The organism is Brevibacillus sp. AF8 (genome assembly GCF_021270385.1).
In the GTDB taxonomy this organism is placed as follows: domain Bacteria; phylum Bacillota; class Bacilli; order Brevibacillales; family Brevibacillaceae; genus Brevibacillus.
On record NZ_JAGQDN010000034.1, the window covers coordinates 1 to 42295 of the forward strand.

The 42295-nt window shown below is 46.9% G+C and carries 38 protein-coding genes and 1 pseudogene; 25 read left to right on the forward strand and 14 right to left on the reverse strand.

The genetic code is table 11. From position 1 onward, the window contains the following. Positions 1 to 138: 138 nt before the first annotated feature. The 3 genes from KB186_RS27240 to KB186_RS27250 form a co-directional block, all read right to left on the reverse strand. Positions 139 to 825: a class I SAM-dependent methyltransferase gene (locus KB186_RS27240; RefSeq protein ID WP_173611217.1), complete on the reverse strand. Its 687-nt coding sequence runs from the start codon at positions 823 to 825 to the stop codon at positions 139 to 141. A gap of 130 nt (positions 826 to 955) precedes the next feature. Further along, complete coding sequence (locus KB186_RS27245) at positions 956 to 1681, reverse strand: hypothetical protein (RefSeq protein WP_232774755.1); 726 nt, start codon at positions 1679 to 1681, stop codon at positions 956 to 958. A 13-nt stretch (positions 1682 to 1694) separates the two neighbouring features. Then, positions 1695 to 2324, reverse strand: a complete 630-nt coding sequence (locus KB186_RS27250; RefSeq protein ID WP_173611219.1) for a YczE/YyaS/YitT family protein — start codon at positions 2322 to 2324, stop codon at positions 1695 to 1697. 121 nt (positions 2325 to 2445) lie between these two features. On the opposite strand from KB186_RS27250, the gene KB186_RS27255 reads away from it, so the two are divergent. From KB186_RS27255 to KB186_RS27265, 3 genes are all read left to right on the forward strand, one after another. After that, positions 2446 to 3429 (forward strand): LacI family DNA-binding transcriptional regulator, encoded by a 984-nt coding sequence (locus tag KB186_RS27255; protein ID WP_221868367.1) that lies wholly within the window; start codon positions 2446 to 2448, stop codon positions 3427 to 3429. A gap of 83 nt (positions 3430 to 3512) precedes the next feature. Continuing rightward, positions 3513 to 4382, forward strand: coding sequence for an AraC family transcriptional regulator (locus KB186_RS27260; RefSeq protein ID WP_221868366.1), 870 nt, complete (start codon positions 3513 to 3515; stop codon positions 4380 to 4382). Positions 4383 to 4488: 106 nt separating this feature from the next. Further along, positions 4489 to 4983, forward strand: coding sequence for a GNAT family N-acetyltransferase (locus tag KB186_RS27265; protein ID WP_173611222.1), 495 nt, complete (start codon positions 4489 to 4491; stop codon positions 4981 to 4983). A gap of 324 nt (positions 4984 to 5307) precedes the next feature. Here the strand turns inward: KB186_RS27265 and KB186_RS27270 are convergent, their stop codons facing one another. Further along, the gene (locus KB186_RS27270) at positions 5308 to 7404 is read right to left on the reverse strand and encodes a sigma-54 interaction domain-containing protein (protein ID WP_232774756.1); all 2097 of its coding nucleotides are present in this window, start codon (positions 7402 to 7404) and stop codon (positions 5308 to 5310) included. 217 nt (positions 7405 to 7621) lie between these two features. On the opposite strand from KB186_RS27270, the gene KB186_RS27275 reads away from it, so the two are divergent. Next, positions 7622 to 8755, forward strand: a complete 1134-nt coding sequence (locus KB186_RS27275) for a M20 peptidase aminoacylase family protein (protein ID WP_232774757.1) — start codon at positions 7622 to 7624, stop codon at positions 8753 to 8755. A gap of 30 nt (positions 8756 to 8785) precedes the next feature. Then, positions 8786 to 10198, forward strand: a complete 1413-nt coding sequence (locus KB186_RS27280; protein WP_232774759.1) for a YfcC family protein — start codon at positions 8786 to 8788, stop codon at positions 10196 to 10198. Positions 10199 to 10297: 99 nt separating this feature from the next. Here KB186_RS27280 and KB186_RS27285 read toward each other — a convergent pair whose 3' ends face one another. After that, entirely contained in the window at positions 10298 to 11656 is a 1359-nt protein-coding gene (locus tag KB186_RS27285; RefSeq protein WP_232774761.1) for a TrkH family potassium uptake protein, read from the reverse strand. 396 nt (positions 11657 to 12052) lie between these two features. Here KB186_RS27285 and KB186_RS27290 point away from each other — a divergent pair, with 396 nt between their 5' ends. From KB186_RS27290 to KB186_RS27310, 5 genes are all read left to right on the forward strand, one after another. Beyond that, entirely contained in the window at positions 12053 to 13804 is a 1752-nt protein-coding gene (locus tag KB186_RS27290; RefSeq protein WP_232774762.1) for an ABC transporter ATP-binding protein, read from the forward strand. A 4-nt stretch (positions 13805 to 13808) separates the two neighbouring features. Beyond that, entirely contained in the window at positions 13809 to 15866 is a 2058-nt protein-coding gene (locus KB186_RS27295) for an ABC transporter ATP-binding protein (RefSeq protein ID WP_232774763.1), read from the forward strand. A gap of 73 nt (positions 15867 to 15939) precedes the next feature. Continuing rightward, a complete protein-coding gene (locus KB186_RS27300) occupies positions 15940 to 16266 on the forward strand; it encodes a DUF1904 family protein (RefSeq protein ID WP_232774764.1) in 327 nt (108 codons plus the stop codon). Positions 16267 to 16503: 237 nt separating this feature from the next. Continuing rightward, the gene (locus KB186_RS27305) at positions 16504 to 17076 is read left to right on the forward strand and encodes an RNA polymerase sigma factor (protein ID WP_232774765.1); all 573 of its coding nucleotides are present in this window, start codon (positions 16504 to 16506) and stop codon (positions 17074 to 17076) included. Continuing rightward, complete coding sequence (locus KB186_RS27310; protein ID WP_232774766.1) at positions 17057 to 18031, forward strand: hypothetical protein; 975 nt, start codon at positions 17057 to 17059, stop codon at positions 18029 to 18031. Before KB186_RS27305 ends, KB186_RS27310 begins: the two co-directional genes overlap by 20 nt. 138 nt (positions 18032 to 18169) lie before the next feature. On the opposite strand, the gene KB186_RS27315 is transcribed toward KB186_RS27310, so the two are convergent. Beyond that, on the reverse strand, positions 18170 to 19093 hold the full coding sequence (locus KB186_RS27315; RefSeq protein WP_232774767.1) for a DMT family transporter: 924 nt from the start codon (positions 19091 to 19093) through the stop codon (positions 18170 to 18172). Positions 19094 to 19202: 109 nt separating this feature from the next. On the opposite strand from KB186_RS27315, the gene KB186_RS27320 reads away from it, so the two are divergent. Further along, positions 19203 to 20630, forward strand: a complete 1428-nt coding sequence (locus tag KB186_RS27320; RefSeq protein WP_173611233.1) for an aminotransferase-like domain-containing protein — start codon at positions 19203 to 19205, stop codon at positions 20628 to 20630. Positions 20631 to 20683: 53 nt separating this feature from the next. Here the strand turns inward: KB186_RS27320 and KB186_RS27325 are convergent, their stop codons facing one another. After that, positions 20684 to 21397, reverse strand: a complete 714-nt coding sequence (locus KB186_RS27325) for an alpha/beta fold hydrolase (protein WP_173611234.1) — start codon at positions 21395 to 21397, stop codon at positions 20684 to 20686. A gap of 178 nt (positions 21398 to 21575) precedes the next feature. Here KB186_RS27325 and KB186_RS27330 point away from each other — a divergent pair, with 178 nt between their 5' ends. Continuing rightward, positions 21576 to 22235, forward strand: a complete 660-nt coding sequence (locus KB186_RS27330; RefSeq protein ID WP_221868356.1) for a Crp/Fnr family transcriptional regulator — start codon at positions 21576 to 21578, stop codon at positions 22233 to 22235. Positions 22236 to 22414: 179 nt separating this feature from the next. Here KB186_RS27330 and KB186_RS27335 read toward each other — a convergent pair whose 3' ends face one another. From KB186_RS27335 to KB186_RS27345, 3 genes are all read right to left on the reverse strand, one after another. Next, positions 22415 to 22615 (reverse strand): cold-shock protein, encoded by a 201-nt coding sequence (locus KB186_RS27335; RefSeq protein WP_007721941.1) that lies wholly within the window; start codon positions 22613 to 22615, stop codon positions 22415 to 22417. A gap of 214 nt (positions 22616 to 22829) precedes the next feature. Next, positions 22830 to 23516: a 23S rRNA pseudouridine(2604) synthase RluF gene (gene rluF / locus KB186_RS27340; RefSeq protein WP_232774768.1), complete on the reverse strand. Its 687-nt coding sequence runs from the start codon at positions 23514 to 23516 to the stop codon at positions 22830 to 22832. A 15-nt stretch (positions 23517 to 23531) separates the two neighbouring features. Further along, positions 23532 to 24182, reverse strand: a complete 651-nt coding sequence (locus KB186_RS27345) for an MOSC domain-containing protein (RefSeq protein ID WP_232774770.1) — start codon at positions 24180 to 24182, stop codon at positions 23532 to 23534. A 145-nt stretch (positions 24183 to 24327) separates the two neighbouring features. On the opposite strand from KB186_RS27345, the gene KB186_RS27350 reads away from it, so the two are divergent. The 10 genes from KB186_RS27350 to KB186_RS27395 all read left to right on the forward strand — a co-directional run bounded on the left by KB186_RS27350 (position 24328) and on the right by KB186_RS27395 (position 34545). Then, entirely contained in the window at positions 24328 to 25776 is a 1449-nt protein-coding gene (locus tag KB186_RS27350; protein ID WP_173611238.1) for a nicotinate phosphoribosyltransferase, read from the forward strand. 197 nt (positions 25777 to 25973) lie between these two features. Beyond that, complete coding sequence (locus tag KB186_RS27355; RefSeq protein ID WP_232774771.1) at positions 25974 to 27233, forward strand: Glu/Leu/Phe/Val family dehydrogenase; 1260 nt, start codon at positions 25974 to 25976, stop codon at positions 27231 to 27233. A gap of 142 nt (positions 27234 to 27375) precedes the next feature. After that, complete coding sequence (gene metA / locus KB186_RS27360; protein ID WP_106785588.1) at positions 27376 to 28296, forward strand: homoserine O-acetyltransferase MetA; 921 nt, start codon at positions 27376 to 27378, stop codon at positions 28294 to 28296. A 132-nt stretch (positions 28297 to 28428) separates the two neighbouring features. After that, a complete protein-coding gene (locus tag KB186_RS27365; protein WP_232774772.1) occupies positions 28429 to 29619 on the forward strand; it encodes an ROK family transcriptional regulator in 1191 nt (396 codons plus the stop codon). A gap of 93 nt (positions 29620 to 29712) precedes the next feature. Continuing rightward, positions 29713 to 30825 (forward strand): Ig-like domain-containing protein, encoded by a 1113-nt coding sequence (locus KB186_RS27370; protein ID WP_173611240.1) that lies wholly within the window; start codon positions 29713 to 29715, stop codon positions 30823 to 30825. Between the two features lie 111 nt (positions 30826 to 30936). Continuing rightward, positions 30937 to 31833 (forward strand): LysR family transcriptional regulator, encoded by an 897-nt coding sequence (locus tag KB186_RS27375; protein ID WP_232774773.1) that lies wholly within the window; start codon positions 30937 to 30939, stop codon positions 31831 to 31833. A 114-nt stretch (positions 31834 to 31947) separates the two neighbouring features. Then, entirely contained in the window at positions 31948 to 32337 is a 390-nt protein-coding gene (locus KB186_RS27380; protein WP_173611242.1) for a CidA/LrgA family protein, read from the forward strand. Further along, on the forward strand, positions 32315 to 33013 hold the full coding sequence (locus KB186_RS27385) for an LrgB family protein (RefSeq protein ID WP_232774774.1): 699 nt from the start codon (positions 32315 to 32317) through the stop codon (positions 33011 to 33013). Before KB186_RS27380 ends, KB186_RS27385 begins: the two co-directional genes overlap by 23 nt. Before the next feature lie 96 nt (positions 33014 to 33109). Continuing rightward, positions 33110 to 33535, forward strand: coding sequence for a GNAT family acetyltransferase (locus KB186_RS27390; protein WP_221868350.1), 426 nt, complete (start codon positions 33110 to 33112; stop codon positions 33533 to 33535). 98 nt (positions 33536 to 33633) lie between these two features. Continuing rightward, complete coding sequence (locus tag KB186_RS27395) at positions 33634 to 34545, forward strand: DMT family transporter (protein ID WP_232774775.1); 912 nt, start codon at positions 33634 to 33636, stop codon at positions 34543 to 34545. Positions 34546 to 34716: 171 nt separating this feature from the next. Here KB186_RS27395 and KB186_RS27400 read toward each other — a convergent pair whose 3' ends face one another. The 3 genes and pseudogenes from KB186_RS27400 to KB186_RS28545 all read right to left on the reverse strand — a co-directional run. After that, entirely contained in the window at positions 34717 to 35106 is a 390-nt protein-coding gene (locus KB186_RS27400; RefSeq protein ID WP_232774776.1) for a hypothetical protein, read from the reverse strand. Between the two features lie 162 nt (positions 35107 to 35268). Further along, positions 35269 to 36312, reverse strand: a complete 1044-nt coding sequence (locus KB186_RS27405) for a hypothetical protein (protein WP_232774777.1) — start codon at positions 36310 to 36312, stop codon at positions 35269 to 35271. 216 nt (positions 36313 to 36528) lie between these two features. Then, a pseudogene (locus KB186_RS28545) lies at positions 36529 to 36890 on the reverse strand (IS4 family transposase); the annotation flags it as partial. Positions 36891 to 37340: 450 nt separating this feature from the next. Here KB186_RS28545 and KB186_RS28515 point away from each other — a divergent pair. Both KB186_RS28515 and KB186_RS27415 read left to right on the forward strand, forming a co-directional pair. Continuing rightward, complete coding sequence (locus KB186_RS28515; RefSeq protein ID WP_330873239.1) at positions 37341 to 37613, forward strand: GNAT family N-acetyltransferase; 273 nt, start codon at positions 37341 to 37343, stop codon at positions 37611 to 37613. 651 nt (positions 37614 to 38264) lie between these two features. Continuing rightward, positions 38265 to 39095 (forward strand): protein-glutamine gamma-glutamyltransferase, encoded by an 831-nt coding sequence (locus tag KB186_RS27415; RefSeq protein ID WP_232774778.1) that lies wholly within the window; start codon positions 38265 to 38267, stop codon positions 39093 to 39095. Between the two features lie 56 nt (positions 39096 to 39151). On the opposite strand, the gene solA is transcribed toward KB186_RS27415, so the two are convergent. Continuing rightward, entirely contained in the window at positions 39152 to 40291 is a 1140-nt protein-coding gene (solA, locus tag KB186_RS27420; RefSeq protein ID WP_232774779.1) for an N-methyl-L-tryptophan oxidase, read from the reverse strand. 176 nt (positions 40292 to 40467) lie between these two features. Between solA and KB186_RS27425 the strand changes: the two genes are divergently transcribed. Further along, a complete protein-coding gene (locus KB186_RS27425) occupies positions 40468 to 42195 on the forward strand; it encodes a methyl-accepting chemotaxis protein (RefSeq protein WP_232774780.1) in 1728 nt (575 codons plus the stop codon). The last annotated feature ends 100 nt before the right edge of the window (positions 42196 to 42295 follow it).

Below are 42295 nucleotides of genomic sequence, written 5' to 3' on the forward strand. Positions count from 1 at the left end.
CTAATCGGTCGAGGACTTATCCACACATTCTTAGCAATCATGCGTATTCAGTTTTCAGGGAATGAGATAGCCATCCGAGCAGGATGGCTTTTTTGTGTGTTTTTATTCCATGTGGGGCTTCCGTTGGCCTTTTTGCAATCATACCTCCAGCCACCAAATCCCCGCGCATTCCGGCAAAGTTACTAGCTTCTCTACAACGACTTTGTCCGCAAGTTCATCTCCAAAGAAAAATCTTGCTAGCCGTTCTGCTTCTTCCAAGTTTGCAAATCGATAGTCCAAGCGAATCCATTTGTGAGAGAAAACGTATTTGCTTTCTAACAAGGAATAATACTGCGTAAGAAATTCGGGTGGATGAGGTGTTTCATATCCAGTCCCCATCGTCTCCATGATGACGATCGTGCCACCAGGACGAAGCACGCGCTTCATCTCCAGAATGATCTTTTCAAGATTGAGCTCGTTGTTGGGAACTTCAGAACTGGTGAGGTAACAGACCGTCCACCCTGCTACGATGACATCCGCGCTGTTATCGTCCGCGGGAATATTTCGATGATCCGCTACGCTGGTTTTCCAATTGGAAAGACCGGCTTGCGTCAGCTGTTGTGTATTCACTTCTAGCATGGAAGCGGAAGCATCCAGAGCCAGAATGGAATTGGCATGAGGGGCAAGCACAGACGTAAGTCTACCTGAGCCAGCTCCCAGATCGATCACGTCCTGTCCTTTGATAGGGGTGATTTCTTCGATGACAGCGAGCAGACTAGGTTGTCTGGAAATCATCAAATTGTACTGTTCCGCTTGAGTTTTGTAAATTTGTTCGTGGTTTGGCATCGTTCATCCTCCAGTTACTTGATCGTACTGGAAAATATGGTAAAGCCTCACGCCACGTGAAGGTCAAGAGATAGAAAAAAGGATTCCGCCTGCAAGTCTTATGAGCGACAGGGGAATCCTTCTTTTTCATTTAGGAACGGACAGAAATTAAATCTTTCGCCAGCGCTACCATCTGATCATGAAGGGTAGGGTCCAGTAGATTGCTTCCGGCGTGGTAAGCGAGATGATACAGAATTCCATCATCATAGAACTCCATCTCATGGGCGTTTGTGACGATCAGATTTACTGCGTGATTTTTATCATCATATTTGTAAAAGTTATACACATAAGAGCTGTTTGTCGTAATGATATGATGATAGAAAGTGATATCGTCGGTCAATGGCTCGACGCGCATGACGTTCCCAAACGAATCCAGTCCAGAAGCAGATGGCTTCACATGGGCCAAGGGGTTTTCATCTGTCTCCGTCATACGTACGATGAAGAAGTCTTGCGAAAGTGGTACTTCGTTATCCTGCGCGTATGTCAGCTGTAGCTGGTGTCGTATTTCTTTTTCGGAGCCTGAGGAGAATGAGACGAGATAGGCCAACTCTTTTTCGACAGGAAAAGGCAGCTTCGTTTTATCCAGTTGCTTGATGCGGCTTTGGAGAGACGAAGGCAATAGCGGTGTTATTTCCTGAATACTCATCGGCTGGTAATGCGTCACGTTTTCAGGACCTTGGGTCAGTCTGTGAATTTCGCTCTGGGCAAAAACATCTCCGCCAGCTTTTACGAGACCAGTGGAAGAGGAGCAACCGCCAAGCAATAGAAACAGGCTCACTGCAAGCGAACACACAGCTTTTGGTCGAAAATTTCTCAAGGCTTTCCTCCTATTATGCCTCCGCCCCCTTCGTTTGATTGACGAGACGAAGCATTTTATTCCCGACGTTGATTGCTGCTTGAATAATGTAGCCAGTCGTAAACGACAGCACGACTGTTCCGTAATAAATCGGGCCATCTAACAGGAAGCTTGCGCTAAGAAACATGCACGCCAGCAAAATTTCTGTCCGTCTGAATGTCCACTTTAATCTTTTCGACATAACCAGTACAAATGCCTCTTGGGGAGCAGTGCACACTTGCGTACACACATACAACCCGATACCGCTGCCAATGCAAATGTTTCCGAGTGCCATGGTCAGAAGCGGCGGCAATGAACGGATAGCAGCCATGAGCCCATCGATGGACCCAATCAAATCGACAAAGACGGAGATCAGCACCATGACCAAAATGGCACCGACAGAAATATAACTGCGATCCATGAAAAGGACGATGATGACAAAGGTCAGGTTAATGGCAAACATCCAGAAGCCAATCGATATCCCGAAGTTTTGATACAGAGCAATAAACAGAGAATCATACGGGCTAAGACCAAAGGATGTAATGGTCGTCATCATGTTGATCCCGAGCGCCAAAATCAATAAGCCTACGATAAACAAGAGATATTCAAATTTTAAGCGAATCACAAAACACGACTCCTTTCATTCTACATAAGGAGAGCATAAGATGTGGAACGCTTTTCAGAGCAAGCGGAATGTGTTTTGATGTATGTAATTAGTACTGATCCGACTTCGAGGAGTAATCTGAGTGGCTAACATAAGAGAAATCGCAAAATTGGCAGGTGTATCCGTTTCAACCGTTTCCCGTGTGCTAAACAACCATCCGTACGTGAATGAGAAAAAACGCGCGGAGATTCTCAAGATTATTGAAGAACAAAATTATGTTCAAAACAGTAATGCGGTGCACCTTTCTACCGGAAAAACGATGGTCATCGGTGTGACATTGCCTCTCGTCAATAACCAATACTACAGCTCCATTATTGAAGGGATAGCAGCAGAAGCAGCCCAGCATCATTACAAGCTGATGGTGTGCCAAACGAATAACAATCCCGAGCAAGAACGCAGCGTTTTACACTTGCTCAAAAATAAAAAAATCGACGGGCTCATCATGTGTTCCAGATCCAGCTCTTGCGAAACGCTCAATGAATACGCAGGATACGGACCTATCATCACGTGTGAAGCAAATGATACCACATCTGTTTCGAGTGTTCATATCGACCACTATCAAACGTTTCTGATCGGGATGGAGTATCTGATGAAGAAGGGGCATCGCCGGATCGGGTATTGCATCGGCAGAAAGAACAGCTTTAACAGTCAGCATCGCAAACGTGCCTATTACGAAAAGCTACATTCGATTGACGTGACACCCTCTCCTGAGTGGTCATTTGAAGAGTGTTTAACGATCCAGGACGGCAAGGATGTCGTGAGGAAATTGCTGCAATCAAAAGAGCGGCCGACAGCAATGATCGTATCGTGCAATCATATAGCGGCAGGGATCATCAAAGAAGCCAGCAGATGGGGGATTCGCGTACCGGAAGACTTAGCCGTAGTCGGTTGCGATGATCAGCCAATCGGAGAATTACTAGAGATCACCACTGTATCCAGCTCCAGCATGTCGATGGGAAAATACGCATTTGAGATGCTCCATGAGCGGATTTGGACACAGCAGTTGGATGGGAAAAAGGAAGAGAAGGAACTGTCGCCCGAATTGGTAGAGCGGCTGACGACGTAAAGCCAGAAAGATAGCACAGTTGATCAAAAAAACGCTCGAGATCTCCCTCATAATAAAGAAAAAATAGGTGAAGGAAGTCAAAGATGGACACGTACAAGCGGATTCAGGACGCGATTGATTTTGTAGAAGAGCATCTTCAGGAAGAAATGAACATCACAGATATTGCTTCACGGGCGCATTTCTCTGCGTTTCATTTTCAGCGGCTGTTTCAGGCAATCTCAGGCTTCAGCGTACAGGAGTACATTCGCAAGCGCAGGTTGTCGGAAGCTGCACTTGCGCTAAAACAGACAAGTGACAATGTGCTCGAAATTGCTGTGGCCTACCAATACCAGTCGCAGGAAGCATTGACTCGCGCTTTCGAAAAGCAGTTCGGGATTACACCTGGAAGATATCGCAAAGAAAATCATTCGCTGCCTTATCTAGCCAAGATGGACTTCTTGGCCTTTCGCCAAACGATCAAAGGAGAGATCACGATGAACAAACCGACGATCACGACATTGGATGAAATTTTAATCATTGGGCGCAGATACCGAACGAGTTTGCAGGAGGAAAAGTATTTCACGGACATCCCGGGCTTCTATCAAGCGTTTGGCAGCAATCAAGATTTTTTGCGGATTCCCAATAAAGCGGCGGCAGACATGTCGTACGGAATCTCCTGCGAATTTGAGGATGACGGTAGCTTTTCCTTTGTTGTAGGAGAGGCTGTGCATGGCTTTCCAGAAGAACTGCCTGAGGGCTTCATTTCACTTGCGCTGCCTTCGGGGAGATATGCGGAGTTCAAGGTGAACGGGGAGGTCGATCTTGTGCAAAACACACGCAGGTACATTTACGGGACGTGGTTGCCGAATTCGAATTACGAGAGAGGCGAGGGACCCGATTTCGAAGTGACAGATGTGTGGGGCTCTCGTTTCCCAGATGCGATAAAGATGAGCATCTATATTCCGCTAAAATAGCCACTGGCTCGCGAATTTTACATGACCTTCACACGCCATCCATTCCAGCTTTATACCTGTTTGCTATAGTGTAAATGTAAGAGCGAATGTACAGGAGGCGGGTAGGGTGGAAGTGCGGATTGAGCGCGTCGTAAGAGATGATTTTGCGGAAATGATTACGTTGGCGGATATGACATTACCCGATCGAATGAACTTGCATGAGCTGAAAAAGTATATGGAGCTGTTTCCTGAGCTGATTTTCAAGGCGACATACAACGGCCAGCTCATCGGTTTTAGCTGTGCCGGAATTGATATGTATCAAACGACTGGCTGGCTTCTGTTCAGCAATGTGAGCAAGGAGTTCCAAGGGCAAGGCATCGGCAAGCGGCTAATCGAAGCCAGACTGCAAGCCCTGCGCCAGTTTCCAACACTTCGTACCGTGCAGGTTACGGTGAGTGAAACGAATGCATCCTCTATTCGTGCGCTGTCTGCCTATGGCTTCCGTTTGGCTCATGCTGAGCAGGATTACTACGGGCCGGGCAAGCATCGGAATTTGATGGAGCTGCCTATTTTGCCTATGATTCAACCAGAAAAAATAGAGACGTCCATTGTGACTACTTAGATGGATTCATGAAAAAAGCGGAGGAGCTAAAATCTTGCCGCTTTTTTGTTTTTCATATACTGTATCGATGCCGTAGTGGAGGGAAGAAGTGCATTTCCAGTCTGCGCTTCGGCCTACGCCCCGCAAAGGGGATTGACTGGCCGCTCCGAAATGAATAGCGGGAGCGCTTCAAACGTTGAAGTTTCGAGGAAGTATCTCATAAGTGAAGCTGAAATTCCCCTCTATTCATTTCTACGCTGGGTAGGGCTCCAGAGGCGCTTGGACTGGAAATGCACTTCTTCCTACGTGGCTTCGGTCTCCACAATCGTAGGAAGACAACAATAATTACCGCTTCGTAGCAATCAGCAAAGTAGCTAACACCTGCTGCCCAAACGCAGTAATCTGCGTCCCTTGCTTCTTAACCCCAATCGAGACGCATCCAGCTCGATCTAGCACGGTCAGCTTGTGTCTGATTTGGGCTTCAGTCATGGAGGGACCCTCCATTCTCGAGAGCAGGGCACTGCGTCCAATCCGTTCCTGACGCTGATAGCAATCGGACAGTACTTGCAGGATCGCCGCGTAGTCTACCAAGGAGCCTTGCCTGGATAAATACCGGATTGTATCTTCCAGCTTATCATCCCGGTGAGAGAGAAGTGGCTGAGTAGAGACATGCCCCGCAAAAAAACGCTCTGGCAAATGAGACAGCTCCACCTGATTCCCCTCTGCGATGACGACTGCATAGTGAATGAAATTTTCCAGCTCGCGAATATTGCCTGGCCAATCGTAACGGAGTAGCTGTTCCGTCACTTCTCGTGAGAAGGACAGACGCTGCTTTTTTTTCTGCAAGAAATAATCGATCAGCACCAAAATATCATCGGGACGATCACGCAGGGGCTGGATGTGCAGAGGCAGAACGTTCAGTCTGTAATACAAATCCTCGCGAAATGTCCCTTTTTTGACCATTTCCATCAAGTTGCAATTCGTAGCCGCGATGACGCGGACATTGACTGGAATGACCCGATAGCCCCCTACGCGCATGACCTGCTTTTCCTGGAGAACGCGAAGCAATGACGCCTGAATGCTAAGCGGGGCATCCCCAATCTCGTCCAGAAAAATGGTTCCGTTGTGAGCCAGCTCGAATAGCCCCATCTTTCCGCCTTTTCGTGCCCCTGTAAAAGAACCCTCCTCGTACCCGAACAATTCGCTCTCTACCAAGCTCTCGGTCAGCCCTGCAAAATTGACGGGGACGAACGGACCGTCACGGCGCGTCGAGTGTTGATGGATGGCTTGGGCAAAAACTTCTTTCCCGGTTCCGTTTTCCCCTGTAATGAGAATCGTAAAGTCACTTTCGGCAAGTTTGGTTGCGACTCGCTTGTTGGCCTGAATAGACGGGCTTTTGCCGATGATATTGTCAAACGAGTACTTGGTCATCAGTCCGAGATTGGCACTCTTCGTCCGTATTTCCTGTTCGATCTGCTGTACCTTCGTCACGTCCTGAAAGGTAATGACAGCGCCAAGAAACTGATCATCCAAGAACGTGGGAATCTTGGTAACCAAGAGGTACAAATCGCGGTATTCCAATACTTGCTTCGTTACTTCTGTGTGTGATTCGACTACTTCCAGAATAAGAAATTCGGGAATGACTTCTGCTACATTTCGCCCGATGCAAGTTGCTTCAGTCATATGCAAAATTTTCTCGGCTTCCTTGTTCAGCACAGTGATATTCCCTGCGGCATCTGTACCAATAATGCCTTCATGAACGGCATTTAAAATGGAGCTTAGCTTTTCATTCAGCTTCCGTTCATTGTGTACCGAGTTGGTCAGCTTGCGCCCGATATGGACGAAATCACTGATGAAGTCAGCCGTGTACAGGTTTGCCTTATCTGGAGACAGATCAAGCAGGCGCGAAATATCAAAGATCGTCGTCAAATCCAAAGGGCGGTGCCCCAACTCAATGATGTTTTCGAAATGAGCAGGAATCAGCTCCCTGAGCCCATGACAGACAGCGACATCTATTTGGTCTTTTTCAGGGAGCGGAGTCTCGGTATCGGGTACGTAGGGTACAAATGTCAGATGAGAGAATCCGAGATGAAACAGTAGCTCAATCGCGCCTTCTACCATTTCGATAGAGTTGGAAACAAATAGACAGCGCGTTCCTGGAGGCAAGTCCATGAGTTGATCCAATTTGTTAATGTCAATCGTACGCCTTGCTAGCAGCACGGGGATGTCTGGTTGAGGAACTGGCTGATCTTGCAAAAGACTGGTATCAGAAACAAGGATGAGATCAACTTCATCGTACACACTCGGGTGAAGCCGTTCTTGCATGTGGTTTCGAATGATGGCCAAGCGGTTTCCGAAAAAAGACGTGAGCGTGTTTGCAAACAGCAAGCTGATCGTCTCCAGCCTGGTCATCAACAAGATACATGGTTTCTGTTTTATCATGATGCGACTCCTTTATATCTGCCGAAAAGCTTTTAGATTTGGGTGAAAATATTGGATCAGATATCCGTAAAAACAACCTATATTATAACCTAAAAATACTTAATTGTTCAGAAATGCTTAACTTTTATAACAATATGGTTTTGGCACAAATCTTGCTATACATTCGGTAGAGCAAACCAGATACTAGAGATAGACATCAGGGAGGATGATGAATCGGATGAATCCGTTCTTATACATGGACGAGCATCGCGACGGAATAGTGCGAACATACAAAGATTTGCATCAATTGGCGGAGCCGAGCTGGCACGAGGAGAAAACGGCGAGATATTTGCGGGGACGCTTGGAGGCGGCTGGTATTGCCGTCACAGGCTTCGAGGGGCACCACGGCTTTTATGCGGAGATTCCTGGAGAGAGTGCTGAGATCGTGGCATTGCGCGCGGATATGGATGCACTTGTGCAGGAAGTGGACGGCGTGGTGAGACCGAATCACTCATGCGGACACGATGCTCACTCGACACTTGCTCTCTACAGTGCCCTGGCTATTCAAGCAAGCGGGGTGGTGCCGCCGAAAACGATGCGCTTTCTATTCCAGCCTGCTGAGGAGAAGATGGGCGGAGCCTTGCAGATGATGAAGGATGGTGCCCTCGAAGGCGTGACAAAGCTGATCGGCGTCCATCTGCGCCCGGAAATGGAAGTCCCGTATGGCAGCGCTGCTCCAGCGATTTTGCATGGATCGTCTAGCTCCATCAGAGGGACGATTACAGGTCTACAAGCTCACGGAGCACGTCCGGCCCTCGGAAAAAATGTCATCGAAGCCGCTTCGTTTTTGGTTCAGGCGTTGCAAAACATTCGTTTGGAAGATGGATGCTCTTTTTCCGTGAAGATGACCCAATTGCAAGCAGGGGGAGAAACGGTGAATGTCATCCCTGATCGAGCGACCTTTAGCCTCGATGTACGTGCACAGTCCAATGAAGGCATGGCCGAATTACGGAGAAAAACCGAGCATGCCATGAGTCAGACAGGGGCTTTGATGGGCATGGATGTCGAGTGGGAATGGTCGGGAGTCACACCCGCTGCGGTCGCCAATGCGAGCATGATCCAAGTAGCGCAAAAGGCAATTGGGCAAGTGCTGGGTGAGGACAAAATTGCCGATATATGTGTAACGCCAGGCGGAGAGGACTTCCATTTTTACGCGATCCACCGCCCTGAGCTGGCTACCACGATGATTGGTCTGGGGTGTGGGCTCACACCTGTTCTGCATCATCCACAGATGACTTTTCAGACGGATGCCTTGATTTATGGGGCAAAAATCATGACAGCTGCGATTTATGAAGCAGCCCAACATTCTTAGAGAAGCGCTACACACGCAGGGGGTTACCTTATGACAGAGAGCAAGCAACTAAAAAAGAAAAGCTTACTTCGGCTAGACGCCTACGTCCTTTTGTTTTGCATTTTACTCCTATGTGCGTTGGCTACCTATGTGGTCCCGACTGGAGAATTTGAGCGTGTAAAAAACGGCAATGTTACCACGGTTGTACCGGGTAGCTATCATGCGGTGGAGCCAAATCCTACGGGTTTTATCGAGTTTTTTACCGCGATCCAGACAGGGATGGTCAAAGGGGCGCCGATCATCTTCCTCGTTTTGTTCACAGGCGGTGCTTTAGCTGTTTTGGATAAGACAGGTGCACTCAACGCAGCGATTTTGACTATGGTCCGAAAACTGGGACATAGAGAGTGGCTGCTGGTTATTTTGATCACTTCCGTCTTTTCCGTACTGGGTACGTTGGGTGTGATCGTCAACTCCGTCATTGCATTCGTTCCACTCGGCATCATGATTGCGAGAGCGATGAAAATGGATGCAATCTTCGGTGTGGCTCTGATTTATCTGGGGGTGTATGCCGGATTTAATACGACAATCGCTTTTCCGGGAACACTGGGCTTGTCCCAAGAAATTGCGGAGCTGCCGCTGTTTTCGGGTATCGGATACCGCACCATCATTTATGTTACGTTTGTGACCGTTACCATCCTGTACATCGGGCGTTACGCGCGTAAGGTTCGTCAAAACAACAGTATCTTGGAGGGTGAGCTCTTTCCTTCCGATAGTGGTTCAACCACGATGGAAGTAGACACGAAAAATGTTGATTTTACTACTCGTCACAAATTGATCCTTGCGTTTACGGGGATCGTTCTGATTGGTTTTATCGTCTGCACGATCTTGTTCAAATGGGACGTAAACGAGATGTCCGGAATCTTTATTTTTATTGCGATCGGGGTAGGCTTGCTCAACAAGATGAGTGGCAACGATATCGCCAAAACGTTCTTAAAAGGCTGTCAAGGGCTGATTTATGGGGCTTTGATTGTCGGTATGGCACGTGCGGTCACGGTCATTTTGGAAGATGGGAAGTTCCTCGATACCATCGTGTACGGGCTTGCTACCGTTCTGGAGCCGCTTTCCCCGATGGCTGGGGCAATTGGGATGTTCCTCGGAAGCGCCGGGCTGCACTTCTTGATTTCGTCCGGTTCAGGTGAAGCCGTTATGTTGATGCCGTTGTTGGCACCATTGGCTGACCTGATGGGCATTACGCGCCAGGTAGCAGTCGAGGCACTGATGCTCGGAGAAGGTGTGGTCAACTGCATTAACCCGACCTCAGGTGTTCTGATGAGTATTTTGGCGATGAGTGGCATTTCTTACGGCAAGTGGCTGAAGTTCATGCTTCCACTCACAGCGGTATGGACAGTCCTCTCCATCGTATTTATCGTGATCGGGGTCCTGATTAACTGGGGCCCGTATTAATCCAACATTCGATGACAAGAAAGACCTGTCCTCTGCCAGCTTTCTGATGCTAGAAAAAAATCCCCCAACGGCTACTAGCTTTGGGGGATTTCCTTTTCTCTATTGACCAATGATAATGCGTTCTTTCGGATAATGGTAGCGTACGATTCGGTCATTGCGCTTCAAGAAGAGGAGCAAATTGATAATCCCGATACGTCCGATCATCATCGTAATAATCAGAATGAGCTTGCCGCCTATGCCCATCTGAGCCGTTATCCCGGTAGACAATCCGGTCGTACCGAATGCAGAGCAGACCTCGAACAAGACGTGCTGGAAAGGTAAATCCTCCAGCCAGACGAGCAGCATGACCGCTGTGAACACCAGGATGATCGCGATGAAAAAGACAGTGAAGGAGCGCTGAATGTCCTCATCAACGAGTTCTCTTCCGAACACCTTTACTTCCTTGTAGCCACGCATGTTGGCAAAAACCGAGGCAATCAGGACGAAGAACGTCGTGGTGCGTATCCCACCGCCCACGCTGCTCGGCGAGGCGCCAATGAACATCATCCCGGAGAGCATGATGAGTGTTGTGGTCGACAAGAGGCTGATATCCATCGTAGCCAAGCCGCCGCTTCGCGAAGAGACGGAGTGAAACAACGAATAGAACAACATTTCATGCCAGGTCTTATCGGCTAAAAACTGATTTCGTTCAAAAACGAAAATGAGCAGGGCACCAATGGCGATCAAGGAAAAGAACGTCAGTGTTGTAATCTTGGTGAAGAGCGAAAAGGTGAAACGCACTTTTGCACGGCGATAGGAAAAGTACGTTCTCAGTTCCACGAGGACGGGAAACCCGATCGCTCCACAAATAATCAAGATCATCACGATAGTCTGAAACACATAATCGTGGGTAAAGTCGAGCATGGAGTTTCCGTGCAGGTCAAACCCGGCATTCGTAAAAGCACTGACAGAGGCAAAGTAACCGTGGTAGAACGCGGTGTACCAGTCGTCGTAGTAGCCGGCGTAAATAAAATGACTGCCTAACAGGATGGTTCCCGCTAGCTCGATCAAGAGTGCAATCACGAGAATATTGCGCATCAGGTCGACCAGACCGGACAATGTGGAGCGGTTGTGGTCCGTCGCGATCCAGATGCGCTGTTCCAGACCGATTTTTTGGCCCATGAGGATCCAAATGAACGTTCCCAGTGTCATGATTCCGACCCCACCAACCTGGAAGAGCAACGTAAGAAAGAGAATCCCCCACTGGTTGAAAACCTCATGAATCGTAATGACAGTCAGCCCGGTAACGCTGATGGCACTCGCCGCGGTAAACAAAGAGTCAATAAAAGAAAGAGAGGCTCCCGGCAAATGAAAAAACGGCAATGACAGAAGAAACGCTGAGATCAGAATGAGCCCAACGTAGGCGAACACGATGATTTGAACAGATGTCAATCGACGCTTTTGATTGGATGATAACAAAATAAATGGCCTCCTGAATAAGCTTCATGAGGATTATCATACCAAATAAATGAAGGGAAGCAAAAGCACGGAAAAGATCAGTTGACAATGTATCCGCAATAATGGTAAAGTTCAGAAGTATTTATTGGAAATTCAAAATATTAATGGAAAGGTGGGCTAGTCATGAAAAGAATTGTACGCATGGGTCATCCATACAAGGGCATACATGACGTAACCCCACCATTGATACGAGCGTAGTATCGTTTTTTTGATCTCGTTAACATGGCGTAGGTTACCTTTTGTAGCCTGCGCCTTTTCTATTTTTGTTGAGGAAAAGGCATGTTGCTCACGGGCGATGTGTCTTTTTTGTCCCTAAAAAAGGCACCCAGCCAGCTAAAGAGAGGGGAGAAACAAAAGATGTTCTCGGTTTTGGCAAAGCTTGATTGGTTTTTCAAGGAGCATTGGAAACGTTATACGGTCGCTATTCTGCTATTGATTCTAGGCGGCCTACTGGAGATTATCCCTCCAAAAATCATCGGGGTGGCTATTGATGAGATTCACCTGGGGACGCTAACTGGAGAGCGGCTGGTATCCATTTTGCTGTTTTTCGGCGTATTGTCTGTCGCGATTTATTGGGTCAATTTTATCTGGATTCGCCAGCTGTTCGGGGGAGCGTTTCTGGCGGAACGGACGTTGCGTTCGAAGCTTATGACGCATTTTTTGCGGATGACGCCAACGTTTTATCAGCGCAATCGTACTGGTGATCTGATGGCGCGAGCGACAAATGACCTCAAGGCTGTCTCAATGACGACAGGCTTCGGGATTTTGACGATGGTGGATTCGCTATCTTTTACAGGGGCAATCGTGCTGACAATGGGCTTTTTGATCAGTTGGAAGCTGACCTTAGCGGCGATCCTTCCATTGCCGTTCATGGCCTATATCATCAAGCAGTATGGGAAAAAAATTCACGAGCGATTTTCAACCGCACAATCCTCGTTTGGCGAGCTAAACGATCGCGTACTGGAATCTGTCTCTGGTGTTCGTGTGATTCGAGCTTACGTACAGGAAATGGCGGATCAGGAGCGCTTTCGTCAAAAAACACATGAAGTGTATCAAAAAAATATCGATGTAGCGAGAATCGATTCGTTGATTGAGCCGACCGTCAAAATATTGGTTGGGATCAGTTATATGATCGGCTTGATCTACGGTGGCTATCTTGTGTTTCAAAGAGAACTGACCTTGGGAGAGCTGGTCTCGTTTAACGTCTATCTAGGGATGCTCATTTGGCCGATGTTTGCGATTGGCGAATTGATCAATGTAATGCAAAGAGGAAGTGCCTCGCTGGATCGGGTCAATGAAACCTTGGCTTACGAAGCCGATGTGACGGATCACGACAGACCGGTTCATATTGCAGTACCAGAAGTCATTCGATTTGACTCCGTGACATTCCGCTATCCATCTGCGCAGGTTGACCAACTAGTGGATGTCTCCTTTACCCTTGGTCGGGGGCAAACGCTAGGAATCGTCGGGCGTACGGGAAGCGGGAAATCCACGCTGGTGCGACAGTTGCTTCGCGAATTTCCGGTAGGACGGGGAGCTATCAGTGTTTCGGGAGAGGCGCTAGAACAGATCAGCCTGGATAACATCAAGAGTTGGATCGGCTATGTACCGCAGGAGCAGATTCTGTTCTCGAAGACAGTCCGCGAAAACATCCTGTTCGGGAACAACGAGGCAACAGAAGAACAATTACAGGAAGTATTGAAGCAGGCAGCGTTTGCTAGGGATGTGCAACTACTGCCTGAAGGCTTGCAAACGCTCGTTGGTGAAAAAGGCGTAGCCCTTTCTGGCGGGCAAAAACAGCGGGTCTCGATTGCCCGGGCTCTTTTAGTCAATCCGGAGATCTTGATTCTCGATGATGCCATGTCAGCGGTGGATGGAAAAACCGAAGCGGAGATGATCGCCAATATTCGCCGGGAGCGTGCAGGTAAAACAACGCTGATCACCACACATCGCTTATCGGCCGTCCAGCATGCAGATTGGATTCTCGTCATGGACGAAGGGCGAATCGTCGAGGAAGGTACACATGCACAGCTAGTGGAGCTGGGTGGTTGGTATAAAGAACAATTCGAGAAACAGCAGATTGAAGCGACGCTGACAGAAAGCGGGTGAATGAATGACGACAGGGAAAAGGCTAGTCCATTATGCATCCATTTTTAAAAAGACGATCCTTCTGGCGATATTGATGCTGTCCATCTCGGTTGGGGCAGAACTGACGGGACCGTTTTTGGCAAAAAAAATGATCGATACGCACATCATGGGCATTGAATTCCCGTGGTATGAGACGGCACAGCGTGAGGATTCCGTGTTATACAAAGGGAAGTACTACACGAGACAGGACCACTTGGCAGCAGGGGAGAGCACAGGTGGGGAAGTTCGTGTTTTACAAGTGGGTCGCGACTATTATTTCTTGAATCAGGCGATTTCGTATGATGGGCAGCGCTCCATTGAGGATGGGAAGCTCGTCATTGTCAAAGGTGCGGATCGAGCGGAGTATCAGGCCACTCTCTTAAGCAATCAGGAGATATTTGAATTTTTCCGGCCAGAGACAAGCGGCCTGCTCACACTGGCTGCTCTCTATTTCGGACTATTGGTAGTTGCCTCACTTTTCCATTATGGGCAAAAATTTTTATGGCAAAAATCAGCGAATCAGGTCATCGAGAGACTGCGTATTGATGTGTTCGCGCATATTCAACGACTGCCCATTCAATATTTCGATCATCTCCCTGCCGGGAAGGTGGTTGCTCGTGTCACAAACGATACGGAGGCAATCCGGGAGCTGTTTACGAATGTGCTCGGCAACTTTATTACGAGCGGGATTTATTTAGTCGGTATTTTCGCAGCGCTGTTCTTGCTTGATGTACGGCTCGCGCTCGTTTGTCTGGTCATTTTGCCAATCATGGTCGTGTGGATTTACTTGTACCGCAAGTACGCCTCTGCATTCAACCATGTCATTCGGGCACGCATCAGTGACATCAACGGAATGATCAACGAGTCGATCCAAGGGATGCCGATCATTCAGGCATTTCGCAGAGAAAAGGAAACGATGCGGGAATTCGGCGAACTAAACGAAGAACTGTTCACCTATCAAAATAAAATGCTACGGCTCAATGCGACCGCTTCGTTTAATCTGGTTCAGTTCATCCGCAATATCGCGTTTGTGTTGTTCATCTGGTATTTCGGCGGAGCGTCCCTCGGTATAGGTACACTGCTCTCGCTTGGTGTCCTCTACGCATTCGTCGATTATCTCAACCGCTTGTTCCAGCCGATGACACAAATCGTCAACCAACTGGCGAACCTGGAGCAATCTCTCGTTGCGGCATCACGTGTTTTTGAACTGCTGGATGAAGAAGGCGTTGACGTTGATCCTGTAAAGGTTCCGTGCTATCAGGGGAATGTCCGTTTTGACGATGTTTCTTTTGCCTACAAAGACGACCAATATGTGTTGAAAAACATTTCATTCGAAGCTTGGCCAGGAGAGACAGTGGCACTGGTTGGTCACACAGGCTCGGGAAAAAGCTCGATTATCAATCTGTTACTCCGCTTCTATGATGTTAACAGAGGAGCGATTATGATTGATGGGCGCAATGTCCAGTCGTTTTCCAAACAGCAGCTTCGGCAGCATATGGCTATTGTTTTGCAGGACCCGTTTTTGTTTACAGGAACAATTCGTTCCAATGTGAGTCTGGATGATCCGTCGATTTCGCCGGAAAAAGTGGAGAAGGCCTTATGTGATGTAGGGGCAGACCAACTGTTCCGCAGTCTTCCGCAAGGATTCGATGAACCTGTTATCGAGAAGGGCAGCACGCTTTCACTCGGACAGCGTCAGTTGATTTCGTTTGCGCGTGCTCTCGCATTTGACCCGGCTATCCTCATTCTGGATGAAGCGACTGCCAGCATTGACACGGAAACAGAGGGCATTATTCAAAATGCACTTGAAGTGTTGAAAAAAGGGAGAACGACCTTCATCATTGCTCATCGCCTGTCTACGATCAAAAATGCAGATCAAATTCTCGTACTGGATCGAGGCAGAATTGTAGAGCGAGGAAAGCATGAAGACTTGATGGAGAAGCAAGGCAGGTACTATCAGATGTATCAATTGCAGCAAGGGAACAAAGAAGTGCGGGTGCAAGAGGCAGTAGGTAAGCACGGGAGCGCTGCAGCTCTTACCTAGTTTTTTCTACTCTTTTTGCTTCTTGAACGGTAAGATAGAGCATAGAAGTATGGATTTTTCAGGAGGGATCATCATGCCACATCTTATCGTTCGAGGCATTCAAGCTGAACAAATGGCCACGATTAGCGAACCGCTTGCAGTGGAGCTTGCTGCACTCTGCCAATGCGGTACAGACAATTTCACAATCGAATGCTTGCATACAACAGGCGTTTTTGGCGGGAAGATCGTGGAGTCGTTTCCTTTTATCGAAGTAGCCTGGTTTGAGCGGGGACAAGAAATTCGTGACCAGTTTGCCCAGATTGTAACCAAGCATGTCTTATCTCTTGGCATCCTAGAAGTGGAAATGGCATTTGTCGCTTATCAAAAAGAAAGCTATTACGCCAACGGAGAGCATTTCTAAAGAGCAGCCGACAGGTGCTGTCGATTTCCCGGGAAAGAATCAAGACATTCGACAAAAGTATAGACAAATAAATGAATGCAAGCATGGAATAAGGGTGTTCCTTCCTGTAGTACGAGGTTCTTCGTACGAGACGGGTGGAACACCCTTTTCATTTTATTAGCAGAACCAAAAATTTCTAAAATAGGTGTCACAAACAAAAGATGCCAGTTGTTATTCATAGTGAGAGGAGGGCAAACCGTGGAAAAAACAGAGATAGAGCGCCTGCTGATCGAAATAAAAGCGGGTTCTCTTGAGCAATACGAACTCATCATCGATCACTATCAACAACCGATCTTTACATACTGCTATCACATGCTCGGTCATCGCCAAGATGCGGAAGACGCTGTCCAGGAAGTTCTGTTTCGTGCCTACGAGCATCTTGACCAGTATACGTACTCGCTGTCATTTTCTGCATGGCTGTACCGGATCGCTTACAACCATTGTGCGAATGTACTAAAGCGCAGGAAATTAAGTCGCGTGTTGCCCTTTTTGTACAACCGTGATCAGGATGGACGCAATTATGTCGAGGAGAGCATCGACAGCAATTATCTCGGAGAGCCGATCGAGCGTATTTGGAAACGGCTGTCCGCTGAAGAACGAACACTCATTTTCCTGCGTGTGCTAGAGGAAAGAGAGTACGAGGAAATATCGGAGCTGATGGACAAAAATCCTGCGGCTCTGCGCAAGCAATTCGAACGCGTTTTGAAAAAGTGCAAACGTTATTTGCCAACGATGGAAGGGGTGGCCGCTAATGGACAAAGTTCCGTTTAATCTCATGCAAGGCATGCTGAGAGCGAAGCCAGTCCCGAAAGTCGATGTCAAACATAAGGTCATGGCAGCAATTCGTGCGAAGGAAAACAAGGAGGAGAAAGTCGTGAAAAAGAAAATAGGTTTGCTAGTCACTGTAGGTATGCTCGTCGGAGCGTCTTCTGTATGGGCAGGAGTAGAAATGATTCAATTGAAAAATGAGAAGGGCGAAGTAGTGCTAAAGCTTAAACAAATGAGTATGGAAGAACAGCAACAAAAGATGCAACAGCTCCCCCCTGACATAAAGGATCAGATCAAGAATCGAAATGCAGAGATTTTTAAACAGTTGGATACGGGGGAACAAATCGTCAATGGATTAAAACCTGGCGAAGCGGTTGCCATTTATTGGCCGCTGACAAAACTTCAGTTGGAATCAAATCCAAACAGTACTCCGTTCGTAGATGTTCGATCCAAGCCTTTTACCTATACAACGTGGAAGAACATGGAACAAAAGGTTGGCCATCTGTTCAAGGTACCGGCAGAGCTGGGGACGGATTTCAAGTTTGTAGCAGGTGAAGCGATCTATCTTCCAAGTGACAAGTATGATGAGAAAGCGATGAAAGAGGAACAAGAAAGAACGAAAAAAGAATACGTGATACAACCAATTCCATTATCAGACAAGCTTCGTGATGCAGAGATTGAGTACAAGGGCCAAAAAGGAAGTGCTTTCTTAGAAGTTTCCATCCTGGGTGACAACAATAAAAGTGGAGGTACACTTGCGGAGAATTTGGAGAAAGTCATGATTGACGACAATGAAGCCGTGTACTCCACTTTCGCACCTGAAAATGGGGACACCGTTCACTCTTTGGATTGGGTGAAAAATGGGACAAAGATTAACTATAGCTTGAGAGCCAAGATGAGTGTAAGCACGAAAGTAGAGCTGCTGAAAATGGCGGAACAAATCAATCAAGCAAAATAATGAGAAATTCCTTCAGAGAAAGTGGCATCCAAAGACGAGTTGATCAAAACACCGAGCAGATCAACGATAAAATAACCATATTCCTAAAAGAGGAGTACCACAAAGCACAGTTTGGCTTGTGGTACTCCTTTTCTTTCGCTAATTGCTTACATCACGTAGCTTGTTTGCCTTTTTGCCCATCAACTGTTTCAAGCCATTCATATTAATCAGGATAATCCCGACAATAATCGTGATTCCCCCTGCTAACGACAGGAGATAAAGCGGTTCATTGTACAGGATGACGCCCAAGCTTAAGGCAATCAACGGAGAGATATAGAGCCACGTGGATGGAAACACAGGGTTGGTTTTGGCAACAAGCCAATAGAAAATGGTGTGCCCCATCATGGAACCAACGAAGACCAAGTACAGGAGCGAGAGGATCGCATTAGCCGTGAGCATCGATTCGATATGCACTTGCTCTGTAAATAACGATAAAACAAGCAGCATGGCTCCTCCATACATCATCTGTGCCGCATTCAAAGCGATGGGTGAGGTATCTTGAAACCGTTGGATGACGCTCCGGGAGTATACTGCACCAGCAGAATAAAAGATTTCCCCGAATATGACTGCCATGCACCCTGCAAGCCAAAGGAGACTGAATGAGATGGTCACACCGGGTAAAATCAGCAAAAAGACACCGACAAAGGCAACCAAGCAACCCGCCAACGCAATACCGGGGGGCTTTTGCCGAGTAATACCGGTCTGAAGCAGCATCACCATGAGAGGGCCTGTTGCAGATAATATCGCTGCAATTCCTGAACTTACATGCTGCTCTGCCCAATACAAGGGGGCAAATGTCCCGAACGTCAAACCGATACCGGTAAGGAGCATTTCTTTATGAAACAGCAGCGAGAGACGCGCCTGTTTTTTCCAGAGCATGAATGAAAACAAAATGACACCTGCCAGAAAGAACCGAAGTCCTCCTGAGAAAAACGGCGGAGCTCCAGCATCGATCCCGACTTTGATTGCCAGAAAAGTCGTTCCGAATATCAAGCACATGACCACATAATTAAGCAGTACCATTATGATTCCTCCCTTTTCCTCATCATAAGGGGAAGGGAATAGAACAGATGAAATAGAATAGAACAGATACAAAGATCCATCCATTATCATGGGGGAAGGGGGGAGCGGCATGAAAAGGAAGGCTCTTTCAAACAGTCATTCTGATAAGCTGTTCGAACAAGTGTATGACTATCTTCTGGACCGAATCAGACGCGATGAGTGGAGGGCACATGAAAAGCTCCCATCTGTTCGAACGTTGGCGTTGGAATTGAATGTGCATCGCCTGACGGTTTTTAAAGCATTTCAATTATTAAAGCAAAACCGCCATGTGTACGTGAAGGATAAGTCGGGGTATTATGTACAACCGAGCAGCCTGTTGCCAGTGGAGTCGATGAATGATCCAATCGTTTCTGCCTATGTGCACAAGAGTTATCTTTCGGAAATTCATCAGGTGCAGGCGACCTATCAATTTTCCAAAGCATTGATCGAACCTAATTTATTGCCGAATCATTACTTTTCCGAGTACGTGAAGAAAGTGTTTGATCTGTATCCAAAAGTGCTGGGTACCTACTCAACCACACAGGGAGATCAGGAGCTGCGGGAAGCACTGTGCAGCTATTATGTTAGCCGTAATCATTTTCACCTGACCCCCGATGAGCTGATGATTACATCTGGTTCGCAGGAAGCGATTGATTTGGTTGCCAGAGTCCTTGTAAAGCCGCGTGATGTCGTGTTGATTGAGAGACCTACGTACAGTCCGGCCATCGATGTATTCGGAAGACAGGGCGCCAACATGATTTCCATCGAGATTTCGCCGGATGGCTATGATTTGGAGCAGGTTGAACTGTTGATGCAAAAAGAAAAACCACGCCTGTTTTATCTCAATCCGACCTTTCATAATCCGACAGGGTATACGGTTCCCGCTGAACAACGGAAGAGACTGGTGGAGCTGGCTGCGAAGTATCAGTGTCTGATCGTAGAGGATGATCCGTGCCGCGATATTTACTTCGGTGACGAGCCTCCACTGCCGTTTTTTTCTTACGACACGGCAGGCTATGTCATCTATCTGCGCAGCTTTAGCAAGTACATCGGGCCGGGGTTGAGTATTGCGACTGTGGCATGCCGTCCATCTATTATGAATTATTTGATTCAGGCAAAATCACTATCCGACAGTGGGGCGCCCCTGCTGAATCAAAAGATTTTTTTGCATTATTTCTTCTCCGAACGGATGCAGCAGCATTTGGCGAAGCTGCGGATTGCATTGGCCATTCGCCGGGATATTATGGAGGAAGAGCTGTCTGTGACCGACTGGGAGTGGTCCAGTCCACCAGGAGGCTTTAATTTATGGGTGAAGCTGCCTGATTCAGTCCCGATGGATAGTCTTTTGGCGAAATGCATAGAACAATCGATTACGTTTGTGCCCGGTGCGATCTGTGATCCGCTGCGGGAGTTAAGCTCTTGGATACGCATCAGTTATTCCTATTTGAATGAACAACAGTTGCGGGATGGAATGCAAAGACTCGTCAGTACGGTTCGTCAGTTGAATATAGAGGAATAGGAATGAAGCAAGGCTGCCGACATTGATGGTCGACAGCCTTGTTTTTGGTGATTTTATAATTTGCTGACTAGATCGAGATGATTTACCAGCTCTTCTGGCTTCGACAAGAAAGGCGCATGATCGGCTTCCATTGTAAAGACCTTGCTGCAAGGTGTTTCTGTATTCATTCTTCGTTGGAAATCGATTGGAATTGCGTTGTCTAATGTTGTTTCAATATAGATGCGATCGACACTTCCGAATTTCTCTTCCGTAATTTGTACTGGTTGTGTAAACGGCGCGAGCGCTTGGGGACGGCAACGCTTCATCGAAGCCAGCCGCAGTGTCTCATCCTCAACCGCGTTGAAAAATGTTTCTTCTACAGTCTCGAGCTTTGGAGCCAGTGTCATGTCGGCTTCATTCAATTCGAATTCCGGGCCTTTTTCTCCTTCTGACTTGCTTATGAGACTTTCCCCGTTTTTCGGCAAGAATGCGCAAAGGTAGACGAGCTTATCAATTTGGTCATGTGCTTTTTCAGCGGTTTGCGTAATGACTACGCCACCCATGCTGTGTCCGACAAGGATTACTTTTTCGTTTTGTTGCTTGATCAGGTCGGATACTTTCTCTACGTAGAGATCCAGTGTCACTTGCTCTGGAGGTGTCATGTCTTGTCCACTTCCAGGTAAGTCCAATGTCGCGACCTTGTGTCCCAATGCTTCCAGCTCAGGTTTTACTTTTTCCCATACCCATTCACCTTGGCATGCTCCATGAACCAATACATACGTACTCATATACATACATCTCCTTCGTTTCATGATGATCGTTCGTTAGTGTTAACGAAGCGATTTCTGCTTAACCAGCGTGTTCTTGTGTTCGTGCCTCTTGAGTGCAATAATAATAAAAATCTGTATCGGTAATCTGTGACTTTGTCACCAAGTTATTTTTTTCACAAGGAGGTTCTTCGTCCATATGCAAAAGGAGCAGATTGCGGAAGTCCTTGCACGTTTTCCAAGTCTGGCGGGACTTACTCCAGAAGAATGGCAAGAGGAGGGAATCTCCATCACTACGGTTCCAGCCAACTTTACCATTGATGAAGGCGAGTTTTTGGAGAATGCGCCATTAATCTTGGATGGGTTGGTTCGTATTTTTAAACTGAGCAGCGATGGGAGAGAGGTTACCTTGTACAGGCTATCGGCTGGCGAATGCTGCCCACTTATCGCGTCTAGCATACTGGGAGAAACAGTGTATGAAGCCTCGGCTTGTGTGGAGAAGCCGAGTATGGTCCTGAACGTCCCGACGAAGATTTATAAGAAATGGATCGAGAAGCATCAAGGCTTTCGCCAGTATATTTTTCAATCTTTTGCGCGGCGATTGATCATCATGTCGAACTTGATTGACGACATTAACTTTAAGTCCATTCGAGTGCGGATTTGCGAATATTTGATCGAGCATACAAGTGCGGAGAATGATTCGCTCGCCATTACCCATGATCAGTTGGCAATTGAGCTGGGGACTGCTCGTGAAGTGATTAGCCGGACACTAAAGAAAATGGAAAAAGAAGGGCTACTGCGTGTTGCACGGGGACAAATTACGGATATTCAACGTTTTAGACTGCCTATGGTCGAATAATCCCTATTTGAAAATATAAAAATTTTAGGAAGCGACATGTACTGTGTTATACTGAGTCTACCATTTACTGTTCTGTAGCATTCCCTACTCGATTTACGTGAGTAGGGTTTTTTATTTGTGTCTCAGACAACAAAAAAACAGACACCCTTACAGGAGTCTGTTTTTTGTGTTTGGTTAAATTAAACTTTTTGAACGTTAGTAGCTTGTGGTCCGCGTTGGCCTTGCTCTACGTCAAAAGTAACTTTTTGACCTTCGTCAAGGGATTTGAAACCGTCGCCTTGGATAGCGGAGAAGTGAACGAATACGTCTTCTTTTCCTTCGCGCTCAATAAAACCAAAACCTTTTTCTGCGTTAAACCATTTTACTGTACCTTGTTCCATTGTTATTGCCTCCTAGTGTGTTACACACATATATTACTATCCTTGCTCTCAGGATCATCTAGACGAAAATTTGCTATCTACGCTATCCGTTGCTTCGAACAAAAATAATTCTCTATTAGCATAACAGGATATTGAAAGGATAGCAAATTATTCGCGTAAATTTATGAAAGAAAATATAGATGAGCCACTATACTAACTTCAACCCGTCCTGATTTCATAAGCTTTTATTCAGATCAGTCAATTCCTTGGGCGTCAGATTGCGCCATTGCCCCAATTTCAAATTCCCCAGAGCAATGTTCATGATGCGTACCCGCTCAAGCTTTCGCACCTGATAACCAAAAGCCTGGCACATCCGTCTGATTTGTCGATTCAGTCCTTGTGTCAGCACAATATTGAAGACGCGGTCGCTGACTTTGGTTACTTTGCAAGGCTTTGTAGTCGTTCCGAGAATACGTACGCCGTTTGCCATTCCGTGCAAGAAATTCGCTGTGATGGGCTTGTCTACGGTGACGATGTACTCTTTGTCATGATTGTTCTCGGCACGCAAAATTTTGTTTACGATATCCCCGTCATTGGTTAACAGGATGAGGCCTTGCGAATCCTTATCCAGACGCCCGATAGGAAAAATCCTCTCCGGGTGATTCACGAAATCGATGATATTGCCTTTGACGTGCAGTTCAGTGGTACACGTAATTCCGACAGGCTTGTTCAGGGCGATGTAGACATCTTTCTTTTTGACACCGAGCGGTTGCCCATCGATGCGCACGTCATCTCCTGACGCAACCGTACTTCCCAGTTCCGCGAGTTGGCCATTGATCGTCACGCGCTTGGCCTCGATTAATTTATCGGCTTCTCTTCGCGAGCAAATGCCGGTTTCACTGATGAACTTATTAATTCGCATGAGACGTTCCTTTCGCTATTGCTGCTGCTTTTCCAGTTTTTCAAGTAGTTTATTCCGCCAAGGAAGGGCCAATTCCTCCACCTCAAGCATACGCTGTATCGTCTCTTGGGAAGGTGACTTGTCGTGGAAGTATAAGTGATGGATGGAAGCCACACTGATTTGCTTCGGATGAGCAGAGATTAGGGTAATCTCTGAATCTGGCTTGATTGTTCCTTCCTGCAAGACGCGGAAGAAATAGCCCGTATAGCCCAGTTCCACCACCGCTTTGAGCAACTGGTTATTGTTGTTTCGCTTGTTGATCGTCGCGCAAGGAAATCTGCCCTGGGTCACTTGCAGGATGGTATCACCGAATTGGTACACATCCCCGATACAGACCTGCTCCTCTGTCATGCCAGCGAGCGTGAGATTTTCTCCGAATGCCGCAATGGTCAGAGGCTGGCCGAATAACTTCTCCCAATGGGCATAATGTTCAAAAGGATACGCACAGACGACGCGGTCTGGCCCACCGTGGTACTCTGGATTCGCGATATCGTCGTCAGCAATTTTCTCGGAACGGACAACGAGCTCGTCTGCTTCTTCCTTCCAAATTCCGGAGAGATATTCCTTGCCGTTGTACATATTACTTTTAGGTAATCCTTTACTAATTGTAACGATTTTTCTGCTCAACTAATGTTCACTCCCAGCCTGTACGATTGCTTCTCTTTTTATCCCCATACTATACCACATTCCCTAATATCCTCCACAGCGGATGGGCACCAGCGGACGCTTCTGGTATGATGATAGAAAGGAATACACAGGAGGCCTCAGTGACATGCAATCATTTGGTGTGGCACTACACACAGATAAATATCAAATCAACATGATGTACGCCCATTGGGTAAACGGAACACACAATCAGAAGGTCGTTTTCGAAGCATTTTTCCGCAAGCTGCCTTTTGGAAACGGGTACGCTGTATCTGCCGGATTGGAACGAATTGTTTCCTATATTAAAAATTTGCGATTTGAAGAAAGCGATCTCAAATATTTGAGTGAGCAGGAGGAGAACTACGATCCGAAGTTTTTGGAAGAGCTGCGTCAGCTTCGTTTTAACGGCTCGCTCTACTCCGTGAAGGAGGGAACCGTGGTTTTCCCGAATGAGCCGTTGATTCGCGTAGAGGGGCGTGTCATGGAGGCACAGCTGGTTGAGACGGCCCTGTTGAACTACATGAACTACCAGACGCTGATTGCGACCAAAGCCTCGCGGATTAAAAACGTGGCGGGCAATGATGTTCTTATGGAGTTCGGAACAAGAAGGGCGCAGGAGGCAGATGCCGCGCTGTGGGGGACGCGGGCAGCGTACTTGGCTGGATTCGACGCGACCTCGAACATGCTGGCAGGGAAAATGTTTGGCATTCCGACAAAAGGGACGCACGCTCACTCATGGGTACAGAGCTTTGAGAGTGAGGAAGAAGCATTTGAGCGCTTCGCAGCAGCTCTACCAGGACAGGTAACCTTGCTGGTCGACACTTACGATACGCTCAAAAGCGGCGTACCGAATGCAATTAAGGTCGGAAAACGCCTGGAGAAACAAGGCAAAAAGCTGACGGCGGTGCGCCTTGACAGTGGCGACTTGACGTATTTGTCCTGCAAGACGCGCGAAATGCTTGATAAGGCGGGCATGACCGATGTGCAAATTGTCGCTTCCAACGATCTCGATGAGCACACGATTATGAACCTGAAGGTACAAGGAGCACGCGTCAATAGCTGGGGAGTAGGAACGCAGCTCATCACGGCAGCGGATCAGCCGACACTCGGAGGCGTATACAAGCTGGTGGCGCGCGAAGGCGCTGACGGAAAATATCAGCCGACCATCAAAATCTCCGGGAATCCGGAAAAAGTCACAACGCCGGGCATCAAAGATATGTACCGATTGATTGATCCGGAAACAGGGAAAGCGATTGCTGACTACATGTGCTTCCCACATGAAACAACGGTCGATGATGGAGCCCCTCTCCATTTGTTCCATCCGAGCCATACGTATTTGAGCAAGAATTTGGAGAACTACCAGGCAGAGTCGCTGCTCATTCCGATATTTATGGATGGGGAACTGGTTTATGAACTGCCGACCCTCCAAGAGATTCGCAACTACCATCGTGAGCAACTCAAGCTGTTCTGGCCTGAATACTTGCGCATGCTGAATCCGGAGCATTACCGCCTGCACATCAGCGAAGAGATGTGGGAGACGAAAACAAAACTGATGAAGGCGTATTTGAAAAAATAGGGAAAAACGTCTGATGTGTCGTGAGGATGCATCGGGCGTTTTTTATTTGTTTGCCAAAAATAACACAATAATGTGAAAACAAAGAAAATAAATTGTCTGAATTTACTTTCATCGTATATAATTACTCCATTCATCCTTTAGCTCTGCGCCAAGGTGATGTAGAAAATGCATGCGAAAAGTATTGGGGAGGAAGAGAGATGCTAAATACTGTAGAGAAAGAAAACCTGAATCCATACGAAATTGTGCAAAAACAGATTGATGCTGCAGCGGCATTGTTGGGTTTGCGTAGCGATGCTGTAGAAATTTTAAAGCGACCCAAACGCGTATTGGCCGTCAGCTTTCCTGTCAAGATGGACGATGGCAGCGTGCGTGTCTTTGAAGGCTACCGATCACAGCATAATGATGCGGTAGGACCGACCAAAGGCGGGATTCGCTTTCATCCTGATGTGACGATGGATGAAGTCAAGGCGCTCTCCATGTGGATGTCATTCAAATGTGGCGTGGTTGGTCTTCCTTATGGCGGCGGAAAAGGCGGTGTCATATGTGATCCTCACGAGTTCAGCAAAAATGAGCTGGAGCGAGTCAGCCGCGGCTTCATGGAAGCTATCGCTGATATTGTCGGACCTGAGACAGACATACCTGCACCTGATGTGTATACGACCCCACAAATCATGGGCTGGATGATGGATACGTACAGTCGATTAAAAGGCAGCTATTCTCCGGGAGTGATCACGGGAAAACCTCTCTCGGTCGGCGGCTCCAAGGGAAGAAACGAAGCGACTGCCCGGGGATGTGTCTTTACAATATTGGAGGCGTTAAAAGATTCTGGGCGCAAGCCGGAACAAACAACAGTCGCGATTCAAGGCTTTGGCAATGCGGGAAGAATAGCAGCGAGGCTTTTAACAGAGCTGGGCTTCAAAATCGTGGCGGTCAGTGACTCACGCGGAGGAATTTATGATGCTGTCGGCTTGGACATTGAAAAGGTAGGCCAGTTAAAGGACAACGCCACTATATTGGAGTATGCAGGTGGTACGGTCATCTCCAATGAACAGCTGTTGGAGCTCGAAGTGGATATTCTGATCCCGGCCGCGTTGGAAAATGTCATCACAGCAGCGAATGCCCACAACATTCAGGCCAAGTGGATTGCAGAAGCGGCTAACGGACCTACTACACCCGATGCAGATGCCATTTTGCGGGAAAAAGGGATTACCGTGATCCCGGATATTCTCGCCAATGCAGGTGGCGTAACCGTTTCTTATTTTGAATGGGTGCAAAACCTGATGAATTACTACTGGTCCGAGGTTGAGGTAAACGAAAAGCTGCAAACGACCATGATTAACGCTTATCGGGCCGTGAAAGAGCTCTCAGATCAATACAAGGTGGACTTACGCACGGGAGCTTATATGATCTCGCTTTTGCGAATTACGGAGGCGATGGAAGCGCGCGGCTGGATTTAAGGGAAGAGACCTCTTGCAACTTGCTTGCAAGGGGATTTTTTCATTTTCCCCTGCGGGATTAGCAGGAAGGCAAGTATTTTTGTCGAATTTGTCGGATTATTGTTTTTCTACCTGTGTTCAAAGGATGGAAAGGGGGATCTTTATGCCAATCAAATTGCCCGACGAATTGCCTGCAACGGAAATACTCGCCCAAGAAAATATTTTTGTGATGAAGGATAGTCGTGCTTTCACGCAGGACATACGACCGCTCAGGATCGTCATTCTCAACCTCATGCCCGTGAAGGAAACAACGGAAACACAGTTGCTCCGTCTCCTGGGGAATACACCGCTACAGGTGGAAATCGTGCTATTGCACATGTCCAGTCATACATCCAAAAATACGTCGGAAGAACATTTATCGATGTTTTATAAAACGTTTGAGGAGATCCGTGACCAGCGATTTGATGGCATGATCATCACCGGAGCGCCAGTCGAACAGCTCGAGTTCACAGACGTCACGTATTGGCAGGAGCTAACAGAAATTCTCGATTGGAAAATGGAGAACGTCACGTCGACCCTGCATATTTGTTGGGGAGCACAAGCGGGTCTTTACCACCACTTTGGCGTTCCGAAGCATCCTTTGCCAGAAAAAATGTTCGGAATCTTCCCTCATACACTCAATAAGCAAAATGTGAAGCTGTTCCGCGGATTTGACAACTACTTCCACATCCCGCATTCCAGGCATACCGAAAATCGCAGGGAAGACATCGAGCAAGTGCCTGAACTGGAGATTTTGTCCGAGTCTGATGAAGCAGGGGTTTACATCGTAGCGACGAGGGATGGCAGACAAATTTTCGTGACAGGACATTCCGAGTACGATCCGACGACCCTGCAAGATGAGTACCAGCGGGATGTGAACAAAGGCTTGGATATAGCTGTTCCGCGTAATTACTATCCAAAGGACGATCCAAGCCGCGAGCCCATCGTCACTTGGCGCGCACATGCGAATTTGATGTTTTCCAACTGGTTAAACTATTATGTTTACCAAGAGACACCGTATGATTTGAACAACAACAAGCGATAGCAACGTAGCAGCCATCCGAGGTGATTCGGATGGTTTTTGTTTGGCCCGGTTGACGTAATAAATGGCGACAGGTAGTGTGAGAATAATCGCGCAGGAATACTACCGGGAATTCAAGCAAGATGGGAGTTTTGTATGATGAAAAAAATCATGAAACAAGATCAGGACGTCACCAAGCAGCATAACAAGCAAATGATCCTCGACATTATCAAAAAGCAAAGACCGATATCGCGTGCGGAAATCGCCAAAATTACGCGGATGAGTGCCACCTCGATTGGCAGATTTGTCAGCGAGCTGTGCGAAGAAGGACTGATTCGAGAGACAGAGCTTACCTCATCAGGTGTGGGTAGGAAGGCAATCATGCTCGACATCGAGCCGGGAGGCATTTATACAATTGGCGTGGATATGGCAAAAAAACGCATCAGCTTTGGGATCATGGACTTTAGCGAAGCGATTATTGCACAGCACCGGATGGATCATAAAACACAGGATTCTACACCGGAAGAAACGGCTGAACTGATTTGTAACGAGATCGAAGGGATGCTCAACCAGACCGGTATTCCGCTAGAAAAAGTGGTCGGGATCGGCATTGGAATGCCTGGGGTGATCAATTATGAGCGAGGGATTGTTCAGCTATCCACTACGCTGGACTGGAAGGACGTAGCGTTCGCCAGCCTGATTGAAAAAAGGCTGAAAATCAAAACCGTTATCGACAACGATTTGAAGGTGAAAATTCTCTCGGAGTACTTGTACGGATCTGCCAAAGGCTCGAACAAGACAGCCCTGATCGGCATTGGCACGGGTATCGGTTCTGCGTTGATTATCAATGGCGAAGTGTTTCGCGGGGGCTCCAATAGCGCAGGAGAGCTGGGGCATACAACGCTTGATCCGAATGGGAATCTGTGCGAATGCGGAAAACGAGGATGCCTGCAAACCTACATAGACGAAAATTCTTTGATCATAGAAGCGCGTCGGGTGAAGGATGTCAGTGATGTCCGACAGGTTTTCGCGGCGGCGAGAAACGAAGAGCGCTGGGCGAAGGAAATTGTCTCACGTACTGCGTTGTACCTCGGAATCACGATTAACAATATTGTATGCATGTACAATCCAGATACCGTGATAGTAAGCGGTGATTTGGTGGAGAATTATCGCGAAATCATTGACTTGGTCGAGGAGCATAGCGATCAAGTGATCTGGGAGCCATTCAAGGGGAAATTCCGTGTCATTCCTTCTGAATTGAAGGGGGAGGCGATCGTGATGGGAGCAGGAGCTTTGGCAATGCAACACTTTGCACCCTTGGCAGGGAGATGGGCAGAAGAAGCATGACTTGCTTGGCCATTTTGTATTCAACAAGTACGGCTGTTTAGCCGATATAGGAAATGGTGGAAAAGTAGAGAGGAAAAGGAGAGGGATGTGAGTATGAAAAACTGGCAAAAAGGGATGCTCGCTACGGCTGTTACCGTTGGGCTAATCTTTTCCGGTGTCGGTCAAGTACCGGCATTGGCAAATTCTTCGACGACAAGTACGCAGAAGAAGATTTCCAAGCTTGTGGTTGATACAAAGACAGTAAAGTTGAAAAAAGCGGGGACACAGCAGTTGAACGTCCGCGTTCAATACACAGATAAAACAACGGAAGACGTCACACAGCAAGCGGAGTGGACTTCCTCTGACAGTGACATCGCAAGCGTTGACAAGGGCTTGGTTACAGCAGTTAGTTCCGGGAAAACAAGAGTGAAAGCAAGCTTTGGGGGCAAAAGTGTGAATGTCCCTGTTGAGATCGATGTGATTTCCAAGCTCACTGCTGATCAGAAGAAACTGGCTCTCGGCGTGGGAGGCACGAAACAGGTAAACGCAACTGCGACCTTCTCTGACAAGTCTACTGCTGATGTAACGGCTCAGGCAGAGTGGGAAAGCAATGATACAGAGATCGTAACGGTAGCGAATGGGTTGGTTACGGCAGTAGGCTCGGGCACAGCGAAGCTCAAAGTGAAGTACGGTGGAAAAAGCGTATCCATTCCAGTAGAGGTGGATGTCGTCTCCAAGCTGGACAGTGATAAGAAAAAGCTGTACCTGCGTCCAGACACTACCCAGTCGATTACGCTGCTGGCTACCCTGTCTACCAAAGAAAAAGTCGATGTAACAAGCAAAGCCAAGTGGACATCCGACGATGCAAAAGTCGCCACAGTTGAAAACGGAGTCGTGACAACTGTAGGCTCAGGCAAAACGAGAATCAAAGCAACTTACGGTGGTAAGACGATCTCGATCCCTGTAGAGTCTGCTGTCATCTCCAAATTGGAATTTGACATGAAAAAGGCCGATCTCAAAGTCGGCGAATCAAAAGACTTGAAGGTATCTGTTATCTATACCGACAAAACCAAGGTTGACGTCACAACCGATGCAGACTGGATCTCTACGAACAGCTCCGTTGTGACTGTAGCGGATGGCAAGATCACGGCTGTAAAAGCAGGTCGTGCAACGATTGCGGCGACGTATAATGGAAAAGTTGTAAAAATACAAGTAACCGTGAAGTAACTCACGCTGGAGGAAAAGCCAGGGCGCGACTGCGTACCTGGCTTTTTCGCATACTCTAGCCTGTGGTAATCTGTAGCTAACGCTTTTGATTGGACGAAGACGGAGGGCATCATGGATATTCGACAGCTGCAATACTTTGTGGAAGTAGTTAAACATAAAAACTTTACGAAGGCCGCGCAATCCCTCCACGTCTCCCAGCCTTCTATCAGCAAAATGATCAAGGCATTGGAAGAAGAGCTAGAGGTAGTTCTGCTGGATCGGACGGAGCGGAAAATGGATCTGACAGACGCTGGGGAAATGGTCTACAGCTATGCGACCAAAGTGTTGCAGCTTATGGAAGGCATGTCGTCGGCGATTGCAGAATTGCGAAATGTCGAGCGTGGTCGGGTCAAACTGGGTATGATGCCGACAGTGGGTTCTTTTCTCTTGCCGAATGTGATTGCCTTGTTTAAAAAGCAGTATCCAGGCATCGATATCGAGATGAAGGAATACAGCGCCAAGCTGCTTGAAATCCAAATGGAGCAAGGCAGCATCGATGTAGCATTAACCGTTCTTCCAACGGATCAGGAAAAATTTGTGGCGGTTCCCTTGCTCGCAGAAGACCTCGTCGCGATCGTGCATCGGGAGCATTGGCTCGCGGGAGTCGATGAGGTGAGCTTGGAACAGCTCAAGGACGAGGCTTTCATTTTGTTTACCGAAGAGTACGCGATGCATGATGTGGTGCGCCAAGCGTGCAAGCTGTCCGGCTTTGAACCGAAAGTCGCTTACATGAGCTCTTTATGGGATTTTGTCGGAGAGATGGTGGCTACCCAGCTGGGGATCTCACTCATTCCACGATCCATCGTGAGACGCTTGAATAACGGACAATTGCACACTGTCAACATTTCGTACCCGGTGATTGACTGGCAGTATGCCTTGATTTATCGAAAAGAAGGGTATTTATCGCATGCGACAAAGGCTTTTATATCGTTTGTAGAGAAAATGTACAGTCATAACCAAATGGAATAGAAATGATGATTTTTATGTATTGTACGAATGGAATCGGGACGGCTTAGAATGAAGGTAACTCGTTCAAACAGTAACTTTTTGAACAACCTTTGTAGAGCAACTGGGGTGGTCTCGATGAAAAGATGGTTCTCCATCATCGCACAAGTTTTGCTTTTGTTCGGCTTCACCTGGCTTGGGAAATGGGTGAGCTTGTTTTTTCACCTTCCAGTTCCCGGCAGTCTGATCGGACTCGCGCTTTTGTTCATTTGTCTATATACCGGCTTGATTCGTCTACAATGGGTGGAAGCAGGAGCGACTCTGTTATTCTCGCAGATGATCCTGTTTTTCGTACCATCGCTGGTCGGGATGATGCAGTATCCATGGTTATTAGGTATAAAAGGATTGCTGGTGCTTGTGGTCGTCGTGAGCGGTTGTGCGCTTGTGATGATTTCGACAGGTGTTGTTGCTGAGCGCATGTTCAATCGTGGAGAGGTGAAACAGCATGATCCTGTGGAAAACATCTAGCGTGATTCTGACACTCTTTTTCTTCTATGGGGCCAAACGTTTCAATAAGAAAAGACCGTCTTTGCTGTTTTCTCCGGCTGTTTTGGCGCCGATTGGATTGATTCTGTTTTTGCTTTTCGCAGGCATTCCTTATCAGGTGTATAGTGAAGCAACCTCGCTCATTAGTGAGATGATGAGCGTAGTCACAGTGGCGTTTGCGATTCCGCTGTACCGAAATTGGTCGGTGTTAATGACGCATCGCCGGATGATTTTGACGAGTCTCGCTACGGGTTCCCTGATTGCCATCATTGCAGGAGTATCTACGACGATGCTCGTCGGATTGGGAAAAGAAGCGGCGATTAGCGTCATTCCTCGCTCGATTACTCTGCCTATTGCGGTGAGCGTAACCGAGGCGATTGGCGGAATGCCTACGATGACAGCGGTATTTGGCATGCTGACCAGCTTCGCAGGCGTTTTTCTTGCTCCCAAGATCATCAAGAGAATGAGGCTCCGTCATCCTGTTTCCATTGGCTTGATGTACGGAATGGGTGCACATGCGTTGGGGATGGTAAAAGCGTTTGAGCGTGGGGAAACAGAAGGAAGCAGTGCGACTTTGGCTGTGATCGCCGGAGCGATGATTACAGTAGTGTGGGCGTTTGCCTTGCTGCCCGTGATTATGTCGTGGCTGGCTGTGTGAAGGAAGGGGCTGTTAGATAGCCCCTTTTTGTATTACAATAATCGTATAAAAATAGAATCAAGTGAATAAAAATACACAAGATAGTGGTGAGCAAACATGAGAATTGAATCATTCTCTTTGCAACAATACGAGGACGTCATTCAGCTATGGCAACGAGCCGGATTACAGCTTTCTTGCTCGGATACACGTGAGGGATTGCGTAAAAAGCTGGAGCGAGACGCAGAGCTTTTCTTGGTGGCAATGAATGAGGAGGAAAGGATGATAGCAGCTGTAATGGGCAGCTATGACGGACGGCGAGGATGGGTGAATCATCTGGCAGTCGATCCGGATTTCCAAGGACAAGACATAGGGAGCAGGCTGATGGATGAGCTGGAAAAGCGGCTGGCGAATATCGGGTGTGAAAAGATTAATCTGTTGATCGAGCCGGCCAATCATGGTGTACAAGCTTTTTACAATCAGCTTGGGTATGAGCGTGACGAACTAATTTTCATGGAGAAGTGGATTGCTTCTGGTAAAGGATAAAAATGGAAGTGTATCATGACCGCCCAAATGCTGGCGAAAGGTGTATGATAGAGGACAAATAAAAGCTTCATAACTCTTTCATCTTGGCAGGAGGCAACATGAGACCGCTATATATCGTCCTATTACTCTGTACCAGCTTCCTTTGGGGAGGAAATTTTGTTGTCGGTAAATTTCTTGTCGGGCACGCGTCTTCCTTGACGTTGACCAATTTGCGCTGGCTCATTGCTGTTGTTTGTTTGTTGCCCGTTGTTTGGATACGCGAAAAGCGGATTTTTCCAACGCGAGAAGCACTCCTTCCTTTGATCGTGATGGGAGTAACCGGCGTAGCACTTTTTAATTTATTCATGTTCTGGGCCCTTGAGCGGACAGACGCGACCAATGTCGGGCTATTGTCCACGCTGAATCCAGTTTCAATTGCGATTTTTTCCTTTTTGCTGATGGGCGATAAAATTCGACCGTTGCAGATTGTCGCGATGCTGATTTCGTTTACAGGCGTGCTTGTGGTGATGACCAAAGGAGACTTCGCACACTTGTCCCAGTTGCATTTCAACACGGGCGATTTGTGGATGCTCGCCGCTGTCGCCATGTGGGGGATTTACTCCGTATGCGCGCGGTGGGCGATGAAGACCGTCTCGCCGATGATGTCCACGCTGTACTCGGGGATTTTCGGTGTTGCGCTGATGCTGCCCTTTAATGTCACTACATTTACGATCAGCAACACAGACTGGACGTTCTGGCTGTCGCTGTTCTACGTTGGTGTAATGGCGACTGTCGTCAGCATGGTATTGTGGAATATCGGTGTACAAAAGGTTGGCGCAACCTCAGCAGGTATGTTCCTCAATTTCAATCCTGTTTTTACGGCCATCCTCGCATTTCTTTTGCTCGGGGAGCGTATGACCATCATCCAAGTGCTCGGCAGTGTAATCGTCATTGTCGGCTGCTATATGTTCTCACGCTTAAAGCATGTCACGACTCCGACAGCACATTCAGTCAAACAAGCACAAGGCTAAAACGGAAATCCCTCGTCTGCTCAAACAGGCGGGGGATTTTTTGGTAAATAGGCATTTATAAAAAATAAATTTACCAGAGTGCAAATTAGGCACTCTGCAAATTGCCAAACCCCGCCAAAAGCTCTATCAGAGTCGAGGCGGGGTTTAACGGTATAACGTGCTTTTTAACTTCTATGGTTCCTCATTTGCAAACATCTCCAACGTAGCTATAAGAATGTCTTTCTTTTTGGTATAGTAGTCTAAATATGGAGAACCTATTATCGCCGCACCTTCAATCATTGAACAAAAATCATAAACAGGTATAGGGCGTCCGATTCCTAGGGCAGCACCTACTGTCGATAGTAATGCCAGTAAACGAACCGGGTTCCATTCCCATTCCAAGAGTTGAAGAAGTTGGATGGCACTAGAAGCTCTTTTCGTTTGCTCGATCGTGTATACTTCAGGGAATCGCCCATCCGTCTTGTAGGCATGGGAAAACTCGTTATAGTAAGCTTCTGCTGCTAAATCGATATCGCGGTACATTTCTCTAAAATCAGTGTAAGGTTGACGCTCATTCTTCATTACTGTCACACCAACCTATCTTATAGGATGAAGTCATTGTATCAGAAAAAGTTGATAGCAATAGAGTAAAAACAAACCTCAACATCACAATTATGTGAGCGGAGAGGTTTGTTTTAGTCTTTCCGAAATGAGAATATTCACTCGGGAGAGTAAGTAGACATCCTAATCAAGTGGGTCGTATGGAAAAAAGTGATGACCACTTAATTTATTATTTAAATTTCCCTCTTCTGTCAAATGGTAATGGGGGAGATTGGCAAGTTGTCCTAGACCGAGATGCGCACCTTCATCATAAAACGAATACCCATCTTGATCAACTACCCGTTCTGCACGACTTTTTCTAACACTAAAGGTGTCTTTCCCATTACGAGCACGTAATTGAGCAGCACTTAATGAAATGGGATTTTGTACTTGAACACCACCATAACCATTAAAAGCTAATCTAGCTGTAAAATGTTTAACTCTATTTCTTCTGATTTCATGTTCCATCTCATTAGTCATTTCAACTCCGCCAGTAACTCTAGAAATGGCATCTCTCAACGAAACACTTTCAAGAAAATCTTTAATACCATTTAAATTGTCAACATAATTGTCGAAGTGTGGACTAAGAATAACAGCACCGCCAATTAGCGCAATAAAGTCCCCTACTGGCACTGGACCATCAATAGCAGCAATAGCTCCTAATGTTGCTAATCTTGCAACTAACTGGCTTTCAGTCCATCTAACCCCATATTGCTTTAAAAGAGCAAGGGCCATAGAGTTAGTACTTCTTACTGTGAATGACATAGATTCATCTTCCTCAGGGAAGTAACCATTTTGTTCATAAAAATCATAGTTTTCCGAATAAAATTCTTGTGCTGATTCATCTATTCTCGCTAATTCATTTTGAAGTGTTTCAAAATCATCTAAATCCATTTCGCTTTTTGATTGGTTGGTATACTTATCAAGTATCTCATTTACTTCTTGGAGAGAGAATTCATCGTCTTTAGATAGTAATTCCTCTAATTCACTAACAGTCCTTTCTAAATACGGATCTTGCTCGTAATCTGATTCTGTTAAGGTATCAATGAACTCCCTAACGGTGTCTTTAGTAATTACCTGATCCGTATCAACGTTAGAATTGTCGATTCCAGAAGCGAGCGAATAAGCTGGGGTTAAGAAAAGTAATACCATAACTAGAAAAGAACTAATGATACTTTTACGTTTCATAATTATTTGCATACATTTAAAAATGTATGCTTGCCTCCTTTTTATCCAAAATATGTAAATATATGTTAATAATATAATATTAAAGTTTTAATGTAAAATGGTTTTTTAAGCCAAATGTCATAAAACCTACGCTAAAGAGATTTTACAGGTGAATTCTACGAAAAAGTGATTTATAACTCAACTTTCGCAGCACGAAATAGACAGGTAGGCCTTGATTTAATTAGGAAATCCTGACATCCATTGTTGTAGTTGTACTTTGATTAAATTTGTGATTTTTTTTGTTGGCTTTCTTGACTGTATATTCTATGAAGTCGAGCAGTGTCTGCAAAGCAATCACCAATTCCAATTGGCTAACTTCATCACTAATTCGAAAATAGTCCGTCTAACGTCCTCGTATCATTGCTAGAGCGGTGTTCCTAAGAGAGTACAATATAGCGTACAAATACAATGGTTGTATGGCTAATTAATAGATCGAAGGACCGACCTTGAAATTCCTTCTGAAGACGCATTAAAGACTTTACCGTTTTAAAGAATACTTCAATACCCCAACGCATCCCGTAGGTTTTTTTGATTTTTTGGTATTCTGTCAAGAGAACTATTTCTATTGAGGTTACACCGTGCTTGCGTTGCTTTCACATCGTCTAATCAGGTGCAAAAGTTGAGTTATAAGTTGTGGTAGGGAAGAAGCACTGTGGACTGAAAAATTAAGTGTTAGACCGGAAAATAAAGTATTAGACTGTCGTGGGCATCACTAAGCTAACGGGTTTAACGATGAAATAGCTGTCGCACCTGCTAAGCAATGATTGTACAGCTTTATCGTGGACTTTACCCTTGTCTTGCAACTAGTGGGACAGCGAATCGGATAATTGGTGAAGGAGAGACCTCTTAGGAATAAAAGCTAAGATGATGAACAGCTTGAAGAAGATACTGTTGAGGATGATTCCAACTATATCGGCAATCCCCATCAAATCATTTATGTAGCGCTCGTAAATTAATCAAGTTGTGGGTCGGATTGTTTTGAAAAGAAATTGGAACAAATATGCCTATGTCAAGATATTAAAGTTGATAAGCAATATAGAGGATACCATGTCGGTAAAAAACTAATCGATCAGGCTAAACGCTGGATGAAGGATGGCGGTATGACGGGAATCATGCTGGAGAAACAAAATAATAATGTCCGCGCATGTAAATTCAACGAAAGTTGTGGTTTTGTCATCGGAGGTTTCGATTCCTACGTCTACACAGGTCTAGATAAAGATAGTGATGAGATAGCAATTTATTGGTATCTCATGCTTGATTAATAAGTGATTGATCCTCAACATATGTCTTAAGAAGCCGAAATAATGGCAGCTTCTTTAAGACATTCCCCAAGGTTAGGAATACATATAGATCGTCATGATCAACAGCACTTTTCAACTATCGGAGAACGTTAGCGCAAAATAAGCAGCCGCAGTCTAAGACTTTATTTTCCAAGTCTTAGTCAGCGGCTTTTTAAATTTGGGTACAAGTCTAAATCTTATTCTGTGAGACTGAAGATTTTTCGTGAAAGAACTCCCGCCATATCAAGGATTCCAGTCTATTACTCTATTTTCAATGAGCACAACGTGCAAGTTTTAGAAGGTACCGATCAACGCACAAGGCTAGTAAGAAGAAAAAGCACAGGACTCGCAGACCTTGACAACGCCTGCCCAGTCGGAACTACAAAAAGGAGACCACGCTTGTCGAACACTGCTCCCTTGAGAAACTTCCGCCCGTAGGGTGGCTTTGGCTCGACGGTCCCCTTTTTGTAGTGGAGACGTCCAGTGAATCCCCCCTGCTGGCGTGTCAGAGTCGAAGAGAACTGTGCTTTTTCTTCTTCACCACTATGTTGACTCATAGTTTTTTAGTCGATCACGTGGACATAGGCTTTCGCATACAAATAAGAAGGACAGTGTGTGAAGGGGAGGTTGTATATGATCGTCATAGCGGGGAGACCAGCTAATCCCGCCTCGTTGGCAGCGGAATGGGGATTAAATCCGGTACAGCGTGAAACAGTAGCGATTATGGCACGTAGTGATGAAAGATTTGAATATCCAACTCCTGAGCTCCTGCAATTTGAACTGAACATGCGCGATCATCTGGTGAGGTCTGCCTTGGCACTGCACGAAAGCGGCCTGGCCTTTTCTACTTTTGAAGAATCTCGTGCCAATCCAGTTTACTGGATACGAACAGACCAGGGCGGATTCCGCTTGCGACCCGGAGTACTGCCATCCAACGGGATTATCAATATTTTTCTTGAGGGCCAAAAATACGCCACGGAATGCGCTACAGCGATGGTCATTATTATTTATCATGCAGTCCTACAGTCCATTCGTTTACCGGATTTTGAGAGAATGTTTTCGGACATCTTGCTGTATGACTGGCGGTACGATCAGGATCTGGACTTGCAAACAATCAGGACAAATACCTTCTTGCCTGGTGATGTAATTTATTTTGCCAATCCTGATTACGATCGCGCCACACCACAGTGGCAAGGGGAAAATGCAGTTGTGCTCGGCAATGGCTTGTATTACGGGCATGGTGCGGGGATCAAACGAGCAAATGAGATGGTAGCGTTTTTGAATGAACAACGAAGAGAAGGCGCAATGCGGTCAGCCTATCTGGTCAATCAGGCGACTCGGCCTGGTTTCGCCTACTTGTTTCCCTACGACAACGGTCGTTCTACCATGCGAGCTTTCGGCCATCCCATACAAGCAAGCAGTCGAATTACAGCGCAGATCGGTTCTTTGTCTTGGGAGTGGTAAAACGAACAAAAGCCTCCTGCCAGAAATGCGGCGAGAGGCTTTTTGAACAATCTCTATTAGGGGCAGGAGAATCGCTTCCAAGAAAACATAGACAGGTCAAGGGAAGAGGCTCCCTCTACCAGCAGTTGGCTGGTCGCTTCCCCGATCGCACTGGCGAATTTAAAACCGTGCCCGGAAAAGCCCGCTGCAAATACAAGCTGTGGATGTTGAGGATGACGGTCAATGACGAAATGCTCATCCGGTGTCATCGTGTAGATGCATACCTTGCCTTGGCGCAATGGTCCGGCTGCTCCAGGCATATACGTTTCCAAAAAAGAGCGAACACAGCCTTCGTCCGACAAATAGGTGCCAAAGGTACGTTCCAGTTTATCGGGATCGATGGCGTGTCCTCCGTCATGGCGTCCGATTTTTACACCAGCGCCATCAAAACTGGGAAATCCGTAGAACATGGAGTCATCAAGGCGAAAGATGAAAGCGGGAAAGCCATCCGCACTGTACTGGCCCTCATCTGCACCAAACCAGGCGACCGTTTTGCGTGTAGGCTTAAGCGGGATGGACAAGCCCAATGAGTCCAGGAGCGAACCATTCCAAGCACCGGCGGATAGCAGGACTTTATCGCCGTGGTAGCTGGCAGATTCCGTATGCACGATGAACCCATTTTCTGCTGGTTCCAACTGCGTGACTGGCGTGTTCGTCAACAGTGTAGCTCCTGAAGCGAGGGCGAGATCTCGATAGGCACGAATGCCGTTTTCACAATAAAGCACACCTGAAGCAGGCTCCAAGCAACCGTAGTAATCAGCAGGCAGATTGATTCCTGGCCAGCGTTGCATGACCTCATCGGCACTAAGTACTTCCAGGGGAAGGGAGTACTGCTCGGCGCTCTCCCGAATTTCATTCAGGAAAGTACAATTCAAGGGTCCAGCGTTCAAAACACCCGTTTTGGCGAAGATCGGTATACCAGATGCTTGTTCGAGTTCTGACCACAACTGTTGTGCCCGCAATGCGAGCGGGACGTACTGTTTTCCTTCTCCGTACGCATGGCGAATGATACGGGTATCCCCATGATGGCTGCCCATTGTGTGTGGGGGATCAAAGGCATCGATCATGAGTGTACGCACGCCCTGTTTCGCTAGATAGTAGCCAGCCGCCATTCCCATCGATCCTGCTCCCACAATAATGACGTCGTAGTTTTGCATGAACAGTCCTCCATTCCGCTTTAGTTTCATCTATCTTACAGGAGTTTTCTGAATTGTGGATTTTAATTTTTGTGTAAAAATCCATTTTTTTGTGCGCAATAAGGTTTATTCCATCAGTTGGGAGGGAAAAGGAGATTACGCTATCATCATATGTCAAGAAAAGTGGTGTTTACGAAATGAAATGGACGATCGGAAAAAAATTGGGTAGTGCGTACGCGCTGATCCTGGTCATTATGCTGTTTATGGGGATCACGACCATTATCAAGATGGAACAAATGAATCAGAAGATGGTGGAAATGAATACGAACTGGCGCCCAGGTCTGGAAGATATTTTGAAGATCAACATGACGCTGGAAACCGTTTATGGAGTTACGCAAACCATGCTTACGACAGAGAACATGGATGACAAGAACAAGTACGCAAAGCAAGTTGATGAACAATTTGCCTATATGGACGGCTTATTGGCAAGCTATGAAAAAACGATCTTCAGTGAAGAGGACCGTAACAATTTTGAAGGATTGAAGCAGGCGCTGCAAAAATACGAGGATTTCAGTCCGCAATACGTGGCAATCGCCAAAAAGGTCGACATCAGAAGACCAGCTACGGATGCAGACATGGCCGAGCTGGAGCGCATCAAGAAAAAAGGCAGTGAATTGTTTGTAGAACGCAAGAAATATTTGGATGCCATGATGACGAGTAACAGTGAGGGAGCACAACGCGCTGGCGCAGAAAGTGCGGAACTTTATGAGTCAGTCAGGCGGGACCTAAATATTCTCTTGGTTATCTCTATCATTGCGTGTGTGGCGCTAGCTGTCGTACTGACGTCAAGCATCCGTCGACCGATCTTGCGTTTGATGGAAGAGATGAAGAAAGTGGCTGATGGTGATTTGCGTGTGGAGCCATTGGTTGTCAAGAGTCGTGACGAGATTTTGGATCTGGCGAATTCGTTCAATGATATGACTAGAAGTTTAACTACAGTCATTCGTCAGGTAGGCGGAACTTCCGAGCAGGTAGCCTCATCGGCTGAGCAATTGACGGCAAGTGCAGATCAGACCAGCAGGGCCACTGAACAAATTGCTTTTACTGTTCAAGAAGTGGCAGCAGGTGTCGATCGCCAGGTAGCGAGTGTGGAGAATGGGGCGAAATCCATTGATGATATGTCACGAGGAATTCGCCAAATCGCAAATAACGCACAGCAAACATCCAATATGGTGAGCGAAGTCGCCAACATGGCAGGAGAAGGGAACCAGTCGATTCAGGCAGCGGTTCAACAAATGAATGCGATCCACACCTCCATGCGTGAGCTCGCATCCGTGGTAGATGGTCTGGGCAATCATTCTCAAGCAATCGGAGAGATTATTGAGGTCATTACAGGCATTGCGGATCAGACCAATCTGCTGGCCCTCAATGCAGCGATTGAAGCAGCACGCGCAGGAGAGCATGGCCGTGGATTCGCGGTCGTAGCAGATGAGGTGCGAAAGCTGGCGGAGCAATCGGCTCAGTCCGCCCAAAAAATTGCGCAGTTGATCAGTACGATTCAGACAGATACAAAAGTCGCGGTTGAATCGATGGAGTCAGGCACCCGGGAAGTACAAGAAGGAATTCGCGTCGTTCATCGTGCGGGCGAAACTTTCGGTCAAATTCAGAGCTCGATTGGTACAGTAGCTGACCAAATACACGACGTGTCCGCATCTGCCCAGGAAGTGTCTGCCCATTCCGAACAAGTCGTACAAGCGATGGAGCTGGTCAGAGAAGTTTCCGACTTGACTGCTGATGGCACGCAAAACGTTTCCGCTGCTACACAGGAGCAGCTCGCTTCTATGGAGGAAATCGCTTCGTCAGCGACAGCTCTTTCCAATATGGCAGAAGAACTGCAGCACATGATTCGCCGATTTAAGGTGTAGGCTTATAATGTGCAAACGAACGCAAAACGCCAACATGATTGGCGTTTTCAGACTGAAGAGAAACCCCCTTTTTGGGGGATTTCTTTTTGGTATTGTTCCA

Bases quoted from the DNA above. Each gene is read 5' to 3' on its own strand.
- KB186_RS27240 (WP_173611217.1), bottom strand. From the start codon at position 825: ATGCCAAACCACGAACAAATTTACAAAACTCAAGCGGAACAGTACAAT.
- KB186_RS27260 (WP_221868366.1), top strand. From the start codon at position 3,513: ATGGACACGTACAAGCGGATTCAGGACGCGATTGATTTTGTAGAAGAG.
- KB186_RS27270 (WP_232774756.1), bottom strand. From the start codon at position 7,404: ATGATAAAACAGAAACCATGTATCTTGTTGATGACCAGGCTGGAGACG.
- KB186_RS27275 (WP_232774757.1), top strand. From the start codon at position 7,622: ATGAATCCGTTCTTATACATGGACGAGCATCGCGACGGAATAGTGCGA.
- KB186_RS27280 (WP_232774759.1), top strand. From the start codon at position 8,786: ATGACAGAGAGCAAGCAACTAAAAAAGAAAAGCTTACTTCGGCTAGAC.
- KB186_RS27290 (WP_232774762.1), top strand. From the start codon at position 12,053: ATGTTCTCGGTTTTGGCAAAGCTTGATTGGTTTTTCAAGGAGCATTGG.
- KB186_RS27295 (WP_232774763.1), top strand. From the start codon at position 13,809: ATGACGACAGGGAAAAGGCTAGTCCATTATGCATCCATTTTTAAAAAG.
- KB186_RS27300 (WP_232774764.1), top strand. From the start codon at position 15,940: ATGCCACATCTTATCGTTCGAGGCATTCAAGCTGAACAAATGGCCACG.
- KB186_RS27310 (WP_232774766.1), top strand. From the start codon at position 17,057: ATGGACAAAGTTCCGTTTAATCTCATGCAAGGCATGCTGAGAGCGAAG.
- KB186_RS27315 (WP_232774767.1), bottom strand. From the start codon at position 19,093: ATGGTACTGCTTAATTATGTGGTCATGTGCTTGATATTCGGAACGACT.
- KB186_RS27320 (WP_173611233.1), top strand. From the start codon at position 19,203: ATGAAAAGGAAGGCTCTTTCAAACAGTCATTCTGATAAGCTGTTCGAA.
- KB186_RS27325 (WP_173611234.1), bottom strand. From the start codon at position 21,397: ATGAGTACGTATGTATTGGTTCATGGAGCATGCCAAGGTGAATGGGTA.
- KB186_RS27330 (WP_221868356.1), top strand. From the start codon at position 21,576: ATGCAAAAGGAGCAGATTGCGGAAGTCCTTGCACGTTTTCCAAGTCTG.
- KB186_RS27335 (WP_007721941.1), bottom strand. From the start codon at position 22,615: ATGGAACAAGGTACAGTAAAATGGTTTAACGCAGAAAAAGGTTTTGGT.
- rluF (WP_232774768.1), bottom strand. From the start codon at position 23,516: ATGCGAATTAATAAGTTCATCAGTGAAACCGGCATTTGCTCGCGAAGA.
- KB186_RS27350 (WP_173611238.1), top strand. From the start codon at position 24,328: ATGCAATCATTTGGTGTGGCACTACACACAGATAAATATCAAATCAAC.
- KB186_RS27355 (WP_232774771.1), top strand. From the start codon at position 25,974: ATGCTAAATACTGTAGAGAAAGAAAACCTGAATCCATACGAAATTGTG.
- metA (WP_106785588.1), top strand. From the start codon at position 27,376: ATGCCAATCAAATTGCCCGACGAATTGCCTGCAACGGAAATACTCGCC.
- KB186_RS27365 (WP_232774772.1), top strand. From the start codon at position 28,429: ATGATGAAAAAAATCATGAAACAAGATCAGGACGTCACCAAGCAGCAT.
- KB186_RS27370 (WP_173611240.1), top strand. From the start codon at position 29,713: ATGAAAAACTGGCAAAAAGGGATGCTCGCTACGGCTGTTACCGTTGGG.
- KB186_RS27375 (WP_232774773.1), top strand. From the start codon at position 30,937: ATGGATATTCGACAGCTGCAATACTTTGTGGAAGTAGTTAAACATAAA.
- KB186_RS27380 (WP_173611242.1), top strand. From the start codon at position 31,948: ATGAAAAGATGGTTCTCCATCATCGCACAAGTTTTGCTTTTGTTCGGC.
- KB186_RS27385 (WP_232774774.1), top strand. From the start codon at position 32,315: ATGATCCTGTGGAAAACATCTAGCGTGATTCTGACACTCTTTTTCTTC.
- KB186_RS27390 (WP_221868350.1), top strand. From the start codon at position 33,110: ATGAGAATTGAATCATTCTCTTTGCAACAATACGAGGACGTCATTCAG.
- KB186_RS27395 (WP_232774775.1), top strand. From the start codon at position 33,634: ATGAGACCGCTATATATCGTCCTATTACTCTGTACCAGCTTCCTTTGG.
- KB186_RS27400 (WP_232774776.1), bottom strand. From the start codon at position 35,106: ATGAAGAATGAGCGTCAACCTTACACTGATTTTAGAGAAATGTACCGC.
- KB186_RS27405 (WP_232774777.1), bottom strand. From the start codon at position 36,312: ATGAAACGTAAAAGTATCATTAGTTCTTTTCTAGTTATGGTATTACTT.
- KB186_RS27415 (WP_232774778.1), top strand. From the start codon at position 38,265: ATGATCGTCATAGCGGGGAGACCAGCTAATCCCGCCTCGTTGGCAGCG.
- solA (WP_232774779.1), bottom strand. From the start codon at position 40,291: ATGCAAAACTACGACGTCATTATTGTGGGAGCAGGATCGATGGGAATG.
- KB186_RS27425 (WP_232774780.1), top strand. From the start codon at position 40,468: ATGAAATGGACGATCGGAAAAAAATTGGGTAGTGCGTACGCGCTGATC.